This window comes from Cellulomonas phragmiteti (assembly GCF_016862775.1).
GTDB lineage: Bacteria > Actinomycetota > Actinomycetes > Actinomycetales > Cellulomonadaceae > Cellulomonas > Cellulomonas phragmiteti.
The window spans coordinates 1-57671 of the sequence record NZ_BONP01000016.1 but is presented as its reverse complement, the minus strand read 5'-3'; the positions used below and the strand labels follow the sequence as shown (position 1 = coordinate 57671).

Genomic DNA, 57671 nt, shown 5'->3' with positions numbered 1-57671 from the left:
CTCGATGACCTGGTTGGACGCACCGCCGACGCCGGCCGCGGCGACCGCCCGCATCACCCAGTGCCGGGCCTGGCGCGGTGCGCTGCGCTCGGCGGTCAGGACGACCTCCTCGTCCAGCAGGGGCGGAGGTGCCCCACGTCGGCTGCGAAGGTCCCTGACGTCTCCCACGGTCACCAGGGTGCACGACGTGGGCCCGTCCTGCCGCTCGGACCACGACCCGGACGCCCGACCGGGTCGCCCGGCCGGGTCGCCCGGTGCGGCCCTCAGGGGGCCCGCGGCGGGGCGATCCACCCCTGCGGCGGCATGCAGAACCACAGCACCGCGTAGATGAGCAGCGAGCTGCCGCCCATCACCAGCAGCAGCACCAGCAGGAGCCGGACGATCCACGCGTCGATCCCCAGCCGCGCCGCCACGCCCGCGCACACACCGGCCAGCCAGCGTCCCGTCTGCGGCCGTGACAGCCCTGCTCGTGCGAACGTCTCGCGTACCTGGTCCATGCGTCCTCCGTGCTCGTCGGTGCGTCCAGTCTGGGCGTCCGCGACGGCCGGCGCCTCCGGGTCGGTCCCCCATCCGACCCTGATCCGTACCCCGGGACCGGACCGCCTGAGGTGCCTCAGACCCGGGGTGCACCGCACGTCGGGGCGGTCGACCGATGTGGCGGGCCCCGCCTCAGCAGCACCGTGGAGGACGTGCCGGGGACAGGTCCGCGTCGGCACGACGTCCGCACCGGACCGCAGGAGGAGGACGACATGGGACTGGAGCTGTGGGGACCGGCGCTCGACGCCGAGCTCGCGTACCGCCGCGAGTCCGTGGCCGACGAGGTGCGCCGGGGCCGGGTGCCGGCGATCCGGCGTGCCCGACGTCGGTGGTGGCTGCTTGGATCGGGGATGTGGCACACGGCCCGATGAGCACACCGTTCGTCGCACGCGCGGAGCAGGTCGCCCGGTTGCGGCAGGCGCTGGACGGCGCGCGCGCCGGCGCGCCCTCGCTCGTCCTGCTGGGCGCGGACGCGGGCGTCGGCAAGACGCGCCTGCTGCGGCACGTCGGCCAGACGGTCGCCGCCGAGGGCGCGCGCGTCGTCACCGGGCACTGCGTCGACCTGGGCGAGATCGGGCTGCCGTACCTGCCGTTCTCCGAGGTGCTGGGCGCGCTGCGGGCGCTCGACCCCGACGCCGTGGCGGGCGTCGTCGCGGCGCGTCCCGCGCTGGGCCGGCTGCTCGGTGCCGGCGCGTCCGGTGCGGAGATCGCGCCGCCGGTGTCCGACGCGGACGAGCGGCGCGAGCTGTTCGAGGGCGTCGTCGAGGTGCTCACGGCCTGCGCGTCGGCCGACCGTCCGCTGCTCCTGGTCCTGGAGGACCTGCACTGGGCCGACGCGTCCAGCCGGGACCTGCTGCGGTTCGTCGTGTCGCGGCTCGCGGCGCAGCCGCTGGTCGTCGTCGCGACGTACCGCACGGACGACCTGCACCGCCGGCACCCCTGGCGGCCCGTGGCCGCCGAGCTCGCGCGGCACCCGCGCAGCACGCACCTGCCGCTCGCGCCGTTCCGGGGGGACGAGCTGCGGGAGTTCGCCACCGCCGTCGCGGGACGCCCGCTGCCCGAGGCGCTGCTGCACCGCGTGCGGGAGCGCGCGGAGGGCAACGCCTACTTCACCGAGGAGCTCATCGAGGCCGGCGCGGGCACCGACGCGCTGCCCTGGTCCCTCGCCGACGTGCTGCGCACGCGCGTCGAGCGCCTCGACGCCGCGACGGTGCGGCTCGTGCAGCTCGCGTCCGTGGCGGGCCGCCGGGTGGCCGAGCCGCTGCTGCGGGCCGCGGCGCAGGCGGACCCCGCGACCGGGCCGGCGCCCGTCGACGCGGCCCTGCGCGAGGCGGTGACCCAGCACGTGCTCGTCGTCGAGGACGACCACATCGCGTTCCGCCACGCGCTGCTCGCCGAGGCCGTGTACGCCGACCTGCTGCCCGGCGAGGCCGCCGCGGCCCACCGCGCGTTCCTCGTCGCGCTGGGCACCGCGACGGGACCGGGGGTCGCCGCGCAGCGCGCCACGCACGCGCTGCGCGTCCCCGACCTGCCGGTGGCCCTGACCGCATCGTGGGAGGCCGCCCGGCAGGCCCACCAGGTGCTGGCGCCCGCGGAGGAGCTGCGGCACCTCGAGGTGGTCCTGCGCCTGTGGGACGCCGTCCCGGACGTCGCGGCGACCCTGCCCGACCCGCACGCCGCCGTGCTGCGGCTCGCCGCCGGTGCCGCGAGCCGCGCCGGGGAGTCGGAGCGGGCCGTGCAGCTCGCGCGGGCGTCGCTCGCGGCCGCGGGCGACGACCCGGTCGCGCGCGCCGGCGCCCGCGTCGTCGTCGCGCGGCACCTGCTGTCCGTCGAGGACTGCGACGGCGCGCTCACCGAGGCGGCGACGGCGCTGGACGCGCTGCCCGAGGGCCCGTCCCCGGAGCGGGCGTGGGCGCTGGCGACGTACGCGCGCGCAGCGCTCAACCTGGGTCGCGAGGACGAGGCCGAGGAGGTGGCGACGCGCGCCGCGCAGGTCGCGCGCGAGGTCGGCGCCTCGGCGGCGGAGTCCGACGCCCTCACGACGACGGCGGTCGCGGAGCGCCGCGACCACGAGCGCTCGACCCGGCTGCTCACCGAGGCCCTGGCGCGCGCCACCCCGACCGACGACCACGCGATCGAGCTGCGGATCCGCTTCAACCTCACGACCACCGCCTACTACGCGGGCGACCTGGCCCGGGCGGCGGCCGAGGCGGCGGCGGGCAGCCGGCGCGCGCAGGAGCTCGGCATGATGTGGGCGTCGCACGGCGTCGACCTGCGCATGCTCGACGCGCTGGTCCGGTTCGTGCGCGGCGACCTGTCCGCGACCCCGGCCCCGGACGCCGAGGACGCCCCCGGCTACGCGCGGGCGCTCGTCGCGGCGGCCGACCTGTACGCGGCCACCGCCCGCGGGGACACCGACGTGGTCGAGCGCGCCGCCGCGCTCGAGGCGTGGTGGTCGCGCGACGCGCTGGTCGCACTCGCCGCCGGCGGCAACGCGGTCGACGCGCTGACCTGGCAGGGCCGGGCGACCGCCGCCCGCGCGCAGGCGGACCGCGTCGACGCGCACCTGCGCACGCTGTGGTCGCCGGAGTACCTCGGCGGGATCTGGCTGACCGCGCTCGCGCTGGCCGCCCTCGCCGACGAGGCCGCGGCGCGCAGGTCCGCCGGCGACGACGTCACGGACCTGCTCGACCAGGCCGACGCCCGGCTCGCGCGCGTCGAGCACACCGCGGAGCACGGCCGGCCGCGCGGCGGGCGCCTGGGGCCCGAGGGGCGCGCGTGGCTCGCGCGCGCCCGCGCCGAGCACGCCCGCGCGCACGGCTCCGCCGCACCGGACCTCTGGCGGGCCGCCGTGGCGGAGCTCGCGTACGGGCACCGGTACGAGACGGCGCGCACCCGGTGGCGGCTCGCGGAGGCGCTGCTGGCCGCGGGTGACCGTGCGGGGGCGGGCGACGAGGCGCGGGCCGCGCTCGGCGAGGCGCGCGCGATGGGCGCCACGCCGTTGGTGGACGCCGTCGAGGACCTGCTGCGGCGGGCCCGGCTGGGAGCCGGCCCCGCGTCCGGGGCGCCGGGCGCCACGGTGCTCACGGCCCGCGAGGCCGAGGTGCTCGCCCTCGTCGCGCAGGGGCTGTCCAACCGGCAGGTCGGCGAGCGGCTGTTCATCTCGGGCAAGACCGTGTCCGTGCACGTCTCGAACCTGCTGGCCAAGCTGGGGGCGTCGGGGCGGACCGAGGCCGTGACGATCGCGCACGAGCGCGGGCTGCTGGGCCGCGGCCCCCTGGGCGAGGAGCGCGTGTCGGCCCCCGGCCCTACCGTGTGAGCCATGGCACAGACCTCGGCGGTGGAGCTGGACGTGGCCGGCCGCACCGTGCGCGTGAGCAGCCCCGACCGCGTCGTGTTCCCCGAGCGCGGGCTGACCAAGCTCGACGTCGTCGAGTACTTCGTCGCCGTGGGCGACGGGATCCTGGGGGCGCTGCTGCACCGGCCCACCACGCTCGAGCGCTGGCCCAAGGGCGTGTTCGACGGCGCCCGGATGTCGACGCGCCAGGACTCCTCGGGCGATGCGTTCTACCAGAAGCGCGTGCCGCAGGGCGCGCCGGGGTACGTCGAGACGGCGCGCATCGCGTTCCCGTCGGGCCGTACGGCCGACGAGGTCGCGCCGACCGAGCTCGCCGTCGTCGCGTGGGCCGCCAACCTCGGCACGCTGACGTTCCACCCCTGGCCCGTCGTCCGCGACGACGTCGAGCGGCCCGACCAGGTGCGCATCGACCTCGACCCGCAGCCGGGCACCGACTTCGCCGACGCCGCGCGGGTCGCGCCGCGGGTGCGTGAGCTGCTCGCCGAGCACGGGCTCGAGGGCTACCCCAAGACGTCGGGCGGGCGAGGGCTGCACGTCTTCGTGCCCATCGAGCCGCAGTGGTCGTTCACCGACGCCCGCCGGGCCACGATCGCGTTCGGTCGCGAGCTCGAGCGACGGATGCCGGACGAGGTCACCATGAAGTGGTGGAAGGAGGAGCGCGGCGCCAAGATCTTCGTCGACTACAACCAGATGGCGCGTGACCGCACGATCGCCTCGGCCTACTCGATCCGGTCCAACCCGCGCGCCACGGTCTCCGCGCCCCTGACGTGGGACGAGGTGCCCGACGTCCACCCCGACGACTTCGACGTCCTGACGGTGCCCGCGCGGGTCGCCGCCGTCGGCGACCTGCACGCCCCGCTCGTCGCGCACGCCGCGCCCCGCTACCGCCTGGACTCGCTGCTGGAGCTGGCCGACCGGCAGGAGCGCGACGAGGGCCACGGGGACCTGCCCTACCCGCCCGAGTACCCGAAGATGCCGGGCGAGCCCAAGCGGGTGCAGCCGAGCAAGGACCGCGACCGACCCCGATGACGCGGCGCGCGACCTGCGTCCCGGGGCGCCGGCAGTGACCGGGACCGTCGGCTACCGCTCCGCCGCCGGCCGGTGGGTGCTGCTCGCGACGGTGCTCGGGTCGGCGCTCGCGTTCATCGACGCGACGGTCGTCACGATCGCGCTGCCGCGCATCGCCGAGGACCTGGGTGCCACGACCGCCGACCTGCAGTGGACCGTCAACGGCTACGCGTTGACGCTCGCGGCCTTCCTGCTGCTCGGCGGCGCGCTCGGCGACCGGTTCGGGCGGCGGCGCGTGTTCCTCGTCGGCGTCGTGTGGTTCGCGCTCGCCTCGGTGGGCTGCGCGCTGGCGCCGGACGTCGGCACGCTCGTGGCCGCCCGGGTGCTGCAGGGCGTCGGCGGGGCGCTGCTGACCCCCGGGTCGCTGGCGATCCTGCAGTCGACGTTCGTCGGTGAGGACCGCGGCCGGGCCATCGGCGCGTGGTCGGGGCTGGGCGGCATCGCGGGCGCCGCGGCACCGTTCCTCGGGGGCTGGATCGTGCAGGTGGCCGACTGGCGGTGGGTGTTCGGCATCAACGTGCCCCTCGCCGCGCTCGTCGTCGCGGTCGCGCTGCGGCACGTGCCGGAGTCCGCCGACCCGGGGGCGCAGACCCGGGTCGACGTCGCCGGGACCGTGCTCGGGGCGCTCGGCCTGGCCGGGCTGACGTACGGGTTCACGGTCTGGACGGCGCCCGGGGCCGCGCGGTCGGTCGTCGGGGGCGCGCTGCTCGCCGGGGTCGTCGCGCTGGTGGCGTTCGTCCGCGTCGAGGCCCGCGCCCGCGCGCCGCTCGTCCCGCCGCACCTGTTCCGGTGGCGGCCGTTCGCCGGCGTCAACCTCGCCACGTTCCTCGTGTACGCCGCGCTGTCCGGGGTGGGGTTCTTCCTCGTCGTGACCCTGCAGGTGGTGTCCGGGTACTCGCCCCTGGCCGCCGGCCTCGCGCCCCTGCCCACGACGCTGCTGCTGCTGGCCCTGTCGCCCCGCGCCGGCGCGCTCGGCGTGCGCATCGGCCCCCGCGTGCCCATGACGGTGGGGCCGCTGGTGGTCGCGGTCGGCACCGCGCTGCTCGCCGGCGTCGGACCGGACGCCCCGTACGTCACGCACGTGCTGCCGGGCGTGACGCTGCAGGGGCTCGGTCTGGTCCTGACGGTCGCGCCGCTGACCACGACCGCGCTCGCGGCGGCGCCCGACCGGCTCGCGGGCGTGGCCAGCGGGGTCAACAACGCCGTCGCGCGCATCGGCAGCCTGCTGGCGGTCGCCGTCCTGCCGCTCGTCGCGGGCGTCGGGGCCTCGCTGACGGACCCCGCCCGGCTGGCCCCCGCCCACCGCACGGCCATGCTCGTGTGCGCGGGCCTGCTCACCGCCGGTGCCGCGGTCGCGTGGGCCACCGTGCCCACCGGCGCCGCCGCGGTGCGCCCGCCGGACCGTCCCACGCCCCGCGGCAGCGCCGGCTGACGTCAGCCCCGGTACTCGTAGTGCCAGTACTCCGGGTTCGAGCCGTTCTGCCGCGCCCACGTGGGCGACACCCACCCGTACGCCGGGCCGTGCGCCACGAGCCAGGCCCGCGCCGCGGAGTCCCAGCCGTACGCGCACGGCAGCTCCGGGGTGTCCAGCGCCAGGCCCGTCCCGTGCGACGACGTGCCGGGCACCGCCGCCACCGAGCCCAGCGCCGCGCGCATCGCCACCTGCGTGTCGAGGTCGCGGTAGGTCAGGTCCAGCGCGAGGTCGTGCCCGAGGGCCGCGCGGAACGCCACGTTCAGCCGCTCGAGCGCCGCCGCCGCGTCCGCGCGCAGGTAGAACGGCGTGCCGCGGGAGTCCCGGGTCCACGAGACCGCGGTCAGCGCCGACGCCGGCAGCCGCCCGTTCGAGCCGTCGCCGCCCTCGGTCGGCGCGGACGTGTAGAACGCCGGCCCGCTGTACGTGGTGGCGCAACGGTCCGGCGTCGCCGCCGGGGCGGACGCCCGCGGGCGCGGCGCGGACGCGGCCCGCTGCGCGGCCTGCGCGGCCTGCGCGGCCTGCGCCGCGGCGGCCACGCGGGACTGCTCGGCGGACACGGCGGCGTGGACCGCCTGCTCCGCCGCCGACACCGCCGCCGCCAGCTGCCGCGCCAGCGCCGGCGACGCCGTCGGCGCCGAGACGTGCGCCGACTCCAGCTGCTCCGCGAGCGCGGCGCGCGGGCCGTCGTCCGCGCCCACCTGACCGTCGGACGCGGTCAGCGTCTCCCGGCCCTGCGCGACCGCCGCCTCGAGCGCGGCGCGTGCGTCGGTGAGCAGACCCGCCGCACCCGCGGTGCCGGACGCCGCCACGGCGGCGGCCCGCACTGCGGAGTCGTCGTGCACGACCGCGAGCGCGCCGTCGACCCGCGACCGGGCCGCCTCGCGCGCGTCCTGCGCCGCGCGGCGCTCGCCGGCGGTCCACGTCTGGACCCCGATCCCGACGCCGAGGGCGAGCGAGACCGCGGTGACGCTCGCGACGGCGACACGACGCACGACGACCTCCCCCGGGGACGGACGACCACGCTAACCCGGGGGCGCGCGCGGACGTCACACGTCCGGGGGCTCAAGGCGTGCACCGTCGACGCCGATGACCCGGGCATGGACAGCCTCTCGCCCGCACTCGCGGCGAGGTCCGCCGTTCCCGCCGCCGCTCCGGTGCTCGCGCGCCCGCTCTCGCCCGGCGAGTCCGCGCACCTCGACCGCCTGCGCGACTGGCTGCGGGGCGACGGCACCGACGGGAGTGACACCGCGGCGCTCGACGCCCGCTGGGACCGCCTGCTCGCGACGCACCCGCCGCACGTCCCGGCGCCCGCGGGTGTCGCCGCGGCCATCGGCATCGCGGTCGGCGACCTGCTCGTCGCGTCGGTGACCGACGCCGTGTGGATGATGTGCCCCGGCCCCGAGGGCGCGACCCCCGGCGTGCTGGTGCTCGACCGTCCGCACATGCCCGTGCTGCCCGTGCTCGACGCGCACGCCCGCTGGCGGGTGCGGTCGGCCGGGTGGACGGTCGACTACGTGGCGCGCGCCGCCGCGCACCTGCAGCAGGGCCACCAGCCGCGGGTCCCGACCCCGCACCCTTCCCCCGACGCCGGCCCGTCCCGGGTCGCGGTCGAGGACGTCGCGGTCCACGAGATCGCGGTCCCGGAGGCCCCGGTCGACGAGGTCGCGGTCGCGGAGGTCCCGGTCGACGAGGCCGCGGTCGCGGAGGTCGACGTCCCGGCGCCCGACGACGCCCCCGCGCCGAGCGCCGCGTGGGTGCCGACCCTGGTCGCGGACGCCGGCAAGGACCCCGAGCCCGCCGCCTGGACCCCGACCTTCGTCGAGGACACCGCCGACGCCGGGCCCGAGCAGCAGGACGTCGGTGCCACGGACCCCGAGCCGGCCGCCTGGACCCCGACCCTCGTCGAGGACGTGCCCGAGCCCGCGGCCTGGGCCCCCACGTTCGTCGAGGACACCGCCGGACCCGACCACGGGCACCAGGAGCCCGAGGCCGTCGCACCCGTCGAGGCCGCCTGGACCCCGACCTTCGTCGAGGACACCGCCGAGCCGCAGCCCGAGCCGGCGGCGTGGACCCCGACGTTCGTGGTGGACGCCCCCGAGCACGTCGCCGAGGACGCCCCCGAGCCCGTCGCCGACCAGGCGGAGCCCGCCGCCTGGGGCCCGACGCCGGCCGACACCTTCCCCACGCCCGGGCGTGGCATGCCGGTGACGCCCGAGCAGCCGCTCACGCCGGAGGACCTGCCGCACCGGCCGTCGGAGCGGGTCCAGGACCTCGCCCTGCGCGCGCTCGAGCTCGCCCTGGACCGGGCCGTGGCCGACGTCGCGGGCTGCGCACCGTTCGTGCTGGTCCGCGAGGAGTACGACGTCGAGGTGCTCGACTTCCCGTTCTCCGACGCGGGCGTCGCCCAGGCGCGCGAGGCCGCACGGTCCGGCGGGTACGCCGCGGCCGCCGTCGCCTGGACGAGCCCGGCCGACGCCTCGCGCCCGTACCCGCGGGTCGTGGTGGACGCGTCCGCACCCGGCCGCCCCGGCATCCGAGTCGCGCACTCCTTCGCGCACGACGAGCACGGCAGCCGCGAGATCGGCGGGCCGCAGGTCGTCGGGCAGTCCGCACCGGTCCTCTAGGAGCCCTGACGCGCGCGACCGCGCCGGTCGGGCGGACCGGCGTCAGACGACCGGCGCGTCCTCGATCACGGGGCCGGGCTTGACCTTGCCGTGGCGTACCTCCGCGCCGGCCATGATGGTGACGATCCGCACGTCGAGCACCGGGCCACCGCCCACGGGCGGCTCGGTCCTGTCCTCCCAGCCGCCGAGCAGGGGCAGGCCGGACGTGCGGACCTCCCACGTGCGGGGGACCTTGATCTCGACACCGCCCCAGAACGTGAAGACGTCGATGCGGGCGGACCCCTCGATGTCGGCGTCGCGCAGGTCCAGCTCGACGCCGCCCATGATCGCCGTGAGGCTCGCGGACCGGAACTGCCGCGTCCGCGTGCGGCGCTCGGTGCCCCACCAGAACGCGATCGCCGTGAGGCGGTCCTGCTCCTCGCTGCGCGACGACGCCCCGAACGTGATGCCCAGGCCGATGAGGATCACGGCGACGGGCCACAGGTAGTCCCCGACGCTGACGTCCAGCACGTCGAGCCGGTCGAGCAGCAGCACGAGCCCGGCCGCCGTGATCACCACGGGGCCGAACCACGCGCGCGGCACCAGCAGCAACGAGGTCAGGCCCACGAGGACGACCAGCAGCGGCCACAGCGTGCCGACCAGCGTCCCGAGGTCCACGTCGACGACGCCGGTGCGCTCGAGCAGCAGCACCACCCCGGCGAGCACCACGAGCACCCCGACGAGCACCTGACCGAGCGAGCGACGCGCCTCCATGGGGTCAACCTAGCGGCAGCCCGGTCCGGGGTCCCGGACCGGGCCGCGCGTCAGGAGACGGAGGCCGTCGCCGGGTGGTCGGGGCACGCCGCCGTCGTCCGGACGCACTGCGGGCACGGCTCGCAGTCCGCGCTGCCCTCGACCTTGTCGAACCACGGGAGGTTCCGGCCCGCCGGGCAGTCGTCGTCCTCGTGGTAGACGTGCGCCGCGGTGCTGCGGGCGGAGTGGTACGGACGGACTCGCATGTCGGCCTCCTTGCCGAGACGCCATGCCCCGAGCACGGGGCCGTGAACGCAGGCTAGGAGGGTCGCGGCCGCAGAACCAGGGACCTCGGTCCGTGGACCGGCGCCCGTGGGGAGGGCATGCTGCCGCGCCGCGGATCCCGCGTCGCCCTCTCAGGCGGGCACGTCGACCTCCACGCGGACGACGTCACCCGTCCGCCGGAAGATCCGCCGGCTCACGTCGGCGTCCAGCGCCCCCGCGACGCCGCGGACGTGCGTGCCGTCGGCGAGGTGCGCGACGACCGTCGGCGTGGCGCCGGACCCGGCGACGCGCCGGTACACGACCGGCACCTGGCAGAAGGTGAACGCGAGCGCGCCGGCGGGCAGGTCGACGCCTCGCTCGCGGCCCGCGAGGTCCCGGTACGTGAACGTCGTCGGGGTCGTCGTCCACTCCTCGGCGCGCAGCAGGACGGGCCGCACGACGACGCGTCCGTCCTCGACCCGCAGCCCCAGCTCGCCGAGCCGGGCGAGGACCTCCTCCTTGACCTGGCCGGTCATGCCGGGCTGGCGCGCGCCCTTGCCGGCCGGGGTGTGCGAGTACGGGTCGACGGGGAAGGCGCCGTACACCTCGGGGGTCTTGCAGTAGCCGAGGCCGCGCCGGACGTCCTCGTAGGCGTCGGCGAGGCCCGCCACGACCTCCGCGTCGGCACCCTCGACGACGGCGCGCTCGTGGTTCTCCTGCACGGCGAGCAGCAGCTTGGACACCATGTGCCAGTAGATGCTGCCGAGCCCCTCGTACGCGAAGAACGACCCCGACCGGCCGGTGAACTCGGCGTGCCGGAACACCTGCTCGAAGACGTCGAGGACGGCGTCGCGGCCGTCGGCGACCTGCTGCGCGGTGACCCCGGGCACGCGCCCGGGCAGGGCGTCGAGCGCGGCGGCGAGGTCGCGCGCGTTGTGCAGACCGGGCGCGAACCGGTGGTCGCCGCGCACGTCGCGCAGCACGACCGAGGTGTCACCGGCCGTGACGAGCGCGGCCAGCAGCGGCGCGGCCGCGACCTGGTCGGCGGTGACGAGGTTGCGCTCGAGGAACGTCGGCAGGTCGCGGTCGGGGTAGAGCTGGTAGGAGTGCTGGTCGGGCCGGTACAGCGCGCTGCGCCGCAGCGCACGGACGAGCTCGAGCGCCTCCCCCGGGGTCAGCAGGCCGGACGACAGGACGGCGACCTGGCCCTCGAGCATCTCCTGCAACCGCCCGACGGTCGCACCGGCGCGCAGGTCCAGCAGGTTGTAGGCGTGGAACAGCCCGTCGGGCCGGCGGTTGGCGCGCAGCGCCGCGTCGACGTACGTCCGGGCGTCGGCGAGGAACGCCTGCACCGTGGCCGACGGCACGCCCGTGCGCTCACCGCTGAAGCCGGCGTACACCCGTGCGCGGTAGGCGGTGCCCGCCGCCCCGAGGGCGTCCATGACCGCCCGGCGCCCCGCGCTGTCGAACCCGGTGGCGGCCTGCTCCACGTGCGCGGCCAGGGCCGCGTGCACGTCCGTCAGCAGCCCGGCGAGCTCGCGGGTCACCGTCAGGTCGTCGGCCAGCAGGTCGCGCGCCAGGCTCAGGGCACGGCGCAGGTGGGCGAGCGTGACGACCGACAGGCCCTTGCCGACCAGCGCGTTGTTGGCGTCGTTCCACTCGGGGCGCTGGGTGTTCATCCAGATGCCGCCGTCGGGGACGAGGTTGACGACCTTCGCCAGGATGAGGAGCAGCAGCTTCTCGCCCAGCGAGACCCGCACCAGGTCCCCGTCCGGCCCGTGCACCAGGCGGCCGTCGGCGCCGTGCGTCGCGACGCGTGCCGTGACGCGCTCCTCCGTCGCGGTGTCGAACGTGATGGTCGCGACGGGGTCGGCCAGGGTCTGCTCGTAGGTCGCGATGCGGTACGGCACGTCGGCGTGCGTGAAGACGGCGCGGTCCACGAGCGCCTCCAGCCGGCCGGGGTGGAAGCGCCGTGACGCCTCGAGGAGCTTGAGCAGGTAGATGACCTGGTGGTCGCTCCAGTAGCCGATGTTCGCCCACGGGTTCGACGGCTCGGGGACCTCCCAGTCGATGCCGGAGCGCGAGATCCGGTAGGGGTTGTACCCGTCGGCGGTCGTCGCGTCGAGGAACACCGCGACCATCGACTCGACGTACTCGGGGAACGACCAGGCCAGCGCCTCCCAGTTCTGGAAGATGTCGCGCCAGTTGCCCTGGAAGTCCACGCGCGTCTGCCCGCGGGCGTCCGTCAGGGCGATCGAGAACTTGTTCCACGGGCGGCTCGGGTCGCCGTGCCGGCGGCTGAACGTCAGCGGCAGGTACTCCCGCACGAGCCGCAGCAGGTCGGGGTCGCCGGACGCGTCGGCCCGCTCCACGAGGTCGTCGACCTGCTCGGTCGCGGCGAGCGCGTCGAACCACGCGCCGCTGCGCCCGGCGGTGCGCGGGCTGCGCTGGGCGACGAACGCGCGCAGGTCGGACGTGCGGACCGTGTACCCGTCGGCGGGCACCCCGCCGCGCATGACGTTGAAGAGCACGTTGGCGCGGTGGTGGGCGGACGCCAGCTCGTCGCCGGTGACCTGCGCGGCGTCGGCGGTGCCGACGAGGTGGTCGAGGTGCGCGCGGGTGCCCTCGACGTCCGCCGCGAGCGCCGCGGCGGCCGCGGCGGGGTCCGCGAGCTCGGTCTGCAGGCGCACGACGTCGGCGGCACTCTGGTCGACGTCGGCGACGACGCTCCAGCGCCGCCGCTCCCCCGGTGCGAGCGTGAGGCGCGCGCGGACCAGGTACGCGCCCTTCTCGCCCCGGACCTCGCGCTCGGCGGCGACGGGTGCGCCGGTCGCGAAGGCCCCGACCTGGCGCGTGGACAGCAGGTGGTCGACGTCGGCGAGGCCGACCTGCCAGGCGACGGTCGTCGCGAGCGACTCGCTCGGGTCGGCCTTGTCGGTGAGCGTCGAGTTCAGGTAGACGAGCCCGAGCCCGGTCGCCGCGTCGACCTCGGCGCGCTTGTACGCGTCGAGCAGGCTGCTGAGCTCGCCCTGGGTCTGCACGGTGACGCCCGCGGGCAGCAGGTCGACGAACCCGTCCAGCACCTCGGTGCGGACCGTCGCGTCGCTCGTGGAGGTGAGCTCGACCTCGCGCACGACGCCGTAGCGGGCGGCGGTGCCCCACGTGACGCGCACGCGCAGGCCCAGGTCGGGGCGGGTCTCCTCGAAGACGAGGGTGGTGCCGAGCGGGTCCTTGAGCAGGTGGCGCACGGCGTCCGGGTCCCCGGGCCGGCGCGGGGCGAACGGCTGCCAGACGACCGTGCCGGTGGCCGTGCCGACCCGCAGGAGCGTGAGCCCGCCGGTGCGTCCCGCGCCGGCGGTGACCTTGTCCTCGGTGGCGTAGGGGAACAGTGCGCGGTCGGCCTGCTCGCGGCCGGCGGTGACGCCGCCGGTGCTGGAGATGAAGACCCACAGGTCGCTCGCGCCGACGAGCGTCATGAAGAACGGCGGCAGGTCGTCGAAGGACGTGATGCGGTAGAAGCGCCGCCCGTCGAGGTCGACGAGCCCGGACGCGGGAGCGTCGACCTCTGCCCCCTCGTCCGTCGGTGTGAGCGTGGAGGTCTGCGACGCCATGGCCGATGTCCTTCGTCCCTGCGCGCCGGGACCCGTCCCCGGGACCGCGTCGGTGCGGTCGTGGGCGCGCCTCCGTACAGTGACACGTGTCACCGCGCGAGTGCAAGCACCCCCACCGCACCGCCGTCCCGGGACGACGAAGGCCCCGCCCCAGCGAAATCGCTGGTCACGGGGCCTTGGTCACCGAGCCGCCTTGGGGAATCGAACCCCAGACCTTCTCATTACGAGTGAGACGCTCTGCCGACTGAGCTAAGGCGGCATCGCCGTCCGGGCGCGGAGAACCGCAGTCGATCGGCGAGCGCGCCCACTGTACCCGGCCTGCGCCCCCAGTCCAAAGTCAGCAGGTCGTCCCGTCGGCGGGCGCCTCACCGGTCAGGAGGTACGCGTCCACCGCGTCCTTCACGCACTGGTTCGACCGCCCGTACGCGGTGTGCCCCTCGCCCTCGAACGTGAGCAGCACGGCCGACGACAGCAGGTCCGCCAGCGACTGCGCCCAGGCGTACGGCGTCGCCGGGTCGTTGGTCGTGCCGATGACGAGGATCGGCGCCGCACCCGGCGCCTCGTACGACGCCAGCGACCCGACCTGGGGCACCGGCCACTGCGCGCACGACGCGCCGCCGTACGCGAAGAACTGGCCGACCGTCGGTGCGACCGCCACGATCTCCGCGGCGTCGGCGCGCATCTGCGCCGGGTCCGCCGACGGGCGGTCGTCCAGGCACAGGACCGCCGAGAACGCCTCGTTCTGGTTCGACGCGTACGTGCCGTCCGGCGAGCGGCCGTAGTAGCTGTCGGCCAGCTGCAGCAGGACCGAGCCGTCCGCCGCGTCGATGGCCTTGCTCAGCGCCTGCGTGAGCAGCGGCCAGCTCGACTGCGCGTACAGGGCCGCCGCGACGCCGCTGAAGGCGAGGGACGACGTGAGCTCGCGCTCCGTGCCCGTCGGCAGCGGGTTGGCGCGCACCCGCTCGAACATCCGCGCGATCTGGGTGAGCCCCGCGTCCGCGCTCCCGGTGAGCGGGCACGCCGGCCCGGCCTGGCAGTCCGTCACGTACGCCCGCAGCGCGCTCTCGAAGCCCGCCGCCTGCCCGGCCGCCACCTGCCCGGAGTCGAGCGTCGGGTCGAGGGCCCCGTCGAGGACCAGCCGCCCGACGCGCTCGGGGAACAGCGCCGCGTACGTCGCGCCGAGCTCCGTGCCGTACGAGAAGCCGAGGTACGTCAGCGCCTCGTCACCGAGCACCGCGCGCAGCACGTCCATGTCCCGGGCGACGCTCGCGGTGTCGACGTGCCCGAGCAGCGGGCCGGTGCGCTCCAGGCAGGCCCGGCCGAACTCCCCGTTGCGCGCGGCCGCCGCGGCGATGCCCTCGTCGGTCGACCAGTCGGGGACCCACGCGGCGAGCTCGTCGAGCTCCGGCGGGTCCACGCACGTCACGGGCGACGAGTGCTGCACGCCTCGCGGGTCGAAGGCGACGAGGTCGTACGACGCCAGCACCTCGCGCGAGACGATCTGCCGGAAGTAGTTGAGGGAGTCGATCGCGGACCGGCCCGGTCCCCCGGGGTTGACGAGCAGCGACCCCACCGGCGCCCCGCCGGACGCGGGGACGCGCCGCAGGGCGACCGTGATCGACTCCCCCTCGGGGTCGTCCCAGTCGAGCGGGACCGTCGCGTCGGCGCACTGCTCGCTGGCGCACGTCGTCCACTCGAGGACCTGGTCGTAGAACGGGGCGAGCACGGGGTCGGCCGTCCCGGACGTCGCCGCGTCCGAGGTCGGCGACGAGGCCTGGTGCTTCGGGGCGACGCACCCGGCCAGCCCGAGCACGACGAGGACGACGAGCGCGCACCGGCGCAGGGCGGGACGCGTCGGCATGCGTCTACGGTAGTCGCCCGCACCGGCTGGTCCGGGCACGGCCGCGCCGCGCGGCACGGCCTGCACGCGTCAGCCCTGCGGCCGCAGCGCGATCGCCATCGCCTCGACCGCCAGCAGCGGCGCGACGTTGCCCGCGAGCCGCGTGCGCGCCTGCCCGACCGCGTCCATGCGCCGCAGCGTCTGCTCCGGGGTGCTGCCCGCGGCGAGCTCCCGCACGGCGTCCTCCTGCTCGACGTTGACCAGGTCGACGCCCGCACCGAGCTGCACGACGAGCACGTCGCGGTACAGCGACAGCAGGTCCACCATCGCGCGGTCGAGCACGTCGCGCTGGGCCCGCGTGGCCCGGCGCTTCTGCTCCTCCTCGAGCTGGCGCACCTGGGCGCGCAGCGACGGCGGCAGCGTGTGCGCGCCGTCGGCGCCCATGCCGCGCAGCAGCTCGTTGCGCTCGGCCGCGTCCCGCTCCTCCGTGGCCGCCTTCGCGTCCGCCTGGGCGGTCTCGACGAGCTCGCCGGCCGCGAGGACCGCGTCCCCCACACCCCGCACCCGCGACGCGATCGACAGCACCGCCGCGCGCCGCTCGCGCGCCTGCGGGTCCCGCGCCAGCCGCCGGGCGATGCCGATGTGGCTCTGTGCGGCGCGTGCCGCGACGTACGCCGTGCGCGGGTCCGCGCCGTCGCGACGCACCAGCAGGTCGACGACCGCGTCGACGGGCGGCACACGCAGGCCGACCGACCGGCTGCGGGACCGGATGGTGACGAGCACGTCCTCCGGGCTCGGCGCGCACAGCAGCCACACCGTGCGCGGCGGCGGTTCCTCGACGGCCTTGAGCAGCACGTTCGCGCTCTGGTCGTTGAACCGGTCCGCGTCCTCGACGACGATGACCCGCCAGCGACCCTGCGAGGGCGAGCGCTGCGCGAGCTCGACCAGCGGGCGCGTCGTGTCCACGCGGATGAAGACGCCCTCGGTCGCGACCGACGTGACGTCCGGGTGCGCGCCGGACAGCACGGTCGTGCACGCGTGGCACGTCCCGCACCCGCCGGCCTCGCACTGCAGCGCCGCGGCGAACGCGCGCGCGGCGTTGGACCGGCCCGACCCCGGGGGGCCGGTGAGCAGCCACGCGTGCGTCATCGCCGACGGGTCCTCGACCGCGCGGCGCAGCACCGCGACGGCCGGCTCCTGCCCGACGAGGTCGTCCCAGACGCTCACGCCGCGCCGCCGACCGACGCAGCCGCACCGGCCGCCACGAGCAGCGGCGCGAGCCGCGCCCGGACCTGCGCCGCGACGTCCTCGGCGGGCTGCGAGGCGTCGAGCACGAGCCAGCGGCCGGGGTCGGCGGCCGCCCGCGCGAGGAATGCCTGCCGGGTGCGCCGGTGGAAGTCGTCGCCCGCGGACTCCAGCCGGTCGGGGTCGCCCGTCAGGCGCCCCAGGCCCACCGCCGGGTCCAGGTCCAGCAGGACCGTCACGTGCGGCAGCAGCCCCTGCACGGCCCACAGCGACAGGCGCTCGACCTCGTCGGCCCCCAGCCCCCGCCCCGTGCCCTGGTAGGCCACGGACGAGTCGAGGTAGCGGTCCGTCAGCACGACCGCGCCGCGTGCCAGCGCCGGACGCACGAGCGACGCGACGTGGTGCGCCCGGTCCGCGGCGTACAGCAGCGCCTCGGTCCGGGGGTCGAGGTCCTCGCCGTGCAGGATCGCGCGGCGCAGCTCCAGCCCCAGCGGCGTCCCGCCCGGCTCGCGCGTCACGACGACCTCGCGGCCCAGGGACGCCAGGTGGTGCCCCAGCAGCGCGACCTGCGTCGACTTGCCGACGCCGTCCCCGCCCTCGAACGACACGAACACCCCGGCCGGCGCCGGACCGGCGGGGACCCCGTCGACCTGCACGTCGGTGATGGCGGCGGGGTCGGTGCTCACGGCGTCAGGCTAGCCGCCACCGCCCACACGCCGGCACGCGGCGTCAGGCAGGCTGCTCGCCCGGGTACACCACGCCGACCTGCCGGCGGACCTCGTCCAGGGTCGCCATGACGTCGAGCGTGCCCTGCCACGTCATCAGCGGGCTCTCGGTCTGGCCCTCGGCGACGCGGCGCGCGACCTCCGCCGCCTCGTACTGCAGGCCGCGGGCCGCGGGCAGCTCGAACGTCCACTGCCGGCCGTCGCGCCGGGCGAGGCGGAACGCCGTGGGTGCGTAGAACGGCCCGGCGACGCGGATGTAGCCCTCGGTGCCGGAGATCGACGACGTCGTGGGCGTCTTGGACCACAGCGTGGTGTTCAGCGTGGCCTGCGTCCCGTTGCCGTAGTCGAGGATCATCGAGACCTGGCCGTCGACGCCCGTCTCGGTGAGCTGCCCGAAGGCGTGGACGCCCTGCGGCACACCGAGGAAGTCGTGCGCCCAGGACACCGGGTAGACGCCCAGGTCCAGCAACGCGCCGCCCGCGAGCGCCGGGTCGTACAGCCGGCTCGCCGGGTCGAACGTGAAGTGCTGGCCGTGGTCGGCCCGGATGTTGACGATCTCCCCGATCTCGCCGGAGTCGATCACCTGGTGCAGCGCGGCGACGTGCGGCAGGAACCGCGTCCACATCGCCTCCATGACGAAGACGCCGGCGGCGCGGGCGGCGTCGAACACCTCGCGCGCCTCGGCGGTGTTGCGCGTGAACGCCTTCTCGACGAGGACGTGCTTGCCGGCCTTGATCGCCAGCAGCGCGTGCTCGCGGTGCTCCGAGTGCGGGGTCGCGACGTAGACGGCGTCGACCTGCGGGTCCTCGACCAGGTCGCGGTAGCCGACGTGCGTCGTCGGGATGCCGTGCGCGGTGGCGAACCGCTCCGCGCGGTCGCGGTGGCGCGAGCCGACGGCCACCAGCTGCGCGCGCGTGAACTCCCGCACGGAGTTCGCGAACTGGCTGGCGATGCCGCCGGCGCCGATGATGCCCCAGCGGATCGGCGGGGCGGTACGGGGGTCCTCGGTGCGAGCCATGGCGCCAACCTAGCGTCCGGCGGCGGCACCCGGCAGCCCGGGTCAGCCCGTCGGCTGCTCCAGCGCGTCCACGAACGCCCGCAGCGTCGTCTCGGCGCTGCCCGCCGCCGCACCCGGCTCGTCACCTGCGACCTGCACGCGGACCACCAGGGGCCCCCGGACCGCCCACAGGTACCCGTAGGACACGGGCGCCGAGGACGCAGAACCGTCCCGCGCGAAGCCGGCCTCGTCCCGGCTGAGCACGGTGGCGGCCCAGTCCGGCACGTCGAGGCCGGACACGGCCGCGCCGCTGACCACGCGCCGCGGCTGGTAGTAGCCGCCCTCGAGCTCGGCGGCGGGGATCTCCTGGTCGGTGGCCCACTCCTCCGGGTCGGCGACGTGCCGCGCGTAGGTCGCCGCCGCGGCCTCGGCGTCCGCCAGCTCGTACACCTCGACCACGCGCGCCGCACCGCCGGGCGTGGGGAGCACCACGTCGGCCCCCGGACCGTGGGCGAACCCCGTGAGGCTGGCCGCGCGCAGCGCCTCCACGCCCTCGATCCCGCACGACGGCGGCGTCGGGCTCGGGGCGGCGGCCGCCTCCTCGTCGGTCGCGGCGCCGCGCTCGGCGGCGAGCTCGGCGGCGAGCCGCTCGAGGTGCTCCTGCTCCTGCGGCGAGCCCGGCTCGTACTCCTCGCAGGGGCGCACCTCGGCGGTCGGCACGAGCGCGTCGGTGAGCGCGGCGACGGCCTGCTCGAAGGTCGGGTCGGCCGGCGCGGACGGCGCCGGCGCCCCGGTGGCGGAGGGCTCGACGGGGGCGGGGTCGGGGCCGGACGTGCACCCCGTCGTCAGCAGCACCCCCACCGCCACCGCCAGCAGGCAGCCCGCTCGCCCGTACCGTGTCTCCGCTCGTCGCACCGGCCCATCGTGCCGGACGCACGCCGCACCCGGCGCCACCGCCGCACCTGGCCCGTCCTCCGTCCGGGTCGCGACGGCCGCCCGTCAGCCCTTGGCGGGGGACTTCTTGCGGGCCGCCGGCTTGCGGGTCGTCGTGCGCTTCTTCGCCGGACCGGCCGCGCGCTTCTCCGCCAGCAGCTCGACGGCCTGCTCGGGGGTGATCGACTCGGGCGTCACGTCCCGCGGCAGGGTCCGGTTGGTCTCGCCGTCGGTGACGTACGCACCGAAGCGGCCGTCCTTGACGACGATCGGCTTGCCGCTCGTCGGGTCGTCCCCGAGCTCGCGCAGCGGCGGCGTCGCGGTCTGCCCGCGGCCCCGCTTGGGCTGCGCGTAGATCGCCAGCGCCTCCTCGAGGGTGATCTCGAGCAGCTGCTCCTCCGACGCGATGGTCCGCGAGTCGGTGCCCTTCTTCAGGTACGGCCCGTAGCGGCCGTTCTGCGCGGTGATCTCGGCACCCGACTCCGGGTCGACGCCCACCACGCGCGGCAGCGACAGCAGCCGCAGCGCGTCGTCAAGGGTCACCGTGGCCAGCGACATCGACTTGAAGAGCGACCCCGTGCGGGGCTTCGGTGCCGCGGCCAGCGCCTTCTTGCGCGCGGCGGCGGACAGGCCCGGGTCGAGCTCCGGCTCCGGCAGCACCTCGGTGACGTACGGACCGTAGCGGCCGTTGCGCGCGACGATCTGCGTACCCGTGGCCGGGTCGGTGCCGAGCACCTTGTCCCCGTCGGGCATGGTCTCGAGGAGCTCGCGGGCCTTCTCGACCGTCAGCTCGTCCGGCGCCATGTCCTCGGGGACGGACGACCGGCGCGGGTCGTCGTCCGGGCCCTCGCCGGGCGCCTCGAGGTACGGCCCGTACCGGCCGACGCGCAGCGTGATGCCGTCACCGATGTCGATGGAGTTGACCTCGCGCGCGTCGATCTCGCCGAGGTTGTCCACGAGCCCGCGCAGCCCGCCGGTCTCCACCGAGTCCGAGCGGTCGCCGAAGTAGAACTCCGTCAGCCAGTCGACACGACCCCGCTGACCTGCGGCGATGGCGTCGAGCCCCTCCTCCATACCGGCCGTGAACCCGTAGTCCACGAGCCGGTCGAAGTTCTCCTCCAGCAGCCGGGTGACCGCGAACGCGAGCCACGTCGGCACCAGCGCCTGCCCGCGGTTGGTGACGTACCCGCGGTCCTGGATGACGCCGATCGTCGCGGCGTACGTCGAGGGGCGGCCGATGCCGCGCTCCTCGAGCGCCTTGACCAGCGACGCCTCGGTGAACCGCGGCGGCGGGGACGTGCGGTGCCCGTCGGCAGTCAGGTCGGACCCCGTGACCGGGTCGCCCTGCGCCATCTGCGGCAGCCGGGCGTCGTCGGAGGAGGCCGACGCGGCACCGGACCCGCCCTCGGCGTCGTCGTACCGCCCGCGGTCGCGGCCCTCCTCGTACGCCGCGAGGAACCCGCGGAACGTGATGACCGTGCCGGACGCGGAGAACACGGTCTCGACCGGGCCGTCCGTGGTCGTCGACGTCGCGGCCAGCTTCACCGACGCGGTCTGGCCACGCGCGTCGGCCATCTGCGAGGCGACGGTGCGCTTCCAGATCAGCTCGTACAGCTTGAACTGGTCGCCGGACAGCTCCCGCGCGACCTGCGCCGGGGTGCGGAAGTGGTCGCCGGCCGGGCGGATGGCCTCGTGGGCCTCCTGCGCGCCCTTCGCCTTCGACGTGTAGACGCGCGCCTTGTCCGGCACGTACTCGGAGCCGTACAGCTCGGCGACCTGGCGGCGCGCGGCGTCGATCGCCTGCGTCGACAGCGCGGGCGAGTCGGTCCGCATGTAGGTGATGTAGCCGTTCTCGTACAGCGACTGCGCCGTGCGCATGGCCTGCCGGGAGCTCATGCGCAGCTTGCGCGACGCCTCCTGCTGCAGCGTCGACGTCGTGAACGGCGCGGCGGGCCGGCGGGTGTAGGGCTTGGTCTCCAGCGACTGCACGGTGAACGCGGCGCCGTCGAGGCCGGTGACCAGGGCGTTCGCGCGCGCCTCGTCGAGGGTCACGGCGTCGCGCGTCTTGACCTGGCCGCGGTCGTCGAAGTCCCGGCCCGTGGCGACGCGCGCGCCCCCGACGCCCGTCAGCCGCGCGGTGAACGTCGGCTCGGCGTCGTCGGCCACCGCGAAGGTGCCCGTGACGTCCCAGTAGTCGGCCGCGACGAACGCCATGCGCTCGCGCTCGCGCTCGACGACCAGGCGCGTCGCCACGGACTGCACGCGACCGGCGGACAGGCCCTGACGGACCTTGCGCCACAGCACCGGGCTGACCTCGTACCCGTACAGCCGGTCGAGGATGCGCCGGGTCTCCTGCGCGTCCACGAGGCGCTCGTCGAGCTCGCGCGTGTTCTCCAGGGCCCGCGCGATCGCCTCGCGCGTGATCTCGTGGAACACCATGCGCTTGACGGGGATCTTCGGCTTCAGCTCGGCCAGCAGGTGCCACGCGATGGCCTCGCCCTCGCGGTCCTCGTCGGTGGCGAGGTAGAGCTCGTCGGACTCCTTGAGGAGCTTCTTGAGCTCGGCGACCTTCTTCTTCTTGTCCGCGTCCACGACGTAGTACGGGACGAACCCGTTCTCGACGTCGACCGCGAACTTGCCGTACGGGCCCTTCTTCATGTCCGCGGGCAGCTCGGAGGGCTGGGGCAGGTCGCGGATGTGCCCGACGGACGCCTCCACGTCGTAGCCCTCGCCGAGGTACCCGGCGATGGTGCGCGCCTTCGCGGGGGACTCCACGATGACGAGCTTGCGACCTGCGGACATCTGACCGGCCTTCCCTGCCGTGGGCGGTGACGACGGAGCTCGTGACGAGCACGGGTGCGCACGACGCGTGGCCCCCACTTGCGAGGGGACTCTACGTGCTGGCGTCAAGCCGACGGTGACGGCGACCCGTCCCGCGACCCCGCCGCGTGCCGCAGCAGGAGCATCACCGCGAAGGTCACGCTGCACGCGGCGACGACACCGGCGACACCCCCACCGTAGGCCAGGAACTCGCCGCCGCGGCCCGCGGCGCCCGCCCGGCCCGCCCAGGTGCGCGCCAGCAGCATCCCCGCCGCGGCCCCCGCGACGCTCCCGAGCAGCAGCAGCCCGAGCGCCGTGCGACGCGTGCGCGCCCACCAGGGGTCCTCGCGGTCGACCTGCCGCAGCATCGCGGTCGCCGTGCCCGCCCGACCCGGCCGCGCCGCCATCGCCCCGCACACCAGCGCCGTCCAGCACAGGACGACCAGCGCCCCGGCGACCACGTCGGACGGGCGGTGCCACTGCCCGACGAGCGTCGAGATGCCCGTCAGCGCGGTGTACGCGGCGCCGATCACCGCCACCGCCGGCCGTGCCCGGGGCGGCACGACCAGCACCAGCGCGGCCGCCACCGACCCCGCCGCCGTCGTGTGGCCGCTGGGCAGGGTGTTGCCGTAGTCGGCGCCGACGCCCAGGACGGGCCGGTCGAGGACCAGCTCCTTGACGACGCGGGTGGTGAGGTTGGCGCCGCCGACGAGCACGGCGACCTGCACCGCGAGCGACAGCCGCCGCCGCGCCAGGGCGACGGCCGCCGTGAACAGCAGACCGCCGGCCAGGAACCCCACGGACACGACGTCGAGCAGCGGCTCCGCCACGCGCCACAGCTGTCCCTGACCGATCGCGGCCCCGTCGAGCGCCGCGTCCTCGACGCGCTGCCCGGCCCACGTGTCGACGAACACCCGCCACAGCAGCCACACCCCCAGGGCGCAGGCGACGACGACGACGATGCTCGCGAGCACGACCCCGCCACGCGCCCGCGTCGGACGCTGCGCGGACGGCTCCCGGTCGACCGGGACGGACAGGCCCTCGTGCACGGGTGACACGGTAGGGCACCACGGGCGTGGTGCGGTGCGCCCGCGGGCGTCCGTACCCACGTCAGGACGGCGCGGCGACCGTGGACCGACCGGCGGCGCGGGCCCCCGCGGCCTACAGTTCGGGCCATGGACGATCCGGCGACCCCACCGGCGCGGGTGCCGCGGCCGCGCGCGGGCACGCAGGCGCGTCGCGAGGAGATCGTGCGTGCCGCGGCCCGGACGTTCGCGGCCAAGGGCTACCGGACCGGGTCCCTCGCGGACGTCGCCGAGCAGGTCGGCATCACGCACGCCGGGGTGCTGCACCACTTCGGCTCCAAGGAGCAGCTGCTCGTCGCGGTGCTGCAGCAGCGCGACGACGACGGCGTGCGCGACCTCGAGGGGCAGCACATCCCCGGGGGGCTGGAGCTCTTCCGCCACCTGGTGCGCACCGTGCGCGCCAACGCGCAGCGCCCGGGGATCGTCCAGGGCTACACGGTGCTCGTGGGCGAGTCCGTCACGCAGGGCCACCCGGCACGAGAGTGGGTGACCCGGCGCTTCGAGGTGCTGCGCGGCGAGGTCGCCGACGCGGTGCAGGAGATGGGGCCGCACGTGCCGCGCGACGCCGCGCTGCGGGCGGCGCAGGCCGTCATCGGCGTCATGGACGGGCTGCAGGTGCAGTGGCTGCTGGAGCCCGACGCGGTCGACCTGCCGGACGCCACGGCGTTCGCGATCGAGGCGGTCCTCGCGGCGACGCTCGCCGGCCCGCAGGCGCCGCGCCCCGTCGGTGACGTCGACGCCTGAGCCTCCCCGCTCAGACAACTCACAGGAACGCTCCAGCCGCACCACAGCACCGGTCGGCAGCCTGGTCGCATGACGACGACCGCACCCGCCCGCCCCACGTCGCGCCGCCCCGACGCCCTCACCCGCGCCGACGGCAGCCCCGTCCGCGCCCTCGTCGTCGACGACGAGGCGAACCTCGGCGAGCTGCTGTGCACCGCGCTGCGCTACGAGGGGTGGCAGGTCCAGCACGCGCTGACCGGCCAGGCCGCGATCGCGCACGCCCGGACCCTCGACCCGGACGTCATCCTGCTCGACGTCATGCTGCCGGACCTGTCCGGGTTGGAGGTGCTGCGGCGCATCCGGCAGACCCACCCGCAGGTGCCCGTCCTGTTCCTCACGGCCCGTGACGCGGTCGAGGACCGCGTCGCCGGCCTGACCGCCGGTGGCGACGACTACGTCACCAAGCCCTTCAGCCTCGAGGAGGTCGTCGCGCGGCTGCGCGGCCTGCTGCGCCGCGCGGGCGCGGTGGGGCACCGCGACGACTCGGTGCTCGTCGTGGGCGACCTGCGGATGGACGAGGACAGCCACGAGGTGTGGCGCGGCGAGGACGCGATCCGGCTGACGGCCACCGAGTTCGAGCTGCTGCGCTACTTCATGCGCAACCCGCGCCGCGTCCTGAGCAAGGCGCAGATCCTCGACCGCGTGTGGCAGTACGACTTCGGGGGTCAGGCCAACATCGTCGAGCTGTACGTGTCCTACCTGCGCCGCAAGATCGACAAGGGCCGCGACCCGATGCTGCACACGCTGCGCGGCGTGGGGTACGTGCTGCGCCCGGCCGCCTGACGGTGGCGGCGGCACCCGTCGGCGCGGCGCCCGGCGCCCGGCGCGCCCGGTGGTCGTTGCGCCGCCGCCTGGTGGCCGTGGTGCTGGGGCTGGTCCTGCTCGTCGGCCTGGCCATGGGCACGGTCTCGACGCTCGCGCTGCGGGACTCGCTGGTCGCGCAGGTCGACGCGCGCGCGGTCGCGGCCGCCGAGCGCGCCGTCCGGGCGACGCAGGGCGCGCGGTCGGGCGGCGACGACACGGCGCCCGCGGGCCGGCCGGACCTCGCGCCGCGCGGCGACCGGCCGCCGCCGCTCGGCGTGCCGGGGCAGGACGTCGGCACCGTGAGCCTCGTGCGCACCGACGGCGCGACCCGCGCGCAGTACATCGACGCCGACGCGTCGTTCGTCGACCTGTCCGCCGCGCAGGTCGCCGCCCTGCAGGACGTCCCGGCGGACGGCGCCGTGCACTCCGTCGACCTCGACGGGCTCGGCACCTACCGCGCCGTGGCGCTCGTCACCGAGGGCGACGACCTCGTCGTCAACGCCCTGCCCACGGCAGCGGTCGACGCGACCGTCGAGCAGTACGTCGTCATCGAGGTCCTCGCGGCGGTCGGCGCCCTGCTCGTCGCGGCCGTCGGCGGCTCGCTGCTGGTACGCCACGAGCTGCGGCCCCTCACCCGGGTGGCCGCGACGGCGGCACGCGTCGCGGAGCAGCCCCTGGGCCACGGCGAGGTCGCGATCACGGCCCGCGTGGACGAGCGCGACACCGACCCGGGCACCGAGGTCGGGCAGGTGGGCGCGGCGCTCAACCGGATGCTGGGGCACGTCGAACAGGCCCTCGCGCAGCGGCACGAGTCGGAGTCCCAGGTGCGCAGGTTCGTCGCCGACGCGAGCCACGAGCTGCGCACCCCGCTCGCGTCGATCCGCGGCTACACCGAGCTGGTGCGCCGCTCCCCCGACGAGCTGCCCCCCGACGCGCTGGCCGCCCTGGCGCGCGTCGAGGCCGAGTCGGTGCGGATGACCGCGCTCGTCGACGACCTGCTGCTGCTCGCCCGGCTGGACGCGGGCCGCCCGCTCGACCGTGAGCCGGTGGACGTGGCCGCGCTCGCCGTGGACGCCGTCGCCGACGCGCACGCCGCGGGGCCGGACCACGACTGGCGCCTGGACCTGCCGGGCGACGGCGCGGACGGCGGGGAGCCGGACGACGACCTGACGGTCCTGGGCGACGACCACCGGCTGCGCCAGGTGCTCGCCAACCTCACGTCGAACGCGCGGCGGCACACCCCGCCGGGCACGCGCGTGACGGTCGGGGTCCGCCGTGACGGTCCCGACGTCGTCCTCACCGTGGCCGACGACGGGCCGGGCGTGCCGCCGGAGCTGCGGGACCGCCTCTTCCAGCGCTTCACGCGCGGCGACGCGTCCCGCAACCGGGCCGCCGGGTCGACGGGGCTCGGCCTCGCGATCGCGCACGCCGTCGTGACGGCGCACGGCGGCACGCTCACGTGCACGAGCGCGCCGGGCCGCACGCAGTTCGTCGCGCGGGTCCCGGCGGCGCCGCCCTGACGGGCTAGAGACCGTACGCGGCGTAGGCGTCGACCACGTCGTCCAGCGGGGCGGTCAGCTGGAAGACCGCCGTGCCGTTCTGCCACACCGCGATGCCCGTGCCGTCGCCGGCGTCGACCACCGTGAACGTGCCGACCGCCGCACCGGCGACCATGACGTCTCCCGTGCTCGGCAGCTGGTCGGCCGCGTCGTCCTCGGCGGACGCCGTCGAGGTGGGGGCGCCGGTGTCGGGGGCCGTCGGGGGCAGCGCCGCCGTGAGCCGCTCGAGCAGGGCCGTCGCCTCCTGCGCCGTCTCGAGCTGCGCGGCGCGCACGGTGAGGGTGCCACCGTCGCCGTCGGTGAACGTCTCGGTGTACGCCTCGAGCGCGCCGGCGGCGACCCACTCGGCGTCGTCCTGGGACGACTCCAGGGCGTACTGCAGCACGGTGGTCGGCAGCACCGACGCGAACGCGCTGGTGGCGGTGCGGGTCGCCGGCTCGACGCCGGGCGTGGGCGGCGGCACCAGGACGGTCGAGGCCGCCGGCGCGGGCGCGTCCCCGTCGCTGCCGCCGCGGGTGGCCAGCACGCCGACGACGACACCGACGACCACGAGCACGCCGACGCCGATCGCCACGGGCAGCAGCCACGCCGGCCGGCCCTCGCGCGCGGTGCCGTCGGGGCCGTCACCACCGGGGCCGTCACCACCGGGGCCGCGGGGCCCGTCGGGACCGCCCGCAGCGGGGTCCGGTGCCGCACCGGCGCCGGCGGGGTCGGTCGTGCCCCAGCCCGACCACCCGCTCGCGGCGGGCGCGGGCGCCCCCTGCGGCGTCGCGGCGGGTCGGTGCGCCGGGCCCGTGGCACCGGGCCGCGGCTCGGGCTCGCCAGGTCGTCCCGTGTGGCTCATGGCGGGCATCCCCCTCGTGTCGCTGGGCCGGCGGCTGCCGGGCCACCGCGCAGCCTACCGAGCGCCGGGCCCGCGCAGGTCACGGCGCGTCCCGGGTGGCGCGGACGGGTTGTCGGTGGCGCCCCGTACCGTGCCGGACGTGAGCCAGACGACGACACGCCGCGCCCGCGCCGGGGGCGACCGCGCCACCGAGCGCCCCGGGTTCCGCTGCACCGCGTGCGGGTGGACCGCGACCAAGTGGGTCGGCCGGTGCGGCGAGTGCCAGGAGTGGGGGTCGGTCGTCGAGGACGCCGGCCCCGGCTCCGGCGGGCCACGGACCGTCGCGGTCGCGCCCACCCGCAACCCCGCCCGGCCCATCGAGGAGATCGACGTCGAGGCCGCCGCGGCCCGGCCGACGGGCGTCGAGGAGCTCGACCGCGTGCTGGGCGGCGGCCTGGTCCCCGGTGCCGTCGTGCTGCTCGCGGGCGAGCCGGGCGTGGGCAAGTCGACCCTGCTGCTCGACGTGGCGGCGCGCGCCGCCCGCACCGGTCGGCGCGTCCTGTACGTCACCGGCGAGGAGTCGGCCGCCCAGGTCCGGCTGCGCGCCGGACGCATCCACGCGCTCGCGCCGTCGCTGCTGCTCGCCGCCGAGACGGACCTGGGCACCGTGCTCGGGCACGTCGAGAGCGTGGACCCCGACCTGCTGGTGCTCGACTCGGTGCAGACGTTCACGTCCGCCCAGGTGGAGGGCACCCCGGGCGGCGTCTCCCAGGTGCGCGAGGTCACGGCGGCCCTGATCGCCGCGGCGAAGTCCCGGGCGCTGCCCGTCGTGCTGGTGGGCCACGTCACCAAGGACGGGTCGGTCGCCGGACCGCGCACGCTCGAGCACCTGGTGGACGTCGTGTGCCAGTTCGAGGGCGAGCGGCACTCCCGCCTGCGGATGCTGCGAGCCACCAAGAACCGGTACGGCCCGACGGACGAGGTCGGGTGCTTCGACCTGTCCGAGCACGGGATCGTCGGGCTGGCCGACCCCTCGGGACTGTTCACGTCGCGCCTCGTCACGGACGTCCCCGGCACGTGCCTGACGGTCACCCTCGAGGGCCGCCGGCCGCTCGCCGCCGAGGTCCAGGCGCTGGTCGCGCCGAGCGTGGTGCCCAACCCGCGGCGCACGACCAGCGGCGTCGACGGGAGCCGGCTGGCGATGGTCCTCGCCGTGCTGCAGCGCCGGCTCGGAGCCCGCCTCGCCGACCAGGACGTCTACGTCTCGACGGTGGGCGGTGCCCGGGTCGTCGAGCCCGCGGCCGACCTGGCGCTCGCGCTGGCCGCGGTCAGCGGCCGGGAGAACGTCGCCGTTCACGCCGGCCTGGTGGCGGTCGGCGAGGTCGGGCTGGCCGGGGAGATCCGCACCGTCCCCGGCGTCGGCCGCCGGCTCGCCGAGGCCGCGCGCCTGGGCTGCACCCGCGCGGTCGTCCCGTCGGGCACCCTCGCCGAGGTGACCGTGCCGGACGGGCTGCGCGTGGTCGAGGCACCCGATCTCGCGGCCGCTGTCCTGGCCGGGCTCGCCCCGTCCGGACCCGGGTGAGTCGCACCCCGGACAACTCGTCACGCCACCGATACGATTCGTCCGTGCCGCATCCGCACCACCATGACGACCTGCTGAGGTCGACGCTCGCCGCCGTCGCGCCCGGATCCGAGCTGCGCGACGGTCTCGAGCGCATCCTGCGCGGCCGCACCGGGGCACTGATCGTGCTCGGGATGGACGCGACGGTCGAGTCGCTGTGCTCCGGAGGGTTCGTCCTCGACGTCGAGTTCTCGGCGACCCGATTGCGCGAGCTGGCGAAGATGGACGGTGCCGTGGTCATCGACCCCGTCCGTGACCGCATCGTCCGGGCGGCGGTGCAGCTGCTGCCCGACTCCTCGATCCCGACGAGCGAGTCCGGGACCCGGCACCGCACCGCCGAGCGCGTGGCCCGGCAGACCGGCCTGCCGGTGATCTCGGTGTCCGCGTCCATGCGGATCGTCGCCCTGTACGTCGGGGCGCAGCGGTACGTGCTCGAGGACTCCACGACCATCCTGTCCCGCGCCAACCAGGCGCTCGCGACGCTCGAGCGCTACAAGGCGCGCCTCGACGAGGTCAGCGGCACGCTGTCGGCCCTCGAGATCGAGGACCTGGTGACGGTCCGCGACGTGTCCGCCGTCGTGCAGCGCCTGGAGATGGTGCGCCGCATCTCCGACGAGATCGCGGGCTACGTCGTCGAGCTCGGCACCGACGGGCGGCTGCTGACGCTGCAGCTCGACGAGCTCGTCGGCGGCGTGGGCACCGAGCGGGAGCTCGTGATCCGGGACTACGTGGACACGTCGCGCCGGACGGCCGAGGCCGTCCCGGACGCGCTGGGCGAGCTGGACTCCACGGAGCTGCTCGACATCGCCCACATCGCCCGGGTGCTCGGGCTGCCCGGCTGCGGGGAGGCGCTCGACGCCGCGGTCGGGCCGCGCGGGTACCGCCTGCTGTCGAAGGTGCCGCGGCTGCCCGGTCCGGTGGTGGACCGCCTCGTCGAGCACTTCGGTGGTCTGCAGAAGCTGCTGGCCGCGACGATCGACGACCTCATGACGGTCGACGGGGTCGGCGAGCAGCGCGCCCGCTCGGTGCGCGAGGGCCTGTCGCGCCTCGCCGAGTCGAGCATCCTCGAGCGGTACGTCTGACGGTGCCGCCCACCGGCTGAGCCGCTCGCTCAGCCCAGGCCGAACACCGCCGGGGACGAGGTCGCCCCGGCGACCGCCACGGTCACCGAGTACGTCCCGTCCCCGGGCTCGGGCAGGCCCCCGCCGCAGCCCGGTGCCGACCGCAGCCGCGCCCACCCGAGCTGCGTGGCGTCGGACTGCCCGCCCACCAGCAGCAGCGTGCGCGCCGGGGCGTCCGCGGGGGCGCAGTCCAGGCTCGACCAGACGCGGTCGTCGCCGGAGGTGATGACGACCTCCCGGTGTGCGTCGCCCACGTCGACCAGGCACGGCTCGGTCCCCGAGTTCGTCACCGTCACCTCGAACGTGGGGTCGACGCCGGCGGGGAAGGCCTCGGCTCCCGGCGCGACGGCCAGCGCGATCGCCTCGGGAGCGCAGTCGGCGACGCCGGGCTCGGCGCCCGACGTCGGTGACGGGTCGGGGGCGGGCTCCGTGGTCGTGACGTCCGGGCCTGCCTCGGCGTCGCCCCCGCTGCCGGCCCACCAGACCGCGAGCGCCACGACCAGCAGCAGCGGCAGGCCGAGGACGACGAGCCGGCGGATCCAGAACACGCGCGCCGGCGGACGTGGCGCCGGGGCCGGGCGGGCCGGCCGGGGTCCACGGCCCGGCGAGGGCGTCCGGTCGTTCATGCGGGGCCTCCGGCGGGCGTGGTCGGGTGTGCGGCGCCGCCCACGGTACGAGGCCGACGGCGGGTGGGCCGCCCACGACGCGCCACGCCGCCCGAACGTGCGTACCGGACCGGCGTGGACGACGAGTTGGCGCACGCGCGGGCCGACGGCACGATGAGGCGTGCCCGCCCCGCCCTCCGCCGACGCCGTGCCCGCACCGCCCGTCGCCCCGGACCCGGCCGGCGTGCGCGCGGCGGTCGTCGCGTGGTTCGACCAGCACGCCCGGGACCTGCCGTGGCGGGCACCCGACCGCACGCCGTGGGGTGTCCTGGTCAGCGAGGTGATGCTGCAGCAGACGCCCGTCGTCCGCGTGGAGCCGGCGTGGCGCGCGTGGCAGCAGCGCTGGCCGACCGCCGCGGACCTGGCCGCCGCACCGACCGGTGACGTGCTGCGCGCCTGGGACCGGCTCGGGTACCCGCGGCGCGCGCTGCGCCTGCAGGAGTGCGCGCGCACCGTCGTCGAGCGGCACGGCGGCGAGCTGCCCGACGACGAGGCCGCGCTGCTGGCGCTGCCCGGCGTCGGTCCCTACACCGCGGCGGCGGTGCGGGCGTTCGCGTTCGGGCGGCGCTCGGTGGTGCTCGACACCAACGTGCGCCGCGTGCTGGCCCGGGTCGCGGCCGGCGAGGCGCTGCCGGCACCGGCGCAGACGGCCGCCGAGACCCGGCTCGCGTCGTCGTGGGTGCCGGACGACGACGCGGCGGCGGCCCGCTGGTCGGCGGCCTCGATGGAGCTGGGAGCGCTGGTGTGCACGGCACGCGCGCCGCGGTGCGAGGCGTGCCCGGTGGCGCACGCCTGCCGGTGGCTGGCGGCGGGCCGGCCCGCGGATGTGCACGCCCACCGGCGGCGCACGCAGGCCTGGGCGGGCACGGACCGTCAGGCGCGCGGGCGGGTGATGGCCCTGCTGCGCGAGTCGCTCGGGCCGGTCCCGCAGGACGCGGTCGGCGCGCTGTGGCCCGACGCCGCGCAGCTGGCCCGGTGCGTGGACGCGCTGGTCGCCGACGGCCTGGTGGTGCGCCGGGTGCCGGCGGGCGACGACCCGGACCCGTCGGCGGTGACGTACCACCTGCCGCACTGAGCCGGCGGGCCCGCGTCAGAGGTCGAGGAGCATGCGGGTGTTGCCCAGGGTGTTGGGCTTGACGCGGGCGAGGTCGAGGAACTCGGCAACGCCGTCGTCGTGCGACCTCAGCAGCTCGGCGTAGACGTCCGTCGACACCGGCGTCCCGTCGATCTCCCGGAAGCCGTGCCGGGCGAAGAACTCGACCTCGAACGTCAGGCAGAAGACGCGGCGCAGCCCGAGGCGGCGCGCCCGGTCGATCAGGGCGTCGACGAGGAGGTGCCCGACGGCCCGGCCGCGGTACTCCGGGGCGACGGCGAGCGTGCGGATCTCGGCCAGGTCCTCCCACATGACGTGCAGCGCCCCGCACCCGACCGCGTCCCCGCCGCCGACGGGCCGGGCGACGAGGAACTCCTGCACGGCCTCGTAGTACCCGACCCACTCCTTGGCGAGCAGGATCCGCTCGTGCGCGTACGGCTCGACGAGCCGGTGGATCGCGCGGACGTCGGCGGGCAGGGCGGGCGCGACCTCGACCTCGGCGGGGGAACTCACGGGCCCAACCTACGCAGGGCGGCGGGGGCGGGTCGGCCGGACCGAGGGCTGGATCGCACTCTCACGGCAGGGGGGGTGGGCTGGATCGCACTCTCACGGGGATGGGGGGTGGGGGTGGGGTCAGCGGGGGCGGGGGGTGGTGCGCGGGCTCGGGCGGTCGGTCGCGGCGTCGAGGAGCGCGGTGGCGGTGATCTCGTCGACGACGAGGTCGGTGACGACGCCGGCGTGCAGGGCCGCCAGCAGCGGCGCCACCTTGTTGTCGCCGGACACCACGCACACGCGCCGGACGACGCGCTGCAGCTCGTCCGGGGTGGGGCCCGTGGCGCGGCTGTTCAGCGAGACGTCGGCCCAGGTCCCGTCGGGCCGCAGGAACACCGTGCACACGTCGCCGACGACGCCCTCGTCGTGCAGGCGGCGCACGTCGGCCTCGTCGAGGTAGCCCGCGGAGTAGACGTGCGACGGCACGGCCCCGGCGACCGCGCCCGCGGAGAACACGGCCACGTCGGCGCGACGCTGCATGTCCAGCACGCGCCGCACGGAGCGCTCGCGCCACATGGCGTCCTTGGTGTCGGGGTAGTCGAAGAAGGCGGGGACCGGGAAGTGGTGCACGGCCGCGTCGAACGCCGCCCCGAACGAGGAGATGAGGTCCGACGCGTACTCGACGCCCGACGTGCGCATGTTCGCGGCCCCGTTGAGCTGGACCACCGCAGACCCGCGCGTGGGCTTGGGGGCCAGGTACCGCGAGACGGCCGCGATGGTCGTGCCCCAGGCCACGCCCATCACCATGTCGGAGTCGAACCACGACGTGAGCAGACGTGCGGCCGTCATGGCGACCTGGTCGAGCCGCTCGACGGACCCGGCGGAGTCCGGGACGGGCACGACGTAGGTGTCGATGCCGAACGCCGCGGAGATCGACCGCCCCAGGCCGGGGGCGCGCGTGCTGGACGGGCGCAGGGTGATCTCGACGAGCCCGGTCTCGCGGGCCCGCTTGAGCAGTCGCGACACGGTGGACCGGGACGTCCCGAGGTGCCGGGCGATGACCTCCATCTTGAGGTCCTGCAGGTAGTACATGGACGCCGCGCGCAGCACGTCCTGCTCCCGCTCCACGAACACCCTGCACCGTCCCCGTCGATCCCCATGGGACGGTCAACCCGTCCCCGTGCGTGCACGTTTGTGCACCCGAGTTGCGCGTCCGTTCTGGACGTGATGACCATAGCGGCGACGCACCCGACGGGCGAGGTGTTCCCGCCGGGAACCGCGACCGACGGCCACGGCTCCACGGGGAGGGACCACCACATGAGGACCGCACCGCTGACGGCACAGGCCCGGCAGGACGCGCTCACCGCGCTGCGCCGCACCTCCGAGAGCGGACGCGAGCTCGACGTGCTGGTCGTCGGCGGGGGCGTGACCGGGGCGGGCATCGCGCTCGACGCGGTCACCCGCGGGCTGTCGACCGCGATCGTCGAGGGCCAGGACTGGGCGTCCGGGACCTCGAGCCGGTCCAGCAAGCTGGTGCACGGCGGGCTGCGGTACCTCCAGATGCTCGACTTCCACCTGGTCCGCGAGGCCCTCACCGAGCGCGACCTGCTGATCACGCGCCTCGCCCCGCACCTCGTCAAGCCCGTGAGCTTCCTCTACCCGCTCGAGAACCGCGTCTGGGAGCGGGCGTACGTGGGCGCGGGCGTCGCGCTGTACGACACGCTCGCCTCGGTGTCCGGCACCCGGCGCGCCATGCCGATGCACCGCCACCTCACGCGCAAGGGCATGGAGCGGCTCTTCCCCGACCTGCGGCACGACGCCGCGATCGGCGCCGTCCGGTACTGGGACGCGAGCGTCGACGACGCCCGCCTCGTCGAGACCCTGGTGCGCACCGCCGTCAGCTACGGGGCGCACGCGGCGTCGCGGACGCAGGTCGTCGGGCTGCAGACGACGGCGGGCGGCGCCGTCACGGGCGCCGAGGTCGTCGACCTCGAGACCGGCGAGCACCTCGACGTGCGCGCCCGGCACGTCATCAACGCGACGGGCGTGTGGACCGAGCAGACCGAGTCGCTCGCGGGCAGCGACGGCGGGCTGCGGGTCCTGGCGTCCAAGGGCATCCACATCGTGGTGCCGCGGGCCCGGATCGAGGGCAACACCGGGCTGATCCTGCAGACCGAGAAGTCGGTCCTGTTCATCATCCCGTGGTCCCGCTACTGGGTGATCGGCACCACCGACACCCCCTGGGAGCAGGAGCTCACCCACCCCGTCGCGACGAGCGCCGACATCGACTACGTCATCGACCACGCCAACCAGGTGCTCTCCCGCCCCCTGACGCGCGACGACGTCATCGGGACCTGGGCGGGGCTGCGGCCGCTGCTGCAGCCGGGGACGAAGGAGGGGACGTCCTCGGCCAAGGTGTCGCGGGAGCACACCGTGGCCTCGCCCACCCCCGGGCTGACCGTCGTCGCCGGCGGCAAGCTCACGACGTACCGCGTGATGGCCAAGGACGCGGTCGACTTCGCGCTCGGCTCGCGCGCCACGACGCTGCCGTCGATCACGCAGGACGTGCCGCTCGTGGGGGCCGAGGGCCTGCGGGTCGTGCAGCGCCAGGCACGCGCCATCGGCGCGCGCTACGGCTGGGACCGGCCGCGCCTGGACCACCTGCTGCACCGGTACGGCTCGCTGCTGCAGGAGCTCACGGACCTGTGCGACGAGCGGCCCGAGCTGGCCCGCCCGCTGCAGCACGCCCCGGCCTACGTCGGCGCGGAGATCGTCTACGCGGCCAGCCACGAGGGCGCCCTGCACCTCGACGACGTCCTCATGCACCGCACGCGCCTCAACTACGAGCAGGCCGACAAGGGCACCGGCGCGCTCGAGGAGATCGCCGACCTGGTCGCGCCCGTGCTGGGCTGGGACGACGCGACCCGCCGGCGCGAGATCGACGCGTACCGCGCGCGGGCCGAGGCCGAGGACGCGGCGGCCGCGGAGGCGGACGACGCCGCGGCCGAGCGGGTCCGGCTGCAGGCGGCGGACGTCACGCCCCTGCTGCCGCTCGACGACGACGACGTCGACGCCGGCACCAAGCCCGGCTCCCCCGCCGGCCGGGGCTCGTCCGGGCCGGCGGGGACCTGAGCACCTGACGCACTGAAGCACCTGCGACAACGACGTCGACGAGAGGGACAGCAGTGGACTACACGATCGGTGACGCATTCTGGTCGGAGACCATCGGCACGGCGATCCTCCTGCTGCTGGGCGCGGGCGTGGTCGCCAACGCGATCCTGCCGCGGACCAAGGGGTTCGGCGGCGGGTGGCTCCTCATCAACTTCGGGTGGGGCATCGGGGTGTTCGCCGGCGTGTACGCGGCGTACAAGTCCGGCGCCCACATCAACCCCGCCGTGACCATCGGCATCTGGGCGTCCGGGGCCGAGGAGTTCGCCCCCGGCATCCCGGTGACGGCGGGCAACGGCGTGCTCTACGTGACCGCGCAGATCCTCGGCGCGGCCATCGGCGCGTCGTTGGCGTTCGTGGCCTACAAGAAGCACTTCGACGAGGACGCGGACCCCGCCGTGAAGCTCGGCGTGTTCTCGACGGGCCCGGAGCTGCGCTCCTACGGCTGGAACCTCGCCACCGAGGTGATCGCGACGTTCGTCCTCGTGTTCGTCGTCCTCGCCTTCGCCAAGACCCCGGCCGAGCTCGGCCCGCTGGCCGTCGCGATGCTCGTCGTCGGGCTCGGCGCGAGCCTCGGTGGCCCCACCGGGTACGCCATCAACCCCGCCCGGGACCTGGGGCCGCGCATCGCGCACGCCCTGCTGCCGATCCGCGGCAAGGGCACGTCCGACTGGGGCTACGCGTGGGTGCCGATCGTCGGCCCGCTGATCGGCGGCGTGCTCGCCGGGCTCGCCGCCGGCGCGTACATCGCCTGACCACCCGCACCTCCCCGACCCGTCCCGAGAAGAGGCAGACGCAATGACCGACACGTACGTGATGGCCGTCGACCAGGGCACCACCTCCACCCGCGCGATGATCTTCGACCACGGAGGTCAGGTCGTCTCCGTGGGGCAGAAGGAGCACCAGCAGATCTTCCCGAAGGCCGGCTGGGTCGAGCACGACGCCGCCGAGATCTGGGTGAACACCCGCGAGGTCGTCGGCATGGCGCTCGGGCGCGCGAGCCTCACCCACGAGGACATCGCCGCCGTCGGGATCACCAACCAGCGCGAGACCGCCGTGGTGTGGGACCGCGAGACCGGCGAGCCCGTGCACCACGCCATCGTCTGGCAGGACACCCGGACCCAGAAGATCTGCGACGAGCTGGCGGCGCTCGGCGGCGGCGCGGAACGCTACAAGGACCGCGTCGGCCTGCCGCTGGCCACCTACCTCTCGGGCCCGAAGATCCGCTGGATCCTCGACAACGTCGAGGGTGCCCGCGAGAAGGCCGAGGCCGGGCGCCTCGCGTTCGGCACCACCGACTCCTGGCTGCTGTGGAACATGACGGGCGGCGTCAAGGGCGGCATCCACGTCACCGACCCGACCAACGCGTCGCGGACCATGCTGATGAACATCGACTCCCTGACGTGGAACGAGGAGATCGCCGGGGAGATGGGCATCCCGATGTCGATGCTCCCGGAGATCCGCTCGTCGTCCGAGGTGTACGGCTCCGGGCGCAAGGGCGGGCTGCTGCCGGGCGTCCCGATCGCGGGGATCCTGGGCGACCAGCAGGCCGCGACCTTCGGGCAGGCGTGCTTCGAGGTCGGGCAGGCCAAGAACACGTACGGCACCGGCAACTTCATGCTCATCAACACGGGCACCGAGCCGGTCGCGTCCGAGAACGGCCTGCTCACGACCGTCTGCTACAAGATCGGCGACCGCGAGACCGTGTACGCCCTCGAGGGCTCCATCGCCGTCACGGGCTCCCTGGTCCAGTGGCTGCGGGACAACCTGGGCATCATCTCCTCGGCGCCGGAGGTCGAGCGGCTCGCAGCGGCCGTGGACGACAACGGCGGGGTGTACTTCGTCCCCGCGTTCTCGGGCCTGTTCGCGCCCTACTGGCGCTCCGACGCCCGCGGCGCCATCGTCGGGCTGACCCGCTACGTCACCAAGGAGCACATCGCACGCGCGGCGCTCGAGGCCACGGCCTTCCAGACGCGCGAGGTCCTCGACGCCATGAACGCGGACTCGGGCGTCGACCTCACCGAGCTGAAGGTCGACGGCGGGATGGTCGCCAACGACGCGCTCATGCAGTTCCAGGCCGACATCCTCGGCGTGCCCGTGGTGCGGCCCAAGGTCGCCGAGACCACCGCGCTGGGTGCCGCGTACGCCGCCGGCATCGCGGTCGGCTACTGGTCGGGCGAGCAGGACGTCATCGACAACTGGGCCGAGGACAAGCGCTGGGAGCCCGACATGGCGGACGACGAGCGCGACCGGCAGTACCGGCTGTGGAAGAAGGCCGTCACCCGGTCGTTCGACTGGGTCGACGACGACGTGCGCTGACGCGCGTCGTCACGCCGGGGCGGATGACCGCCCCGGCGTGCGACGACGCGGCAGGAACGGCTCGGGCGGCGGCACCGGCCGGCCTGCGACCCGGCCCACGACGCGCGCGGCGACGGCGCTGACCTTCTCGTTGTGGTGCTGGGACGCGGTCCGCAGGGTGTCGAGCGCCTGCGCGGGCGTGCAGCGCCGGCTCGCCATGACGACCCCGATCGCCTGGTCGATGACCGCTCGCGTGCGCATCGCCGCGGTGAGGTCGTCGACGTCCTGGCGCAGGTCGTCCAGCGCGACGCGGTCCGCCACCATCGCGGCGAGGAGGGCTGCGGTCGTCCCGAGCTCGGCGGTGACCTGCGACCAGTCCACGGCCGCGTCCGTACGCGCCGCGACGCTCGTCAGCACGCCCGCACCCTCGTGCCGCACGACGGTCGCCCGCGGCGCGCACGGCCCCCGTCGGGCCACGCGACCTCGGGCGCGACGGCACCGGGCGTCGCGACGACCTGCGGCGGCGGCCGTGGACGTCCGCGACGGCGCGCACGTCGTTGCTGGGCACCGGCAGCCCCTCGAACCCCTCCTCCTGGAGCTCACGGGCCGCGGCGATCCACTGGTTCTGGTGCATGGTGTCGCGCGCCAGCAGGAAGGCGAGCAGGTCGCGGACGCCGTGGTCGTCGGTCATGTGGTCGAGCCGCGCGACCTGCACGCGGCCCTGCATCTCGGCGTTGGCGTTGACGGTGAAGTCCGCCAGCAGGTTGCCGCTCGCCGTGATGTACCCGGCCGTCCAGGGGTTGCCATGCTGTCGACGGGGCGGGCGCCGGCGCCCGCGACGATCGCGTGCTGCAGGTCGGTCCCGCCGATCACGGCGGCGACCGTGGGGTCGCTCTGGACCGCGTCCTCGGTGACGCCCACGGGGGCCTTCTCCAGGAGCTGGGCGATCATCGTGGCCAGCATCTCGACGTGGCCGAACTCCTCGGCACCGATCCCGCCGTACTGACCGCCCAGGACCTCCTGCAGCTTGCGGGCGTCGACCGCGTCGGGCTTGTCGGGTGTGGCCTTGTGCTGAAGCTCTTGCCAGTCGAAGAACGTGCGCAACCTCCAAGCCCTGGCCACCAGGGCGCGGGTGGGTGGTGCGGGGACCACGGCTGCGCGACGGTGCCTGGTCGGGCGCCGCCCGGGCAGGCCGGGTTGGCGTCGACGGGCTTCCTCCGTCGGTGCGGGAGACGGGACCGCGATGCCCCGCCGCCACCGACGCCAAGCCGAGCCCGGCGACCTCGCACGGCGAGCCGCGCGACCGCTCCCGGGATGCGGGCGGGGCGGGGGCGTGCGCACCCTGGAGGTCACCCACGTGGAGGAACCGATGCGAGCGATGGCGTACCGCGGGCCCTACAAGGTCCGCGTCGAGGAGAAGGACGTCCCGGGGATCGAGCACCCCAACGACGCGGTCGTCCGTGTCGTCCGGGCGGCGATCTGCGGCTCCGACCTGCACCTTTACCACGGGATGATGCCCGACACCCGGATCGGCCACACCTTCGGGCACGAGTTCGTGGGCGTCGTGGAGAAGGTCGGGCCCTCGGTGCAGAACCTGCAGGTCGGCGACCGCGTGATGGTCCCGTTCAACATCTACTGCGGCACGTGCTTCTTCTGCGCGCGGGGCCTGTACTCCAACTGCCACAACGTGAACCCCAACGCCACGGCGGTCGGCGGCATCTACGGCTACTCGCACACCACGGGCGGCTACGACGGGGGTCAGGCGGAGTACGTGCGCGTCCCGTTCGCCGACGTCGGCCCGTCCGTCATCCCCGACTGGATGAGCGACGACGACGCCGTGCTCATGACCGACGCGCTGGCGACCGGGTACTTCGGTGCGCAGCTCGCCGACATCGCCGAGGGCGACACCGTCGCCGTCCTGGGAGCCGGGCCCGTCGGGCTGTTCGCCGCCCGGTCCGCGTGGCTCATGGGAGCCGGGCGCGTCATCGTCGTCGACCAGCTCGAGTACCGCCTGGAGAAGGCGCGGGAGTTCGCGTACGCGGAGACCCGCAACTTCGCCGAGTTCGACGACATCGTCGTGGAGCTGAAGAAGGCGACGGACGGGCTCGGCGCCGACCGCGTGATCGAGGCGGTCGGCGCGGAGGCCGACGGCAACCTCGTCCAGCACGTGACGGCCGCGAAGCTCAAGCTGCAGGGCGGCTCCCCGGTCGCGCTGAACTGGGCGATCGACGGCGTCCGCAAGGGCGGCACCGTCTCGGTGATGGGCGCGTACGGACCGATCTTCTCGGCCGTGAAGTTCGGTGACGCGATGAACAAGGGCCTGACGCTGCGCATGAACCAGGCACCCGCCAAGCGGCAGTGGCCGCGCCTCCTCGAGCACATCCAGGCCGGGTACCTGACCCCCAGCGACGTGGTCACGCACCACATCCCGCTCGAGCACATCGCCGAGGGGTACCACCTGATGTCCGCCAAGCTCGACGGCTGCATCAAGCCGCTGATCGTCCCGTCGACGGACTGAGAGGACGCGACCATGCCGTACACCGCCGACAAGCCGCCCCTGCCCGAGAGCCCGGACGAGCTGCGTGCGCGCATCCCCGGCTGGGGTGCCGACCTCGACCCCGCCGACCGGCCGCAGGTGCCGCGCGAGCGGTTCGACCTGCCCACCGGCGCGCACTGGGACCTGCCCGACCCGCAGCCCGAGACCTACCCGCGCGAGCGGTCGATCGAGCACGAGCGGCTGACGCCCGTGTTCGGGACGGCGCAGCCCCCGCGCGGGCTGTCGGGGGTGATCCGCCGCTACTCCTACGAGCGCTTCAGCGAGGCCCGGGCGGCGCACTGGCTCCTGCTCATCGCCGCCGACCGCGTCGACGCCGCCGAGGCGCACCTGCGGTCGATGGCGACCCTGCGCCCCGACAACCCGATCACGCAGACGGGTGTCCTGTCCGAGCCGCGCCGGCACCCCGTCGCCTCGCGCCGGGGCCGCGTGGACGTGCGCCACCAGGTGCTGGACCCGCTGATCGTCGCCGGTCCGTGGGTCGCCGGGGCCCTGGTCGCGGTGGCCGCGGCGCGCGCCGCCCGCCGGCGCTCCTGACGCCGCGGGCGTCCTCCGGCTCGGAGGGCGCCCGCGGGTCCGTCAGCGGGGAGAGGCCGTCAGCCGACCGTCGGCGTGGAGGGTCAGCGGGGCGATCCGCACGTTGCGCAGGTGGTCGCGGCCCGAGACCTGCGCGTCGTGGTAGAGCAGGTACCAGCGCCCGTCGAGCTGCACGATGGAGCCCTGCGTGGTCCAGCCGGCGACGGGCTCCAGCACGGTGCCGCGGAACGTGAAGGGCCCGTAGGGCGAGTCCGACGTGGCGTGCACCAGGGTGTGCGCGGCGCCCGTCGAGTACAGCAGGTGGTAGACGCCGTCGATGCGCGAGACCCAGGGGCCCTCGAAGAACCTGCGCGGGTCGCCGTGCGTGAGCGGAACCCCCGCGGCGTCCGTGACGACGACCTCGCGCGCGGGCTCGGCGAGCGCCAGGAGGTCGTCGGTCAGACGGGCGACGCGCGGTCCGAGCGCCGGCGCGTCCGCAGCGGGGTACGCGTCGACGCCGGTGTAGGTGTCACCGTCCCAGCGCTGCAGCTGACCGCCCATGATCCCGCCGACGTACAGGTAGCCGGTCCCGTCGTCGTCGGTGAACACGGCGGGGTCGATGCTGCCGATCCCCGCGATCGGCTCGCACTCGGCGACGAACGGACCCGTCGGCGAGCCGGACGTCGCGACGCCGATGCGGAAGACGCCCTCCGCGTCCTTCGCGGGGAAGAACAGGTAGAACGTGTCGCCGCGGCGGGCGGCGTCGGGCGCCCACATCTGGCGCGTCGCCCACGGCACGTCGTCCACGTGGAGGACCGCGTCGTGCTCGAGGGCTGGGCCGCCCAGGTCGCGCAGCTCGATCACGCGGTAGTCCCGCATGTCGTAGTGGCCGCCGTCGTCGTCGTGCGGAGCGCCCGTCTCCTCGTCGTGCGACGTGTACACGTACAGCACGCCGTCCCAGACGTGCCCCGAGGGGTCGGCCGTCCACACGCCCTCGACGAGGGGGCCCTCCACGAGCGCCACCTCGGGTGCGGTGCCGTCCTCCTCCACCGTGCGCGTGACGTCCTCGACGCCCGCCCCCGTTCCGTTCACGACGTGCCGCCCATCTGCTGTGCCTCGGCGCGTCCCCGTCGGACGCGACGCGACCGCACCCTACCGGCCGGTGTCCACGGTTTGCGGCGGGTGTGACGAAACTTCCGAACGGGTGCCCCGGTCACCGGAACCATGCACCACCGTTGACGTCGAGCACCACGCCCGTGACGAAGGCCGCACCGTCGGACGCGAGGTGCACCACCGCGGCGGCGACGTCCTCGGGCTCCCCCGCCCGGCCCAGCGGCGTCGCGGCGACCGCCGCCCGCTGCGCGGGCTCCGGCGTGTGCGCGGCGTGGAACGGCGTGCCACCGACGAACCCCGGGGCCACCGCGTTGACGGTGATGCGGCGCGGGCCGAGCTCGCGCGCCAGGCCGCGCGTGAACCCCTCCACCGCGGCCTTCGCCGTCGCGTAGGGCACGCCGCCGGAGCCGCCGCCGGACGCCGCGGCCTGCGAGCTGATCGTGACGATGCGCCCGCCGTCGGGCAGCAGGCCGAGCGCGGCGCGCGTCACGTAGAACACCGACGAGAGGTTGAGGTCCATCACGTGGTGCCAGTGGGCGTCGTCCGTGCGCGCCACGGGCCGCCGGTCGACGAGGCCGCCGACGTTGTTGACCAGGACGTCGAGCCCGCCCAGGGCGTCGGCCGCGGCGGCGACGGCCGCGTCCACGTCCCAGCTGTGGCGCGCGTCGAGCTGGTGGGCGGACGCGCGACGGCCGAGCGCCTCGATCTGCGCGACCACGGGCGCCGGGTCGTGGGAGAGGTACGTGAGGGCGACGTCCGCACCCGCCCGGGCCAGGGCCACGGCGACCGCGCCGCCGATCCCGCCGGCGCCACCGGTGACCAGCGCGCGACGTCCCGCGAGGTCGGCCGTCATCGCTCCTCCGTTGCTCGTGCGCCGCCCCGCGACGCTCGGGCGAACCCGTCCGGTATGCCGGGCTACGGCACGGTAACCGGTCGGGGGTCCGCGCCACCAGCGACCTGCGGCGATGTCACCGGACCGGACGAATCGGACGCGCACCGCGGCACGGGGTGTCGGTGCGCGCCGGTAGCCTTCGGCGCCATGCGCCTCGCGACGTGGAACATCAACTCGATCCGTGCCCGCCTCGACCGTGCCGTCGGCTTCCTCGAGCGCACGGGCGTCGACGTCCTCGCGCTGCAGGAGACCAAGGTCAAGGACGAGGCGTTCCCGCGCGAGCCGTTCGAGGCCCTCGGCTACGAGGTCGCGACGCACGGGTACTCGCAGTGGAACGGGGTCGCGATCGTCTCCCGGGTCGGCCTGCAGGACGTCGAGCGCGGGTTCCCCGGTCAGCCGACCTGGGGCGAGCCCGCGGCCGCCGAGGCACGCGCGCTGGGGGCGACCTGCGGCGGCGTGCGCGTCTGGAGCCTGTACGTGCCCAACGGGCGCGAGATCGAGGACCCGCACTACACGTACAAGCTCGACTGGCTCGCGGCGCTGCGTGACGCCGCGCAGGACTGGCTGACGGCCGACCCCGCGGCGCAGGTCGCGCTCGTCGGGGACTGGAACATCGCCCCGCTGGACACCGACGTCTGGGACGTCGCCCGGTTCGCCGGGCGGACGCACGTGACTCCCGCCGAGCGTGACGCGTTCGAGGCGATCGCCCACGCGGGGTACACCGAGGTCTCCCGCGTGCACGTGCCGGCCGAGCACACCTACACCTACTGGGACTACCAGCAGCTGCGCTTCCCCCGCAACGAGGGCATGCGCATCGACCTGACCTACGCCAGCCCGGCCCTCGCGGCACGCGTCGGCGGGGTCCGCATCGAGCGCGACGAGCGCAAGGGCAAGCAGCCGTCGGACCACGTGCCCGTGGTGCTCGAGATCGCCGAGCCGTGAGCCCGCACGCCGCGGGAGCGGGTGGTATCCGGGCGGGGGACGTCCGCACGCCCCGCGCTCGGCTAGGTTGCCGTCCATGACGTCGACGCCCGACGACCGCGCACCCGAGCCCGCCGAGGGTGCCGGTCCCCCGCCCGTGCCGGAGCCGCCCGCACCGCCGACCCCGCAGGGCGCTCCCGGTGCGCCCGGTGCGCCCTCGAGCGCGCCGGACTCGGCGTCGTGGGGGACGTCGTCCTCGCCGGTGTACTCCGGCCGCCCGGGCGACGCCCCGCCGGCCCCGGCCGCCGGCGACACCCAGCCGATCACGACCGGTGCCGGCGACACCCAGCCGCTCACGTGGAGCGCGCCGACGCCTCCGGCGCTCGTCCCCGGCGCGGCGCCCACCGGGGCCGCGACCCCGCCGCCCGCGGCGGCGCCCGCCGACCCGTGGGCCGTGCGCACCGACAGCGGCGCACCGGCCGCGTCGCCGTACGGCGGCCCACCGCCCCCGCCCGCGCCGCCGTACGGCGCCGGTCCGTACGCCGCGCCCGGCGGGCAGCCGCCGTACGGCACCCCGCCGCCCGCCGGCCCGCAGCCGCCCTACGGGTCGCCGCCCCCGCCCTACGGCGCGCCCTACGGCCGCCCGCCCGGCTACGGCGCTCCGGGACAGCCGTACAACGCCGCGCCCGTCGTCCCCACCGACGGCCTGGCGGTCGCGTCGCTGGCCACGTCGGTCGCCGGGCTCGTGCTGCTCGGCGGTGCGACCGGCCCCATCGGCATCGGGCTCGGCATCGGCGCGCTCGCGCGGGTGCGGCGCACGGGCGCCCGCGGCCGGGGCATGGCCATCGCCGGGATCGCCGTGGGGGTCGTCGGCACCGCGATGCTCGGGATCCTCGTCTGGCTCGTCGTCGCGTTCGCGCAGTGGGGCGCGACCCAGGCCCAGCTGACGAACGACGCCCTGGGCGGCCAGGGCCTGGACCAGCTCCTCGAGGACGGCGGCAGCTCCTCGGGCGACCTCGACGACCTGCTCGGGGACCTCCAGGACGAGCTGGACGGGCTGGGGCAGCAGTCCGCCGACGTGCTGCCGACCTACACGCTCCCGCAGGACGTCGCCGTCGGCACCTGCTGGGCCGTGCTGCCGGAGTACTACGACCTCGCCGACGCGGTCGTCGTGCCGTGCGACCGCGACCACGACGCCGAGGTCGTCGCGCTGCTGACCGCGACCGGGGCACCCGCCACCGACCTGACGGCGGAGGACCCGGTGCTCCAGACGGCGTACGAGCAGTGCGACGCCGCCGTCGCGGCGCTCGACCCCGACCTGCTGGACTGGGGCTACGCCGAGGTGTGGCTGCCCCACCCCGACCAGGTGGCCGCCGGCGAGCTCGTCGGGTACTGCGTCTTCGAGGACTCGCTCGGCACCCCCGGCTCGCTCGTCGCGCCCGCCGGGGTGTCGTCCTGACCTCCGACGGGACGCCGGCACCCCCCGGTCCGCCGGACGTCCCGGAGGACCCGTACCCGCCGGCGCACTACGCGGCCGGGTGGCAGGCCGCGGCCGAGGCGCGGGTGCGCGCGCGGCGGCGCGTGGTCGTCGTCACGGTGGGCCTCGCGGCGCTCGTCCTGGTCGCGCTGGGCGCGGTGCTGGGGACCCGGGCGGTGGCGGACGCACGCAGCCGCCCGCTGCCGCCGGACGTCACGGCGCCGACGCAGGCGTACGCGGTGCAGCTCGTCACCGGGTCGTGCCTCGCCGAGCTGCCCGGGGACGGTGAGGTCGACCGCGTGGACGTCGTGCCGTGCGCCGAGCCGCACGCGGCCCAGGTGGTCGCGCAGTACGCCTTCGACCCGACGGCCGTGTGGCCGGGCCAGGACGGCGCGCACGCGCGGGTCGCCCGGGCGTGCGTGCTGAGCGACGACGAGGTCGCCGCCGGCGTCCGGGTGGTCACGTGGGCGCCGACCGAGCCGGGCTGGGCGGACGGCGACCGGACGGGGCTGTGTCTGGCGGTTCCCCCGGAGCCCGTGACGGGCTCCTTCGTCGACGGCACGGCGACGAGGGCGGGCTGAGGCCCGTCAGACGCCGGGAGCCGGCGGGGGCGCGGCCGCGCGGGCGGCACGGGCGGCACGGCGCCGGGCACCCCGCGGGCCGGTGCGGGCCCACACGAACCGGGCCAGCAGCACGGCGATGACCGCGTACACGGCGGCGTTGAGCCAGTCGCCGTAGCGGCCGACGTCCTGCCACTGCGCGCCCAGCAGGTACCCGGCACCGACCAGGCCACCGTTCCACACGGCGGAGCCGACGAGCGTGAACAGGGTGAACCGGGCCAGCGGCATGCGCTCGACGCCCGCGGGGACCGAGATCAGGCTGCGCACGACCGGCACGCAGCGGCCGGCGAGGACGGCGGCCCCGCCGTGCCGCGCGAACCAGCGCTCGGCCTGGTCGAGGTCGTCGGCCTCCATGAGCGGGATCCGCTCCAGCCAGTGCCGGATGCGGGTGCGGCCGACCGCGGCACCCAGGCCGTACAGGGCCCAGGCGCCGACGACCGCGCCCAGGGTCGCGGCGACGACCGCCCCGGCCACGGACATGCCGCCCTGCGCGGCCACGTACCCGGCGACGGGCAGCACGACCTCGGACGGCAGCGGCGGGAAGAGGTTCTCGAGCGCGACGAGCAGCCCGACCCCGAGGGGTCCGAGGGCGTCGATGACGGACACCACCCACCCGGCCAGGCCGCCGAGCTCGGTCGCGGACGCGGCGGCCAGCGGGGTGCTCGTCAGGGGCATGTTCCGGGATGCTGCCACACCCCTGAACACTTACCAGGTGGTCGGCTTCGGGCTACGGTGGTCCCGACCCCATCCCGCGCGCGGAGGTGCACCGTGGCCCTGTTCGACGTCGAGCACGTCCTGTCCCAGCTCACGCTCGAGGAGAAGGCGTCCCTGACGTCGGGCCTCGACTTCTGGCACACCACGGGCGTCGAGCGCCTCGGCGTGCCCGCCGTCATGGTCACCGACGGGCCGCACGGGCTGCGCAAGCAGGACACGACGGCCGACCGGCCCACGCTCGACTCGTCCGTCCCGGCGACCTGCTTCCCCACCGCCGCGGCGCTCGGGTCGTCCTGGGACCCGGAGCTGCTGCGCCGCGTCGGGCAGGCGCTCGGCGCCGAGACCCGCGCCCACGACGTGGCCGTGCTCCTCGGCCCCGGCGTGAACATGAAGCGCACGCCGCTGTGCGGCCGCAACTTCGAGTACGTCGCGGAGGACCCCCACGTCGCCGGGGTCCTCGCCGCCGCGCTCGTCGAGGGCGTCCAGTCGCAGGGCGTCGGCACGTCGCTCAAGCACTTCGCCGCCAACAACCAGGAGACCGACCGCATGCGCGTGTCCGTCGACGTCGACGAGCGGACGCTGCGCGAGATCTACCTGCCCGCGTTCGAGCACGTCGTCACCCACGCCCGGCCCTGGACCGTCATGAGCGCGTACAACCGGATCAACGGCACCGACGCCTCCGCCGACCCGTGGCTCCTGACCCGCGTGCTGCGCGAGGAGTGGGGCTTCGAGGGACTCGTCATGTCCGACTGGGGCGCCGTGCGCTCCCGCGTCGCGGCGCTCGCGGCCGGGCTCGACCTGCAGATGCCCGGCGCCGGGTCCCGCCCGGACGACGCGGTGGTCGCCGCCGTGCGCGACGGGAGCCTCGACGAGGCCGTCCTCGACCAGGCCGTGCGGCGCGTGCTCCACCTGGTCGCCCGCACGCAGCCCGGGCCGGGCGACCCCGCGGCCCTCGACCTCGACGCGCACCACGCGCTGGCCCGCGAGGCCGCCGCGGCCGGCACGGTGCTGCTGCGCAACGAGCCGGTCGACGGCGCGCCCCTGCTGCCGCTGACCGGCACGGACGGCCTGCTCGTCGTCGGGGAGTTCGCCCGCACCCCGCGCTACCAGGGCGCCGGGTCCTCCCAGGTGACCCCCACGCGGCTCGACACGGCGCTCGACGCCCTGCGGGCCGTGGACCCGGCCGTCGCGTTCGCCCCGGCGTTCACGATCGCCGGCGGCCCGGACGGCGACGACGACGCCCTGCTGGCCGAGGCCGTCGCCGCGGCCCGCTCCGCGTCGACGGTCGTGGCGTTCCTCGGGCTGCCCGCGCCCGACGAGTCCGAGGGCTACGACCGCCCGCGCCTGGGCCTGCCCCCCGCCCAGGTGCGGGCCCTCACCGCGATCGCCGAGGTCAACCCGCGCGTCGTCGTCGTGCTCGCCAACGGGTCCGCGGTGACGGTGTCGCAGTGGCACCACGCCGCCCCCGCCCTGCTCGAGACGTGGCTGGGCGGTCAGGCCGGCGGGTCCGCGGTCGTCGACGTGCTGCTCGGCACCCGCGCACCCGGCGGCCGGCTCACCGAGACCGTCCCGCACTGCCTCGAGGACACCCCCGCGTTCGGCAACTTCCCCGGCGAGGCCGGGCACGTCCGCTACGGCGAGGGCGTGCTCGTCGGGTACCGCTGGTACGACACGCGCGCGACGGACGTCGCCTACCCGTTCGGCCACGGGCTGACGTACACCACGTTCGGGTACGAGGACCTGCGCGTGGGCGTGCACGGCGAGGGCGCCGACGTCCGCGTCGACGTCGCCGTCACCGTGACCAACACCGGGGCGCGCGACGGCCGCGAGGTGGTGCAGGTGTACGTGCGCGACCCGCAGGCCGCGGTCCTGCGGCCCGTGCGCGAGCTGCGGGCGTTCGCCGCCGTGGACCTCGCCGTCGGCGAGTCGCGCGAGGTGACGTTCACGCTAGGGTCGCGCGCGCTCGCCTACTGGCACCCGGGCCTACGTCGCTGGGCGGTCGAGGGCGGGGAGTTCGTCGTCGAGGTCGGCGCGTCGTCGCGCGACGTGCGGGCGTCCGCCACCGTCGACGTCGTCGGGGAGCCGCTGTGGGGCGAGCTGACGGCCGAGTCGACCGTGGCCGAGTGGCGGGAGCACCCGGTGGGGTCGCGGGTGCTGGCCGACGCGACCGCGGGCGCGCAGGTCCCGGAGCTCGACGAGACGATGGCCGCGATGGTCGCGCAGATGCCGCTGCGGGTCGTCGCCGACTTCGGGATCACCGGGCTGTCGCCCGACACCCTCGAGGCGCTGGTCGACGCGACGCGCTGACGCCGGGGTCAGTCGGGCGCGACGAGGGTCGCGAGCAGCGCGCGGAACTCGGCGGGCATGTCGACGGCCCCCGTGGTGGGCCCTGCGAGGAGCCACTGGACCTGCAGCCCGTCCATCGTCGCCAGGACGAGGCGGGCGGCGACGACCGGGTCCACCCCCGGCCGCAGCCGCCCGTCGTCCGCCAGGCGGCGCAGGTCGTCGGCGGTGCGGCGCACGTGCCGCGCGTACCGCTGCGCGAAGAACGCGTGCGCCGGGTGGTCCGGCGCCGTCGCCTCCGCCGAGAGCGTGACGAACAGCTGGACGATCCGCGGCCGCTCGACGTTGCGCTCGACCACGCGCACGAGCGCGGTGAGCACGTCGTCGCCTGCGGCGACGTCGGCGGCCATCGCGGCCTCGTCCAGCTCGTCGCGCCGCTCGAGCACGGCCGCCAGGAGCGCCGCCTTGCTGCCGAAGTGGTGCATGAGCCCCGGGTGGGAGATCCCGGCGCGCGCGGCGACCTCGCGCAGGGACGCCGACCGGTAGCCGACCTCGCCGAACAGGGCCATGGCGGCGTCCAGCACGTGGTGCCGGGTCGCGCGCCCGTTCGCGTACGGTCCGCGCGCCCCGGCCGTGCCGCCGCCCGCGTCGGTCACGACGTGGGCGTGACGGTCAGGCCGCCGTCGGCGAGGTCGACGTGCAGGGTGTCCCCGTCGTGGACCTCACCGGCCAGCAGCGCCCGCGCCAGCCGGTCGCCGATCTCCTTCTGCACCAGGCGGCGCAGGGGCCGGGCCCCGTACGCCGGGTCGTAGCCCTCGAGCGCGAGCCACTCGCGCGCGCCGGCCGACACGTCGAGCGTGAGGCGGCGGTCGGCGAGCCGGCGCGCCAGCGACGCCACCTGCAGGTCCACGATCCGCCCGATCTCCCCGAGCGTGAGCGCGTCGAAGAGCACGATGTCGTCGAGCCGGTTGAGGAACTCCGGCTTGAACGCCGACCGCACGGCCCCCATGACCGCCTCCCGGCGAGCGGCGTCGTCGAGGAGCGGGTCGACGAGGAACTGCGAGCCCAGGTTCGACGTCAGCACGAGGATGACGTTGCGGAAGTCGACCGTGCGGCCCTGGCCGTCGGTCAGCCGCCCGTCGTCGAGCACCTGCAGGAGCACGTCGAACACCTCGGGGTGCGCCTTCTCGACCTCGTCGAGCAGCACCACGGAGTACGGCCGGCGGCGCACCGCCTCCGTCAGCTGGCCGCCCTCCTCGTAGCCGACGTACCCGGGGGGTGCGCCGACGAGCCGCGCGACCGAGTGCTTCTCCGCGTACTCGGACATGTCGATGCGCACCATGGCGCGCTCGTCGTCGAACAGGAAGTCCGCGAGCGCCTTGGCCAGCTCGGTCTTGCCGACGCCCGTGGGGCCGAGGAACAGGAACGAGCCGGTCGGACGGTCGGGGTCGGAGATGCCGGCGCGTGCCCGGCGGACGGCGTCGGAGACGGTCGCGACGGCCGCACGCTGCCCGATGAGGCGCTCCCCCAGGACCTCCTCCATGCGCAGCAGCTTGGCGGTCTCGCCCTCGAGCAGCCGGCCGGCGGGGATCCCGGTCCACGCGGCGACGACCTCGGCGACCTCGTCCGGGCCGACCTTCTCCGCGATCATCGGCTCGAGCGTCGACTCCTCGACGTCCTCGGCCTCGGACGCCTCGGCTGCCGCGATCTCCTTCTCCACGGTCGGGATCTCGCCGTACAGCAGGCGGCCGGCGGTCGCGAGGTCACCCTCGCGCTGGGCGCGCTCGGCGTCGGCGCGCAGGGCGTCGAGGCGCACGCGCAGGTCACCGACGCGGTCGTGGCCGGCCTTCTCCTTCTGCCAGCGGGCGTTGAGCGCGGCGAGCTCCTCGCGACGGTCGGCGAGGTCGGCGCGCAGCCGGGCCAGCCGCTCGGCGGACGCGGGGTCGTCGGCCTCGGAGAGCACGACCTCCTCCATCTCGAGGCGCGTGACGGCGCGCTGCAGCTCGTCGATCTCGACCGGCGAGGAGTCGAGCTCCATGCGCAGGCGCGACGCGGCCTCGTCGACGAGGTCGATGGCCTTGTCGGGCAGCTGGCGGCCGGTGATGTACCGGTCCGACAGGGTGGCCGCGGCGACGAGTGCGGCGTCCGCGATGGTGACCTTGTGGTGCGCCTCGTAGCGCTCCTTGAGGCCGCGCAGGATCGCGACGGTGTCCGTCACGGACGGCTCCCCGACGAACACCTGCTGGAAGCGCCGCTCGAGGGCGGGGTCCTTCTCGATGCGCTCGCGGTACTCGTCGAGCGTGGTCGCCCCGACGAGGCGCAGCTCGCCGCGCGCGAGCATGGGCTTGAGCATGTTGCCGGCGTCCATCGCGCCCTCGCCGCCCGCACCGGCGCCCACCACCGTGTGCAGCTCGTCGATGAACGTGACGACCTGCCCGTCGGACGCCGTGATCTCGGCCAGCACGGCCTTGAGCCGCTCCTCGAACTCGCCGCGGTACTTGGCGCCCGCGACCATCGACGCGAGGTCGAGCGACACCAGCGTCTTGCCGCGCAGCGACTCCGGGACGTCGCCGGCGACGATGCGCTGGGCGAGCCCCTCGACGACGGCGGTCTTGCCGACGCCGGGCTCGCCGATGAGCACGGGGTTGTTCTTGGTCCGGCGCGAGAGCACCTGCACGACGCGGCGGATCTCGGCGTCGCGCCCGATCACCGGGTCCAGCCGGCCCTCGCGGGCCTGCTGGGTGAGGTCGACGCCGTACTGCTCGAGCGCCTTGTACGTGCCCTCGGGGTTGGGGCTGGTGACGCGGGCGCTGCCGCGCACGGTCGGCAGGGCCGCGAGGAGCGCCTCCCGCGACGCCCCGGCGGCGCGCAGCGCGTCGGCGACGCCCGACTGCCCGGCGGCCAGGCCGATGAGCAGGTGCTCGGTGGACACGTAGTCGTCGCCCAGGGCACGCGCCTCGGCGTTGGCGGCCTCGAGGGCGGCGGCGGCCTGCCGCGAGGCGGACGGCTGCGCCACGGACGCGCCGGACGACGACGGCAGGTTGACCAGGACGCCGCGCACGGCGCGACCGAGCGCGGCCCGGTCGGCCCCGACCGCGTCGAGCAGGCCGTTGGCGACCCCGCCGTCCTGCCGGAGCAGGGCGTCCAGGACGTGCGCGGGCTCGAGCTGGGGGTTGCCGGCGGCGCCGGCGGACTGGATGGCGTCGCCCAGCGCCTCCTGCGAGCGGGTGGTGAACTTCGCGTCCAACGCGTCCTCCTGTACGTCTCTCGTCGATGTGCTGCTGTCGTCCTCAACGAGTCCCGAACTTGAGTGTATTCCGCTCAACTTCGTCGCGACACCGCGCAGCGGGCGCCCAACCGTCACGCACGCGTCACACCTGCGTCGTCGGCGCGACACGTGCGGCCCCTAGCGTCGGGCCGACCACCGAGAGAGAGCAGGGCACCGATGACCCTCACCATGACGCTCGTCCGCCACGGCCGCACCCACTTCAACGCCCGCCGCATCCTGCAGGGACGCTGCGACTCGCCGCTCACGCGCGACGGCCGCGCCGGCGTCCGGACCACCGCCCGCCACCTGGCCGGCACGCCGTTCACGGCCGCCTGGTCCTCCCCGTCGGGGCGCGCCGTCGCGACCGCCGTCGAGCTGCTGCGCCACCACCCCGACATCCCGCTGCGCACCGACCGCGACCTCCTGGAGTACGCGTTCGGCATCTACGAGCAGCGCCCGGAGCGCGTCCTCGACGAGGTCGTCCAGTGGAGCGACCTCGTCACCGACGTGCTCGCCGGCACGCACCCCGGGCTGCCCGGCGGCGAGTCCGGCGCCGACTTCATGAGCCGCACGCGCGAGGTCTTCGCGCGGATCGCCGACACGCACCGCGACGGCCACGTGCTGGTCGTCGGCCACGGCCTCGCCCTGGGCGCCTACCTGGCCACCGTCGACGACGTCGGCCTCGTGCCGCTGCCCAACGCGTCCGTCACCACGGTGGAGGTCGAGCCGGACGGCACGTCGCGCATCACGGCCCTCGCGCTCGACGTCGCCGGCCAGGGCCACATCGCCGCGCGGCCGATGCGCACGCCCACCCCGGTGCCGTCCGTCGCCTGACGCCCGCCGCCCCACCTCGGGGCGTCGACGGCGCGGCCTGGCAGGATGGTCGTCTCGTCGACGCCCGGAGGTGGCATGGAGGTCCTCGACCGCGACCCGGGGGGCTGGTCGCTGCTGACCGACGACGGTCGGCTGCTGCTCGACGTGCACGTCGGCCACAGCCCGGTCGGCTCGTCGGTCGTCATCGCCCTCGACGACGCCGAGCGCTCGGCCTACCGCGCCGAGGGGCGCGACTACCTCGTGCGGCTCGCCGCGCAGGTCCAGGACTCCGCCCCGCTCGGCGCCGGCACCGCGTCGCCCTACCGGGCGCGGGACCTCACCGCCGAGGTCGGCGACGAGCTCGCGCGCAAGGTCGCCTCCTGGCGGGCACGCAGCGACGCCCCCTGACCGGTCGCGGCGTCGGCCCGGTCACGCCGGGCAGCTCACGGCGCCGGCCCGGGTGCCGTGCGAGGATCGGCGCGTGGCCGACGACGAGGACGCCCGCACCGCGCGCGACCGGTGGGACGACGAGCAGCCCGACGTGCTCGGGGAGCGCTGGCGGGCCCGCACGCTGCACCTGCGGCCCGACGCGGTCGCGCGGCGCACGCACGTCGACCCCGTCGCCACGCTCGTGCGGCGGCTGCCCGACGCCGCACCCTCGCGGCGCGCCGTGCTCCACCTGCACGGGTTCGTCGACTACTTCTTCCACCCGCACGTCGGCGACGCGCTCGCCGCCGCCGGGTACGACACCTACGCGCTGGAGCTGCGCGACCACGGCCGCTCCATCCGTCCCGGCCGGCCGCCCAACGAGACGACCGACCTGGCGACGTACGTGGAGGAGATCGACGCCGCGGTGCGCCTGCTGCGCGCCGACCACGACGTGCTCGTCCTGCTCGGGCACTCCACCGGGGGGCTGACGGCCGCGCTGTGGGCCGACGCGCGCCGCGGCCTGGGCCTCGTCGACGCGCTCGTGCTCAACTCGCCGTGGCTGGACCTGCGCGGCTCCCGGGTCGAGCAGACCCTGCTGACGCGGGTGATCGACCTCGTCGGACGCCCCGCGCCGCGGCTCCCGCTGCGCAGCCTCGCCCCCCACTACGGGCAGGCGCTGCACCGCGACACCGGCGGCGAGTGGGACTTCGACCTCGCGTGGAAGCCCCACGGCGGGTTCCCCGTGCGGGCCGGCTTCGTCCGGACCGTGCGCCGCGCCCACGCCCGCGTGGCCCGCGGTCTGGCGGTCGACGTGCCCGTGCTCGTCCTCGCGTCCGACGCCGCGGGTCCCGACCGCAGGCACCACGACGCGCTGCTGCGCACCGACTCCGTCCTCGACCCCGCCCAGATCGCGCGCCGCGCGCCGCTGCTGGGAGCCGACGTCACCTTCGTCGAGGTCGCCGGCGGCGCGCACGACCTGGCGCTGTCCGCCGCGCCTGTGCGCGAGCGGTACCTGCGCGAGGTCACGGACTTCCTCACCGCCCTCTTCCCGACCGGTTGACGGGACCGGCGCGCCGGACCCGTGGTGCACGACGCGCGCGGCGGTGGTTGGCTGTGCTCGCCGTGCCGCGGGCGACGTCCGCGACCTCGACCTCCCGGAGGACCCCATGACCGTCAGCCCCGACCCGTGGCCCGCCGGCGTCCCCGCCTGGGCGGACATCACCGTCACGGACCTCGGGCCGACGCAGCGGTTCTACGGCGGCCTGCTCGGCTGGCAGCTGAGCGTCGGCGGGCCGGAGACCGGCGGGTACGTCACGGCCACGGCCGGCGGGCACGTGGTCGCCGGGCTGCGGGTCGCGGACGTCCCGCAGGCCGCGGGGTGGTGCGTGTACCTCGCGACGGACGACGTCGCGGCAGCCGTCGCCCGCGCGGTCGAGGCGGGCGCGACGGTCGTCGCCGGGCCGTCGACGGTGCTGCACCTGTGCCGCACGGCGCTGCTGGCGGACCCCACGGGTGCGCTCGTCGGCCTGTGGGAGTCGGGGACGCACACCGGCTGGGAGCTGACGGACGCCCCCGGTGCGTTCGTCTGGGCCGAGCAGATGTCCCACGACCCGGCCGCCGCGCGCCGGTTCTACACCGCCCTGTTCGGGTACGAGCAGCAGGACATGAGCGCACCGGACTTCACCTACACGTCCCTGGCCGTGGGCGGGACGCCCGCCGTCGGCATCGGGGGGTACGGCCCGGGCGCGGGCGACGTGCCGGCGGCCTGGACCTGGTACGTGGCCGTCGAGGACGCCGACGCGGTCGCGCCGCGCGTCGCCGAGCTGGGCGGCGAGGTCGTCAGCGGGCCGGAGGACACCCCCTACGGGCGGATGCTGCTGGTCCGCGGCCCGGCCGGTGAGGTGCTCGCGCTGCTCCAGACGCCCGACGACGACCTCGTCGCCTGAGCCGCGGTGCGTAGGGTGGGCGACGTGCCGCCCCCGCCCGACGTGTTCACCCACCGCGCGTCGCGCGCCCACGAGCCGCTGCGCACGTTCCACCCGCGCCGCACCGCGCTCGGCACGGACCGCGCCGACGCGCTCGAGCGGCTCTTCCCCCGCTGGGGGTTCTCCGTCGACGACCCCCGCGTCCCGCCGCCGCTGACGCCCGACGGCCTGCTCGACACGGTCGCGCTGTTCGGCCGGGCCGCGCCGCTGGTCGTCGAGATCGGCTCCGGCATGGGCGACGCGACCGCCGCGATGGCCGCCGCCGACCCCGGGCGGGACTGGCTCGCGGTCGAGGCGCACCTGCCCGGTGTCGCGGCGCTGCTGCTGCTCGTCGAGCGGCACGGGCTGACCAACGTGCGCGTCGCGCACGGCGACGCGCTGCGGCTCCTGCGCGCGGCGGTCGCCCCGGGCAGCCTCGACGCCGTGCACGCGTTCTTCCCCGACCCGTGGCCCAAGGCCCGGCACCACAAGCGCCGGCTCGTGCAGCCCGCGCACGTGGGGCTGCTGCGGGACCGGCTGCGCGTCGGCGGCACGCTGCACGTCGCGACCGACTGGGCCGACTACGCCGCCCAGATGCACGACGTGCTGACCACCGACCCGGGGTTCGTCGGCGGCGTCGTGCCGCGGCCCGCGCACCGGCCCGTCACCCGGTTCGAGCAGCGGGGGCTGGACCTGGGGCACGAGGTCACCGACGTCGTCGTGCGGCGGGTCCGGTGAGGCTGCTCCTGGTGCCCGGCACCAGCCCCGACCGCTGGGCGCGGGTCTGGCGCGAGCGCCTGCCCGACGACCCGCTCGAGGTGGTCCACGCGCCGCCCGGCGAGGCCGTCGCGGCGGTCCTCGCCGGCACCGTGCACGCCGCCGTGCTGCGCCTGCCGCCGGTCGGCGTCGACCCGCCCCCCGCGGGCCTGTCCGCCACGACCCCGAGCACGAGCACGGGCTGGGCCGTGGTGCCGCTGTGGACGGAGCAGAGCGTCGTCGTCGTGCGCAAGGACCACGTGCTGACGGTCGTCGACCAGGTCGACGTCGCCGACCTCGCGGGCGAGACGCTGCTCGTCCCGGGCGACGACGTGCTCGGCTGGTCGCCGCCCGGCGTCGAGGAGCTCGAGGTCCCCGACGTGGCCACGGGCGCCGACCTCGCCGCCCAGGGCGCGGGCGTGCTCCTGGTGCCGCACTCGCTGGCCCGGCTGCACGACCGCCGGGGCACCGCCGTGCGCGTCGTGCCCGACGCCCCGGGGTCACCGGTCGTGCTCGTCTGGCGCACGGACGACGAGCACCCGCACGCCCAGGAGCTGGTGGGCATCGTGCGCGGGCGCACCGTCGCCAGCTCCCGCGGCTCCGGTGGGACGGGCGCGCCGGACCCCGCACCCCCGACGCGCCGGACCCCGCCGCCGCGGCGCACTGGCCGGGAGCCGGGCCGTCGCCAGGGCGGCAGCCGGCGCCGCTGACGACCCCGGGGTGACGCAGCCGCGGGGCGCCGGACCGGTGACCGGTCCGGCGCCCCGCGTGCGACCTCAGGTCAGCGGGTGGCCAGTCGACGACGGGCCAGGACGAGCGCCCCGCCTGCCGCGACCAGCACGACGGCGGCGAGGACGCCGGCACGCGGGTCGGCACCCGTCGCGGCCAGCGACTGCCCGGCCGCGAGCACCTCGACGTACTGCCAGCCCACGAGCGTGCCGTCGGCCAGGTAGACCGCCACGCGGTGCGTGCCGGCGGTGGTGGCGGCCGGCACCGTCACCTTGAGCGTCCCGTCGGCGGCCACGGTGGCCGCGCCGAGGTCGGTCGGCACGGAGAACAGGAACGGACGCACCTGGGCACCGGGGGTCAGGCCCGCCAGCGTCAGCGTGCCGCCCTGGTCGACGCGCGCGGCGGTGGTGAAGCCGCCCTGGGTGGCGGCCGTGAGCTGGTCGGCGGAGGGTGCCCACGCGGACGTCGCGGTCGGCGCCGGGGTCGGGGTCGCGACCACGGCCGGGCACGGCCCGGTGAAGGGCTTGATCGTCACGCTGCGGGCGATGAAGTACTCCCGCACCCGCCACTCGCCGAGGTCGCCGAAGTCACCGTCGAGGTTCAGCGCCCACACCTCGTACGAGCCGGGCGCCAGCTCGACGTCGCCCTTCTGCCCGGGGTCGTCAGCCTCGGCGACGAAGTCCTCGTCCACCGTGCCGGCACCCGTCACGACGGCCCACACCACCGACGGCGCGGGCTTGATGACGACCCGACCGTTCGGGACGACGGTCGAGCCGACGCACTTGGGCTGCACCACGTCGAGCACGGGCACCGGCACCGTGACGGGCTCCGGGTCCGTGGTCGGCTCGGGCGTCACGGTGGGCGACGCGGTGGGCGTCGGCG

49 protein-coding genes, 1 tRNA gene and 2 pseudogenes (1 of these 52 running past the window's edge) are annotated in these 57671 nt (G+C 75.9%); 26 read left to right on the top strand and 26 right to left on the bottom strand.

Features of this window, described 5'->3' with window-relative positions:
* Together Cph01nite_RS13300 and Cph01nite_RS13295 are read right to left on the bottom strand one after the other, a co-directional pair.
* Nucleotides 1–168, bottom strand: the beginning of a protein-coding gene (locus Cph01nite_RS13300) for an ATP-binding protein (protein WP_203674941.1). It extends 267 nt beyond the left edge of the window; the window shows 168 of its 435 coding nt (coding positions 1–168); the start codon lies at nt 166–168; its stop codon lies beyond the left edge, outside the window.
* Nucleotides 169–263: 95 nt separating this feature from the next.
* A complete protein-coding gene (locus tag Cph01nite_RS13295; RefSeq protein WP_203674939.1) occupies nt 264–497 on the bottom strand; it encodes a PspC domain-containing protein in 234 nt (77 codons plus the stop codon).
* Nucleotides 498–749: 252 nt separating this feature from the next.
* Between Cph01nite_RS13295 and Cph01nite_RS13290 the strand changes: the two genes are divergently transcribed.
* From Cph01nite_RS13290 to Cph01nite_RS13275, 4 genes are read left to right on the top strand one after another with little or no spacing between them, the layout of a single operon-like run.
* Entirely contained in the window at nt 750–908 is a 159-nt protein-coding gene (locus Cph01nite_RS13290) for a hypothetical protein (protein WP_203674937.1), read from the top strand.
* Nucleotides 905–3856: a helix-turn-helix transcriptional regulator gene (locus Cph01nite_RS13285; RefSeq protein ID WP_203674935.1), complete on the top strand. Its 2952-nt coding sequence runs from the start codon at nt 905–907 to the stop codon at nt 3854–3856. Before Cph01nite_RS13290 ends, Cph01nite_RS13285 begins: the two co-directional genes overlap by 4 nt.
* Before the next feature lie 3 nt (nt 3857–3859).
* A complete protein-coding gene (gene ligD, locus Cph01nite_RS13280; protein WP_203674933.1) occupies nt 3860–4924 on the top strand; it encodes a non-homologous end-joining DNA ligase in 1065 nt (354 codons plus the stop codon).
* 34 nt (nt 4925–4958) lie between these two features.
* The gene (locus Cph01nite_RS13275; RefSeq protein WP_239069255.1) at nt 4959–6395 is read left to right on the top strand and encodes a DHA2 family efflux MFS transporter permease subunit; all 1437 of its coding nucleotides are present in this window, start codon (nt 4959–4961) and stop codon (nt 6393–6395) included.
* 2 nt (nt 6396–6397) lie between these two features.
* Here Cph01nite_RS13275 and Cph01nite_RS13270 read toward each other — a convergent pair whose 3' ends face one another.
* Nucleotides 6398–7429 carry a M15 family metallopeptidase gene (locus Cph01nite_RS13270; RefSeq protein WP_203674931.1) on the bottom strand — a complete coding sequence of 344 codons (1032 nt, stop codon included), beginning with the start codon at nt 7427–7429 and terminating at the stop codon, nt 6398–6400.
* A gap of 105 nt (nt 7430–7534) precedes the next feature.
* On the opposite strand from Cph01nite_RS13270, the gene Cph01nite_RS13265 reads away from it, so the two are divergent.
* Nucleotides 7535–9061: a hypothetical protein gene (locus Cph01nite_RS13265; RefSeq protein ID WP_203674929.1), complete on the top strand. Its 1527-nt coding sequence runs from the start codon at nt 7535–7537 to the stop codon at nt 9059–9061.
* 42 nt (nt 9062–9103) lie between these two features.
* On the opposite strand, the gene Cph01nite_RS13260 is transcribed toward Cph01nite_RS13265, so the two are convergent.
* The 11 genes from Cph01nite_RS13260 to Cph01nite_RS19250 all read right to left on the bottom strand — a co-directional run bounded on the left by Cph01nite_RS13260 (nt 9104) and on the right by Cph01nite_RS19250 (nt 23277).
* Complete coding sequence (locus Cph01nite_RS13260; protein WP_203674927.1) at nt 9104–9814, bottom strand: LiaI-LiaF-like domain-containing protein; 711 nt, start codon at nt 9812–9814, stop codon at nt 9104–9106.
* Between the two features lie 50 nt (nt 9815–9864).
* Complete coding sequence (locus Cph01nite_RS13255) at nt 9865–10059, bottom strand: hypothetical protein (RefSeq protein ID WP_203674925.1); 195 nt, start codon at nt 10057–10059, stop codon at nt 9865–9867.
* 150 nt (nt 10060–10209) lie between these two features.
* A complete protein-coding gene (locus Cph01nite_RS13250) occupies nt 10210–13668 on the bottom strand; it encodes a 1,3-beta-D-glucan phosphorylase, GH149 family (protein ID WP_203674923.1) in 3459 nt (1152 codons plus the stop codon).
* A 186-nt stretch (nt 13669–13854) separates the two neighbouring features.
* Nucleotides 13855–13927 (bottom strand) — tRNA-Thr (locus Cph01nite_RS13245).
* A 78-nt stretch (nt 13928–14005) separates the two neighbouring features.
* The gene (locus tag Cph01nite_RS13240; protein ID WP_203674921.1) at nt 14006–15529 is read right to left on the bottom strand and encodes an alpha/beta hydrolase; all 1524 of its coding nucleotides are present in this window, start codon (nt 15527–15529) and stop codon (nt 14006–14008) included.
* Between the two features lie 69 nt (nt 15530–15598).
* Entirely contained in the window at nt 15599–16735 is a 1137-nt protein-coding gene (locus tag Cph01nite_RS13235; RefSeq protein WP_203674919.1) for a DNA polymerase III subunit delta', read from the bottom strand.
* On the bottom strand, nt 16732–17409 hold the full coding sequence (gene tmk / locus Cph01nite_RS13230; RefSeq protein ID WP_203674982.1) for a dTMP kinase: 678 nt from the start codon (nt 17407–17409) through the stop codon (nt 16732–16734). Before tmk ends, Cph01nite_RS13235 begins: the two co-directional genes overlap by 4 nt.
* Before the next feature lie 73 nt (nt 17410–17482).
* Nucleotides 17483–18496 (bottom strand): Gfo/Idh/MocA family protein, encoded by a 1014-nt coding sequence (locus tag Cph01nite_RS13225; protein ID WP_203674917.1) that lies wholly within the window; start codon nt 18494–18496, stop codon nt 17483–17485.
* Between the two features lie 42 nt (nt 18497–18538).
* Entirely contained in the window at nt 18539–19390 is an 852-nt protein-coding gene (locus tag Cph01nite_RS13220) for a hypothetical protein (RefSeq protein WP_203674915.1), read from the bottom strand.
* Between the two features lie 84 nt (nt 19391–19474).
* Nucleotides 19475–22210, bottom strand: coding sequence for a type I DNA topoisomerase (gene topA, locus Cph01nite_RS13215; RefSeq protein WP_203674914.1), 2736 nt, complete (start codon nt 22208–22210; stop codon nt 19475–19477).
* 104 nt (nt 22211–22314) lie between these two features.
* Nucleotides 22315–23277, bottom strand: coding sequence for a phosphatase PAP2 family protein (locus Cph01nite_RS19250; RefSeq protein ID WP_275407402.1), 963 nt, complete (start codon nt 23275–23277; stop codon nt 22315–22317).
* A 126-nt stretch (nt 23278–23403) separates the two neighbouring features.
* On the opposite strand from Cph01nite_RS19250, the gene Cph01nite_RS13205 reads away from it, so the two are divergent.
* The 3 genes from Cph01nite_RS13205 (at nt 23404) to Cph01nite_RS13195 (ending at nt 26420) form a co-directional block, all read left to right on the top strand.
* Nucleotides 23404–24057: a TetR/AcrR family transcriptional regulator gene (locus tag Cph01nite_RS13205; protein ID WP_203674909.1), complete on the top strand. Its 654-nt coding sequence runs from the start codon at nt 23404–23406 to the stop codon at nt 24055–24057.
* Nucleotides 24058–24126: 69 nt separating this feature from the next.
* The gene (locus Cph01nite_RS13200) at nt 24127–24879 is read left to right on the top strand and encodes a response regulator transcription factor (protein WP_203674907.1); all 753 of its coding nucleotides are present in this window, start codon (nt 24127–24129) and stop codon (nt 24877–24879) included.
* Nucleotides 24880–24881: 2 nt separating this feature from the next.
* Nucleotides 24882–26420 (top strand): sensor histidine kinase, encoded by a 1539-nt coding sequence (locus Cph01nite_RS13195; RefSeq protein WP_239069254.1) that lies wholly within the window; start codon nt 24882–24884, stop codon nt 26418–26420.
* 4 nt (nt 26421–26424) lie between these two features.
* Here the strand turns inward: Cph01nite_RS13195 and Cph01nite_RS13190 are convergent, their stop codons facing one another.
* Nucleotides 26425–27303 (bottom strand): hypothetical protein, encoded by an 879-nt coding sequence (locus Cph01nite_RS13190; protein WP_203674905.1) that lies wholly within the window; start codon nt 27301–27303, stop codon nt 26425–26427.
* Between the two features lie 139 nt (nt 27304–27442).
* Between Cph01nite_RS13190 and radA the strand changes: the two genes are divergently transcribed.
* Entirely contained in the window at nt 27443–28864 is a 1422-nt protein-coding gene (gene radA, locus Cph01nite_RS13185; protein WP_203674903.1) for a DNA repair protein RadA, read from the top strand.
* 44 nt (nt 28865–28908) lie between these two features.
* Nucleotides 28909–29985 (top strand): DNA integrity scanning diadenylate cyclase DisA, encoded by a 1077-nt coding sequence (gene disA, locus Cph01nite_RS13180; protein ID WP_203674901.1) that lies wholly within the window; start codon nt 28909–28911, stop codon nt 29983–29985.
* A 29-nt stretch (nt 29986–30014) separates the two neighbouring features.
* Here the strand turns inward: disA and Cph01nite_RS13175 are convergent, their stop codons facing one another.
* The gene (locus Cph01nite_RS13175) at nt 30015–30572 is read right to left on the bottom strand and encodes a hypothetical protein (RefSeq protein ID WP_239069253.1); all 558 of its coding nucleotides are present in this window, start codon (nt 30570–30572) and stop codon (nt 30015–30017) included.
* Nucleotides 30573–30810: 238 nt separating this feature from the next.
* Between Cph01nite_RS13175 and Cph01nite_RS13170 the strand changes: the two genes are divergently transcribed.
* Entirely contained in the window at nt 30811–31764 is a 954-nt protein-coding gene (locus Cph01nite_RS13170; RefSeq protein ID WP_373307581.1) for an iron-sulfur binding domain-containing protein, read from the top strand.
* A 15-nt stretch (nt 31765–31779) separates the two neighbouring features.
* On the opposite strand, the gene Cph01nite_RS13165 is transcribed toward Cph01nite_RS13170, so the two are convergent.
* Together Cph01nite_RS13165 and Cph01nite_RS13160 are read right to left on the bottom strand one after the other, a co-directional pair.
* Nucleotides 31780–32295 (bottom strand): amino-acid N-acetyltransferase, encoded by a 516-nt coding sequence (locus Cph01nite_RS13165; RefSeq protein WP_203674897.1) that lies wholly within the window; start codon nt 32293–32295, stop codon nt 31780–31782.
* A 120-nt stretch (nt 32296–32415) separates the two neighbouring features.
* Nucleotides 32416–33408, bottom strand: coding sequence for a sugar-binding transcriptional regulator (locus Cph01nite_RS13160; RefSeq protein WP_203674895.1), 993 nt, complete (start codon nt 33406–33408; stop codon nt 32416–32418).
* A 183-nt stretch (nt 33409–33591) separates the two neighbouring features.
* Between Cph01nite_RS13160 and Cph01nite_RS13155 the strand changes: the two genes are divergently transcribed.
* From Cph01nite_RS13155 to glpK, 3 genes are read left to right on the top strand one after another with little or no spacing between them, the layout of a single operon-like run.
* Nucleotides 33592–35406, top strand: a complete 1815-nt coding sequence (locus Cph01nite_RS13155) for a glycerol-3-phosphate dehydrogenase/oxidase (protein ID WP_203674893.1) — start codon at nt 33592–33594, stop codon at nt 35404–35406.
* A 53-nt stretch (nt 35407–35459) separates the two neighbouring features.
* Nucleotides 35460–36197: an MIP/aquaporin family protein gene (locus tag Cph01nite_RS13150; RefSeq protein WP_203674892.1), complete on the top strand. Its 738-nt coding sequence runs from the start codon at nt 35460–35462 to the stop codon at nt 36195–36197.
* A gap of 43 nt (nt 36198–36240) precedes the next feature.
* Nucleotides 36241–37761 (top strand): glycerol kinase GlpK, encoded by a 1521-nt coding sequence (glpK, locus tag Cph01nite_RS13145; protein ID WP_203674891.1) that lies wholly within the window; start codon nt 36241–36243, stop codon nt 37759–37761.
* A 9-nt stretch (nt 37762–37770) separates the two neighbouring features.
* On the opposite strand, the gene Cph01nite_RS13140 is transcribed toward glpK, so the two are convergent.
* Together Cph01nite_RS13140 and Cph01nite_RS13135 are read right to left on the bottom strand one after the other, a co-directional pair.
* Nucleotides 37771–38157, bottom strand: a complete 387-nt coding sequence (locus tag Cph01nite_RS13140; RefSeq protein ID WP_203674890.1) for an ANTAR domain-containing protein — start codon at nt 38155–38157, stop codon at nt 37771–37773.
* Between the two features lie 139 nt (nt 38158–38296).
* Nucleotides 38297–38844: pseudogene (locus Cph01nite_RS13135) on the bottom strand (manganese catalase family protein); the annotation flags it as partial.
* Between the two features lie 265 nt (nt 38845–39109).
* On the opposite strand from Cph01nite_RS13135, the gene Cph01nite_RS13130 reads away from it, so the two are divergent.
* Both Cph01nite_RS13130 and Cph01nite_RS13125 read left to right on the top strand, forming a co-directional pair.
* A complete protein-coding gene (locus Cph01nite_RS13130) occupies nt 39110–40258 on the top strand; it encodes a zinc-dependent alcohol dehydrogenase (protein WP_203674889.1) in 1149 nt (382 codons plus the stop codon).
* A gap of 12 nt (nt 40259–40270) precedes the next feature.
* On the top strand, nt 40271–40831 hold the full coding sequence (locus Cph01nite_RS13125) for a hypothetical protein (protein ID WP_203674888.1): 561 nt from the start codon (nt 40271–40273) through the stop codon (nt 40829–40831).
* A 42-nt stretch (nt 40832–40873) separates the two neighbouring features.
* On the opposite strand, the gene Cph01nite_RS13120 is transcribed toward Cph01nite_RS13125, so the two are convergent.
* Entirely contained in the window at nt 40874–41902 is a 1029-nt protein-coding gene (locus tag Cph01nite_RS13120; RefSeq protein ID WP_239069252.1) for a family 43 glycosylhydrolase, read from the bottom strand.
* A 121-nt stretch (nt 41903–42023) separates the two neighbouring features.
* Nucleotides 42024–42776 (bottom strand): SDR family NAD(P)-dependent oxidoreductase, encoded by a 753-nt coding sequence (locus Cph01nite_RS13115; RefSeq protein WP_203674886.1) that lies wholly within the window; start codon nt 42774–42776, stop codon nt 42024–42026.
* A gap of 186 nt (nt 42777–42962) precedes the next feature.
* Here Cph01nite_RS13115 and Cph01nite_RS13110 point away from each other — a divergent pair, with 186 nt between their 5' ends.
* From Cph01nite_RS13110 to Cph01nite_RS13100, 3 genes are all read left to right on the top strand, one after another.
* Complete coding sequence (locus tag Cph01nite_RS13110; protein WP_203674884.1) at nt 42963–43757, top strand: exodeoxyribonuclease III; 795 nt, start codon at nt 42963–42965, stop codon at nt 43755–43757.
* A 76-nt stretch (nt 43758–43833) separates the two neighbouring features.
* A complete protein-coding gene (locus tag Cph01nite_RS13105; protein WP_203674882.1) occupies nt 43834–45195 on the top strand; it encodes a DUF4190 domain-containing protein in 1362 nt (453 codons plus the stop codon).
* Between the two features lie 104 nt (nt 45196–45299).
* On the top strand, nt 45300–45794 hold the full coding sequence (locus Cph01nite_RS13100; protein ID WP_239069251.1) for a septum formation family protein: 495 nt from the start codon (nt 45300–45302) through the stop codon (nt 45792–45794).
* A 6-nt stretch (nt 45795–45800) separates the two neighbouring features.
* Here Cph01nite_RS13100 and Cph01nite_RS13095 read toward each other — a convergent pair whose 3' ends face one another.
* Complete coding sequence (locus Cph01nite_RS13095; RefSeq protein ID WP_203674880.1) at nt 45801–46508, bottom strand: DedA family protein; 708 nt, start codon at nt 46506–46508, stop codon at nt 45801–45803.
* A 93-nt stretch (nt 46509–46601) separates the two neighbouring features.
* On the opposite strand from Cph01nite_RS13095, the gene Cph01nite_RS13090 reads away from it, so the two are divergent.
* Complete coding sequence (locus tag Cph01nite_RS13090) at nt 46602–48854, top strand: aryl-beta-d-glycosidase (protein ID WP_203674878.1); 2253 nt, start codon at nt 46602–46604, stop codon at nt 48852–48854.
* An 8-nt stretch (nt 48855–48862) separates the two neighbouring features.
* On the opposite strand, the gene Cph01nite_RS13085 is transcribed toward Cph01nite_RS13090, so the two are convergent.
* Both Cph01nite_RS13085 and clpB read right to left on the bottom strand, forming a co-directional pair.
* Nucleotides 48863–49486, bottom strand: coding sequence for a TetR/AcrR family transcriptional regulator (locus Cph01nite_RS13085; protein WP_239069250.1), 624 nt, complete (start codon nt 49484–49486; stop codon nt 48863–48865).
* Nucleotides 49483–52077, bottom strand: a complete 2595-nt coding sequence (gene clpB, locus Cph01nite_RS13080) for an ATP-dependent chaperone ClpB (RefSeq protein ID WP_203674876.1) — start codon at nt 52075–52077, stop codon at nt 49483–49485. The genes Cph01nite_RS13085 and clpB overlap by 4 nt, the downstream gene beginning before the upstream one ends.
* 198 nt (nt 52078–52275) lie before the next feature.
* On the opposite strand from clpB, the gene Cph01nite_RS13075 reads away from it, so the two are divergent.
* The 6 genes from Cph01nite_RS13075 (at nt 52276) to Cph01nite_RS13050 (ending at nt 56770) form a co-directional block, all read left to right on the top strand.
* Entirely contained in the window at nt 52276–52932 is a 657-nt protein-coding gene (locus tag Cph01nite_RS13075) for a histidine phosphatase family protein (RefSeq protein WP_203674874.1), read from the top strand.
* A 75-nt stretch (nt 52933–53007) separates the two neighbouring features.
* Nucleotides 53008–53319 (top strand): hypothetical protein, encoded by a 312-nt coding sequence (locus Cph01nite_RS13070; protein ID WP_203674872.1) that lies wholly within the window; start codon nt 53008–53010, stop codon nt 53317–53319.
* Nucleotides 53320–53392: 73 nt separating this feature from the next.
* Nucleotides 53393–54400: an alpha/beta hydrolase gene (locus Cph01nite_RS13065; RefSeq protein ID WP_203674870.1), complete on the top strand. Its 1008-nt coding sequence runs from the start codon at nt 53393–53395 to the stop codon at nt 54398–54400.
* A gap of 106 nt (nt 54401–54506) precedes the next feature.
* The gene (locus tag Cph01nite_RS13060) at nt 54507–55286 is read left to right on the top strand and encodes a VOC family protein (protein WP_203674867.1); all 780 of its coding nucleotides are present in this window, start codon (nt 54507–54509) and stop codon (nt 55284–55286) included.
* A gap of 24 nt (nt 55287–55310) precedes the next feature.
* Nucleotides 55311–56042, top strand: coding sequence for a tRNA (guanosine(46)-N7)-methyltransferase TrmB (gene trmB / locus Cph01nite_RS13055; RefSeq protein ID WP_203674865.1), 732 nt, complete (start codon nt 55311–55313; stop codon nt 56040–56042).
* 11 nt (nt 56043–56053) lie between these two features.
* Entirely contained in the window at nt 56054–56770 is a 717-nt protein-coding gene (locus Cph01nite_RS13050; protein WP_203674863.1) for a LysR substrate-binding domain-containing protein, read from the top strand.
* A 71-nt stretch (nt 56771–56841) separates the two neighbouring features.
* Here Cph01nite_RS13050 and Cph01nite_RS13045 read toward each other — a convergent pair.
* A pseudogene (locus tag Cph01nite_RS13045) lies at nt 56842–57671 on the bottom strand (hypothetical protein); the annotation flags it as partial.

Bases quoted from the DNA above. Each gene is read 5' to 3' on its own strand.
- Cph01nite_RS13295 (WP_203674939.1), bottom strand. From the start codon at position 497: ATGGACCAGGTACGCGAGACGTTCGCACGAGCAGGGCTGTCACGGCCG.
- Cph01nite_RS13290 (WP_203674937.1), top strand. From the start codon at position 750: ATGGGACTGGAGCTGTGGGGACCGGCGCTCGACGCCGAGCTCGCGTAC.
- Cph01nite_RS13285 (WP_203674935.1), top strand. From the start codon at position 905: ATGAGCACACCGTTCGTCGCACGCGCGGAGCAGGTCGCCCGGTTGCGG.
- ligD (WP_203674933.1), top strand. From the start codon at position 3,860: ATGGCACAGACCTCGGCGGTGGAGCTGGACGTGGCCGGCCGCACCGTG.
- Cph01nite_RS13265 (WP_203674929.1), top strand. From the start codon at position 7,535: ATGGACAGCCTCTCGCCCGCACTCGCGGCGAGGTCCGCCGTTCCCGCC.
- Cph01nite_RS13260 (WP_203674927.1), bottom strand. From the start codon at position 9,814: ATGGAGGCGCGTCGCTCGCTCGGTCAGGTGCTCGTCGGGGTGCTCGTG.
- Cph01nite_RS13255 (WP_203674925.1), bottom strand. From the start codon at position 10,059: ATGCGAGTCCGTCCGTACCACTCCGCCCGCAGCACCGCGGCGCACGTC.
- Cph01nite_RS13250 (WP_203674923.1), bottom strand. From the start codon at position 13,668: ATGGCGTCGCAGACCTCCACGCTCACACCGACGGACGAGGGGGCAGAG.
- Cph01nite_RS13240 (WP_203674921.1), bottom strand. From the start codon at position 15,529: ATGCCGACGCGTCCCGCCCTGCGCCGGTGCGCGCTCGTCGTCCTCGTC.
- Cph01nite_RS13225 (WP_203674917.1), bottom strand. From the start codon at position 18,496: ATGGCTCGCACCGAGGACCCCCGTACCGCCCCGCCGATCCGCTGGGGC.
- topA (WP_203674914.1), bottom strand. From the start codon at position 22,210: ATGTCCGCAGGTCGCAAGCTCGTCATCGTGGAGTCCCCCGCGAAGGCG.
- Cph01nite_RS13205 (WP_203674909.1), top strand. From the start codon at position 23,404: ATGGACGATCCGGCGACCCCACCGGCGCGGGTGCCGCGGCCGCGCGCG.
- Cph01nite_RS13200 (WP_203674907.1), top strand. From the start codon at position 24,127: ATGACGACGACCGCACCCGCCCGCCCCACGTCGCGCCGCCCCGACGCC.
- Cph01nite_RS13190 (WP_203674905.1), bottom strand. From the start codon at position 27,303: ATGAGCCACACGGGACGACCTGGCGAGCCCGAGCCGCGGCCCGGTGCC.
- Cph01nite_RS13155 (WP_203674893.1), top strand. From the start codon at position 33,592: ATGAGGACCGCACCGCTGACGGCACAGGCCCGGCAGGACGCGCTCACC.
- glpK (WP_203674891.1), top strand. From the start codon at position 36,241: ATGACCGACACGTACGTGATGGCCGTCGACCAGGGCACCACCTCCACC.
- Cph01nite_RS13130 (WP_203674889.1), top strand. From the start codon at position 39,110: ATGCGAGCGATGGCGTACCGCGGGCCCTACAAGGTCCGCGTCGAGGAG.
- Cph01nite_RS13125 (WP_203674888.1), top strand. From the start codon at position 40,271: ATGCCGTACACCGCCGACAAGCCGCCCCTGCCCGAGAGCCCGGACGAG.
- Cph01nite_RS13115 (WP_203674886.1), bottom strand. From the start codon at position 42,776: ATGACGGCCGACCTCGCGGGACGTCGCGCGCTGGTCACCGGTGGCGCC.
- Cph01nite_RS13110 (WP_203674884.1), top strand. From the start codon at position 42,963: ATGCGCCTCGCGACGTGGAACATCAACTCGATCCGTGCCCGCCTCGAC.
- Cph01nite_RS13105 (WP_203674882.1), top strand. From the start codon at position 43,834: ATGACGTCGACGCCCGACGACCGCGCACCCGAGCCCGCCGAGGGTGCC.
- Cph01nite_RS13095 (WP_203674880.1), bottom strand. From the start codon at position 46,508: ATGCCCCTGACGAGCACCCCGCTGGCCGCCGCGTCCGCGACCGAGCTC.
- Cph01nite_RS13075 (WP_203674874.1), top strand. From the start codon at position 52,276: ATGACCCTCACCATGACGCTCGTCCGCCACGGCCGCACCCACTTCAAC.
- Cph01nite_RS13070 (WP_203674872.1), top strand. From the start codon at position 53,008: ATGGAGGTCCTCGACCGCGACCCGGGGGGCTGGTCGCTGCTGACCGAC.
- Cph01nite_RS13060 (WP_203674867.1), top strand. From the start codon at position 54,507: ATGACCGTCAGCCCCGACCCGTGGCCCGCCGGCGTCCCCGCCTGGGCG.